This window comes from Pseudomonas sp. EA_5y_Pfl2_R50, assembly GCF_963970475.1.
Taxonomy (GTDB): domain Bacteria; phylum Pseudomonadota; class Gammaproteobacteria; order Pseudomonadales; family Pseudomonadaceae; genus Aquipseudomonas.
Genome location: NZ_CAXAPT010000007.1, coordinates 114806 through 172357, shown reverse-complemented (window position 1 = coordinate 172357; position 57552 = coordinate 114806). Strand labels below are relative to the sequence as shown.

53 protein-coding genes and 8 tRNA genes (2 of these 61 only partly in view) are annotated in these 57552 nt (G+C 59.2%); 12 read left to right on the top strand and 49 right to left on the bottom strand.

Annotated features, from left to right (window positions below):
- Positions 1-1484, bottom strand: the 5' portion of a protein-coding gene (gene thrS, locus AACY19_RS14265) for a threonine--tRNA ligase (protein ID WP_339451139.1). Its footprint begins 439 nt before the window's first position; the window shows 1484 of its 1923 coding nt (coding positions 1-1484); it begins with the start codon at positions 1482-1484; the stop codon falls past the left edge of the window.
- A 372-nt stretch (positions 1485-1856) separates the two neighbouring features.
- On the opposite strand from thrS, the gene AACY19_RS14260 reads away from it, so the two are divergent.
- Both AACY19_RS14260 and AACY19_RS14255 read left to right on the top strand, forming a co-directional pair.
- On the top strand, positions 1857-2159 hold the full coding sequence (locus AACY19_RS14260; protein ID WP_339451137.1) for a hypothetical protein: 303 nt from the start codon (positions 1857-1859) through the stop codon (positions 2157-2159).
- A 290-nt stretch (positions 2160-2449) separates the two neighbouring features.
- Entirely contained in the window at positions 2450-2662 is a 213-nt protein-coding gene (locus AACY19_RS14255) for a cold-shock protein (protein WP_339451135.1), read from the top strand.
- A 71-nt stretch (positions 2663-2733) separates the two neighbouring features.
- Here the strand turns inward: AACY19_RS14255 and AACY19_RS14250 are convergent, their stop codons facing one another.
- Both AACY19_RS14250 and AACY19_RS14245 read right to left on the bottom strand, forming a co-directional pair.
- Positions 2734-3051 (bottom strand): I78 family peptidase inhibitor, encoded by a 318-nt coding sequence (locus AACY19_RS14250; RefSeq protein ID WP_339451133.1) that lies wholly within the window; start codon positions 3049-3051, stop codon positions 2734-2736.
- A gap of 164 nt (positions 3052-3215) precedes the next feature.
- The gene (locus AACY19_RS14245) at positions 3216-3521 is read right to left on the bottom strand and encodes a hypothetical protein (RefSeq protein WP_339451131.1); all 306 of its coding nucleotides are present in this window, start codon (positions 3519-3521) and stop codon (positions 3216-3218) included.
- Between the two features lie 131 nt (positions 3522-3652).
- Between AACY19_RS14245 and AACY19_RS14240 the strand changes: the two genes are divergently transcribed.
- Entirely contained in the window at positions 3653-3865 is a 213-nt protein-coding gene (locus tag AACY19_RS14240; RefSeq protein ID WP_339451130.1) for a hypothetical protein, read from the top strand.
- 162 nt (positions 3866-4027) lie between these two features.
- On the opposite strand, the gene AACY19_RS14235 is transcribed toward AACY19_RS14240, so the two are convergent.
- The 8 genes from AACY19_RS14235 to AACY19_RS14200 all read right to left on the bottom strand — a co-directional run bounded on the left by AACY19_RS14235 (position 4028) and on the right by AACY19_RS14200 (position 11649).
- Positions 4028-5056 carry a nucleoside hydrolase gene (locus tag AACY19_RS14235; protein ID WP_339451128.1) on the bottom strand — a complete coding sequence of 343 codons (1029 nt, stop codon included), beginning with the start codon at positions 5054-5056 and terminating at the stop codon, positions 4028-4030.
- Positions 5057-5087: 31 nt separating this feature from the next.
- Positions 5088-5492: a D-ribose pyranase gene (gene rbsD, locus AACY19_RS14230; RefSeq protein ID WP_339451126.1), complete on the bottom strand. Its 405-nt coding sequence runs from the start codon at positions 5490-5492 to the stop codon at positions 5088-5090.
- Positions 5489-6406, bottom strand: a complete 918-nt coding sequence (gene rbsK, locus AACY19_RS14225; protein ID WP_339451124.1) for a ribokinase — start codon at positions 6404-6406, stop codon at positions 5489-5491. Before rbsK ends, rbsD begins: the two co-directional genes overlap by 4 nt.
- Before the next feature lie 24 nt (positions 6407-6430).
- Positions 6431-7450, bottom strand: a complete 1020-nt coding sequence (locus tag AACY19_RS14220) for a LacI family DNA-binding transcriptional regulator (protein WP_339451122.1) — start codon at positions 7448-7450, stop codon at positions 6431-6433.
- A gap of 3 nt (positions 7451-7453) precedes the next feature.
- A complete protein-coding gene (locus tag AACY19_RS14215) occupies positions 7454-8431 on the bottom strand; it encodes an ABC transporter permease (protein WP_123448673.1) in 978 nt (325 codons plus the stop codon).
- Positions 8428-9981, bottom strand: coding sequence for a sugar ABC transporter ATP-binding protein (locus AACY19_RS14210; protein WP_339451121.1), 1554 nt, complete (start codon positions 9979-9981; stop codon positions 8428-8430). Before AACY19_RS14210 ends, AACY19_RS14215 begins: the two co-directional genes overlap by 4 nt.
- 56 nt (positions 9982-10037) lie before the next feature.
- A complete protein-coding gene (locus AACY19_RS14205) occupies positions 10038-10994 on the bottom strand; it encodes a sugar ABC transporter substrate-binding protein (RefSeq protein WP_339451120.1) in 957 nt (318 codons plus the stop codon).
- Positions 10995-11193: 199 nt separating this feature from the next.
- Positions 11194-11649: a hypothetical protein gene (locus tag AACY19_RS14200; protein ID WP_339451119.1), complete on the bottom strand. Its 456-nt coding sequence runs from the start codon at positions 11647-11649 to the stop codon at positions 11194-11196.
- Positions 11650-11999: 350 nt separating this feature from the next.
- On the opposite strand from AACY19_RS14200, the gene AACY19_RS14195 reads away from it, so the two are divergent.
- The 3 genes from AACY19_RS14195 to AACY19_RS14185 all read left to right on the top strand — a co-directional run bounded on the left by AACY19_RS14195 (position 12000) and on the right by AACY19_RS14185 (position 14249).
- Positions 12000-13088 carry an asparaginase gene (locus tag AACY19_RS14195; RefSeq protein WP_339451118.1) on the top strand — a complete coding sequence of 363 codons (1089 nt, stop codon included), beginning with the start codon at positions 12000-12002 and terminating at the stop codon, positions 13086-13088.
- Between the two features lie 176 nt (positions 13089-13264).
- A complete protein-coding gene (locus tag AACY19_RS14190) occupies positions 13265-13555 on the top strand; it encodes a DUF1654 domain-containing protein (protein WP_339451116.1) in 291 nt (96 codons plus the stop codon).
- Positions 13556-13559: 4 nt separating this feature from the next.
- Positions 13560-14249, top strand: coding sequence for an endonuclease I family protein (locus tag AACY19_RS14185; RefSeq protein WP_339451114.1), 690 nt, complete (start codon positions 13560-13562; stop codon positions 14247-14249).
- Positions 14250-14302: 53 nt separating this feature from the next.
- On the opposite strand, the gene AACY19_RS14180 is transcribed toward AACY19_RS14185, so the two are convergent.
- Complete coding sequence (locus tag AACY19_RS14180; RefSeq protein ID WP_339451112.1) at positions 14303-15214, bottom strand: siderophore-interacting protein; 912 nt, start codon at positions 15212-15214, stop codon at positions 14303-14305.
- Positions 15215-15300: 86 nt separating this feature from the next.
- Entirely contained in the window at positions 15301-15669 is a 369-nt protein-coding gene (locus AACY19_RS14175) for an SPOR domain-containing protein (protein ID WP_339451110.1), read from the bottom strand.
- A 250-nt stretch (positions 15670-15919) separates the two neighbouring features.
- On the opposite strand from AACY19_RS14175, the gene csrA reads away from it, so the two are divergent.
- Entirely contained in the window at positions 15920-16114 is a 195-nt protein-coding gene (gene csrA, locus AACY19_RS14170) for a carbon storage regulator CsrA (protein ID WP_003179932.1), read from the top strand.
- 222 nt (positions 16115-16336) lie between these two features.
- Here csrA and AACY19_RS14165 read toward each other — a convergent pair whose 3' ends face one another.
- A complete protein-coding gene (locus AACY19_RS14165) occupies positions 16337-16792 on the bottom strand; it encodes a DUF2214 family protein (protein WP_339451108.1) in 456 nt (151 codons plus the stop codon).
- 513 nt (positions 16793-17305) lie between these two features.
- A tRNA-Val gene (locus AACY19_RS14160) sits at positions 17306-17382 on the bottom strand.
- 183 nt (positions 17383-17565) lie between these two features.
- Between AACY19_RS14160 and AACY19_RS14155 the strand changes: the two genes are divergently transcribed.
- Positions 17566-18849, top strand: coding sequence for an NAD(P)/FAD-dependent oxidoreductase (locus tag AACY19_RS14155; protein WP_339451106.1), 1284 nt, complete (start codon positions 17566-17568; stop codon positions 18847-18849).
- Between the two features lie 38 nt (positions 18850-18887).
- Here AACY19_RS14155 and AACY19_RS14150 read toward each other — a convergent pair whose 3' ends face one another.
- The 23 genes from AACY19_RS14150 to leuC form a co-directional block, all read right to left on the bottom strand.
- A complete protein-coding gene (locus AACY19_RS14150) occupies positions 18888-19859 on the bottom strand; it encodes an XdhC family protein (RefSeq protein WP_339451104.1) in 972 nt (323 codons plus the stop codon).
- A gap of 1 nt (position 19860) precedes the next feature.
- Positions 19861-21096: a c-type cytochrome gene (locus tag AACY19_RS14145; RefSeq protein WP_339451102.1), complete on the bottom strand. Its 1236-nt coding sequence runs from the start codon at positions 21094-21096 to the stop codon at positions 19861-19863.
- Between the two features lie 2 nt (positions 21097-21098).
- Positions 21099-21638: a (2Fe-2S)-binding protein gene (locus tag AACY19_RS14140; RefSeq protein WP_038369461.1), complete on the bottom strand. Its 540-nt coding sequence runs from the start codon at positions 21636-21638 to the stop codon at positions 21099-21101.
- On the bottom strand, positions 21631-24462 hold the full coding sequence (locus AACY19_RS14135) for a xanthine dehydrogenase family protein molybdopterin-binding subunit (protein WP_339451097.1): 2832 nt from the start codon (positions 24460-24462) through the stop codon (positions 21631-21633). The genes AACY19_RS14140 and AACY19_RS14135 overlap by 8 nt, the downstream gene beginning before the upstream one ends.
- Before the next feature lie 402 nt (positions 24463-24864).
- Positions 24865-24941 (bottom strand) — tRNA-Asp (locus AACY19_RS14130).
- 93 nt (positions 24942-25034) lie between these two features.
- Positions 25035-25111: transfer RNA gene (locus AACY19_RS14125), tRNA-Asp, on the bottom strand.
- A 56-nt stretch (positions 25112-25167) separates the two neighbouring features.
- Positions 25168-25243 (bottom strand) — tRNA-Val (locus tag AACY19_RS14120).
- A gap of 218 nt (positions 25244-25461) precedes the next feature.
- Positions 25462-26238 (bottom strand): SDR family oxidoreductase, encoded by a 777-nt coding sequence (locus AACY19_RS14115; protein ID WP_339451095.1) that lies wholly within the window; start codon positions 26236-26238, stop codon positions 25462-25464.
- A complete protein-coding gene (locus AACY19_RS14110; protein WP_339451093.1) occupies positions 26235-27446 on the bottom strand; it encodes an O-succinylhomoserine sulfhydrylase in 1212 nt (403 codons plus the stop codon). Before AACY19_RS14110 ends, AACY19_RS14115 begins: the two co-directional genes overlap by 4 nt.
- Before the next feature lie 73 nt (positions 27447-27519).
- Entirely contained in the window at positions 27520-29025 is a 1506-nt protein-coding gene (gene purF / locus AACY19_RS14105) for an amidophosphoribosyltransferase (RefSeq protein WP_123448659.1), read from the bottom strand.
- Positions 29026-29066: 41 nt separating this feature from the next.
- The gene (locus AACY19_RS14100) at positions 29067-29627 is read right to left on the bottom strand and encodes a CvpA family protein (protein WP_039771589.1); all 561 of its coding nucleotides are present in this window, start codon (positions 29625-29627) and stop codon (positions 29067-29069) included.
- A 98-nt stretch (positions 29628-29725) separates the two neighbouring features.
- Positions 29726-30385 carry an SPOR domain-containing protein gene (locus tag AACY19_RS14095; RefSeq protein WP_339451089.1) on the bottom strand — a complete coding sequence of 220 codons (660 nt, stop codon included), beginning with the start codon at positions 30383-30385 and terminating at the stop codon, positions 29726-29728.
- On the bottom strand, positions 30369-31676 hold the full coding sequence (folC, locus tag AACY19_RS14090; RefSeq protein WP_339451087.1) for a bifunctional tetrahydrofolate synthase/dihydrofolate synthase: 1308 nt from the start codon (positions 31674-31676) through the stop codon (positions 30369-30371). Before folC ends, AACY19_RS14095 begins: the two co-directional genes overlap by 17 nt.
- Positions 31673-32593 (bottom strand): acetyl-CoA carboxylase, carboxyltransferase subunit beta, encoded by a 921-nt coding sequence (gene accD, locus AACY19_RS14085; protein WP_339451085.1) that lies wholly within the window; start codon positions 32591-32593, stop codon positions 31673-31675. The genes folC and accD overlap by 4 nt, the downstream gene beginning before the upstream one ends.
- A 204-nt stretch (positions 32594-32797) precedes the next feature.
- A complete protein-coding gene (locus AACY19_RS14080) occupies positions 32798-33424 on the bottom strand; it encodes a phosphoribosylanthranilate isomerase (RefSeq protein WP_339451083.1) in 627 nt (208 codons plus the stop codon).
- Positions 33425-33489: 65 nt separating this feature from the next.
- Complete coding sequence (gene truA / locus AACY19_RS14075; protein WP_186532690.1) at positions 33490-34314, bottom strand: tRNA pseudouridine(38-40) synthase TruA; 825 nt, start codon at positions 34312-34314, stop codon at positions 33490-33492.
- Between the two features lie 257 nt (positions 34315-34571).
- Complete coding sequence (locus AACY19_RS14070) at positions 34572-37214, bottom strand: FimV/HubP family polar landmark protein (RefSeq protein ID WP_339451081.1); 2643 nt, start codon at positions 37212-37214, stop codon at positions 34572-34574.
- A 208-nt stretch (positions 37215-37422) separates the two neighbouring features.
- The gene (locus AACY19_RS14065) at positions 37423-38433 is read right to left on the bottom strand and encodes an aspartate-semialdehyde dehydrogenase (RefSeq protein ID WP_339451079.1); all 1011 of its coding nucleotides are present in this window, start codon (positions 38431-38433) and stop codon (positions 37423-37425) included.
- Between the two features lie 248 nt (positions 38434-38681).
- Positions 38682-39794 (bottom strand): aspartate-semialdehyde dehydrogenase, encoded by a 1113-nt coding sequence (gene asd, locus AACY19_RS14060; protein WP_212550458.1) that lies wholly within the window; start codon positions 39792-39794, stop codon positions 38682-38684.
- 66 nt (positions 39795-39860) lie between these two features.
- Positions 39861-40943 carry a 3-isopropylmalate dehydrogenase gene (gene leuB / locus AACY19_RS14055; RefSeq protein WP_339451075.1) on the bottom strand — a complete coding sequence of 361 codons (1083 nt, stop codon included), beginning with the start codon at positions 40941-40943 and terminating at the stop codon, positions 39861-39863.
- Between the two features lie 55 nt (positions 40944-40998).
- Positions 40999-41766 (bottom strand): class I SAM-dependent methyltransferase, encoded by a 768-nt coding sequence (locus tag AACY19_RS14050; protein WP_339451073.1) that lies wholly within the window; start codon positions 41764-41766, stop codon positions 40999-41001.
- 127 nt (positions 41767-41893) lie between these two features.
- Complete coding sequence (gene leuD, locus AACY19_RS14045; RefSeq protein ID WP_339451071.1) at positions 41894-42538, bottom strand: 3-isopropylmalate dehydratase small subunit; 645 nt, start codon at positions 42536-42538, stop codon at positions 41894-41896.
- A gap of 11 nt (positions 42539-42549) precedes the next feature.
- Entirely contained in the window at positions 42550-43968 is a 1419-nt protein-coding gene (leuC, locus tag AACY19_RS14040) for a 3-isopropylmalate dehydratase large subunit (RefSeq protein WP_339451069.1), read from the bottom strand.
- Positions 43969-44108: 140 nt separating this feature from the next.
- Between leuC and AACY19_RS14035 the strand changes: the two genes are divergently transcribed.
- Positions 44109-44999 (top strand): LysR family transcriptional regulator, encoded by an 891-nt coding sequence (locus AACY19_RS14035; RefSeq protein WP_339451067.1) that lies wholly within the window; start codon positions 44109-44111, stop codon positions 44997-44999.
- A 68-nt stretch (positions 45000-45067) separates the two neighbouring features.
- Positions 45068-48346 carry a PAS domain S-box protein gene (locus AACY19_RS14030; protein ID WP_339451065.1) on the top strand — a complete coding sequence of 1093 codons (3279 nt, stop codon included), beginning with the start codon at positions 45068-45070 and terminating at the stop codon, positions 48344-48346.
- 42 nt (positions 48347-48388) lie between these two features.
- Here the strand turns inward: AACY19_RS14030 and AACY19_RS14025 are convergent, their stop codons facing one another.
- The 10 genes from AACY19_RS14025 to gltX all read right to left on the bottom strand — a co-directional run bounded on the left by AACY19_RS14025 (position 48389) and on the right by gltX (position 54356).
- On the bottom strand, positions 48389-48832 hold the full coding sequence (locus AACY19_RS14025; protein WP_339451063.1) for an Hsp20 family protein: 444 nt from the start codon (positions 48830-48832) through the stop codon (positions 48389-48391).
- A gap of 122 nt (positions 48833-48954) precedes the next feature.
- Entirely contained in the window at positions 48955-49914 is a 960-nt protein-coding gene (locus AACY19_RS14020; protein ID WP_339451061.1) for a tRNA dihydrouridine synthase, read from the bottom strand.
- A gap of 160 nt (positions 49915-50074) precedes the next feature.
- Positions 50075-50524 (bottom strand): acyl-CoA thioesterase, encoded by a 450-nt coding sequence (locus tag AACY19_RS14015; protein ID WP_339451059.1) that lies wholly within the window; start codon positions 50522-50524, stop codon positions 50075-50077.
- A 46-nt stretch (positions 50525-50570) separates the two neighbouring features.
- Entirely contained in the window at positions 50571-51404 is an 834-nt protein-coding gene (locus AACY19_RS14010; RefSeq protein WP_150651001.1) for an alpha/beta fold hydrolase, read from the bottom strand.
- A 30-nt stretch (positions 51405-51434) separates the two neighbouring features.
- Positions 51435-51974, bottom strand: a complete 540-nt coding sequence (locus AACY19_RS14005; RefSeq protein ID WP_339451052.1) for a TetR/AcrR family transcriptional regulator — start codon at positions 51972-51974, stop codon at positions 51435-51437.
- Between the two features lie 182 nt (positions 51975-52156).
- Positions 52157-52232, bottom strand: a tRNA-Glu gene (locus tag AACY19_RS14000).
- Positions 52233-52312: 80 nt separating this feature from the next.
- A tRNA-Ala gene (locus AACY19_RS13995) sits at positions 52313-52388 on the bottom strand.
- 53 nt (positions 52389-52441) lie between these two features.
- Positions 52442-52517 (bottom strand) — tRNA-Glu (locus tag AACY19_RS13990).
- Positions 52518-52596: 79 nt separating this feature from the next.
- Positions 52597-52672, bottom strand: a tRNA-Ala gene (locus AACY19_RS13985).
- A 202-nt stretch (positions 52673-52874) separates the two neighbouring features.
- Positions 52875-54356: a glutamate--tRNA ligase gene (gene gltX, locus AACY19_RS13980; RefSeq protein ID WP_339451050.1), complete on the bottom strand. Its 1482-nt coding sequence runs from the start codon at positions 54354-54356 to the stop codon at positions 52875-52877.
- Positions 54357-54584: 228 nt separating this feature from the next.
- Here gltX and AACY19_RS13975 point away from each other — a divergent pair, with 228 nt between their 5' ends.
- Complete coding sequence (locus AACY19_RS13975; protein WP_339451048.1) at positions 54585-55634, top strand: HlyD family secretion protein; 1050 nt, start codon at positions 54585-54587, stop codon at positions 55632-55634.
- A gap of 49 nt (positions 55635-55683) precedes the next feature.
- Positions 55684-57174 carry an MDR family MFS transporter gene (locus AACY19_RS13970; protein WP_339451378.1) on the top strand — a complete coding sequence of 497 codons (1491 nt, stop codon included), beginning with the start codon at positions 55684-55686 and terminating at the stop codon, positions 57172-57174.
- 114 nt (positions 57175-57288) lie between these two features.
- On the opposite strand, the gene uvrB is transcribed toward AACY19_RS13970, so the two are convergent.
- Positions 57289-57552: the end of an excinuclease ABC subunit UvrB gene (gene uvrB, locus AACY19_RS13965; protein WP_339451046.1), read on the bottom strand. 1752 nt of this gene lie beyond the right edge of the window; 264 of the gene's 2016 nt are visible here — the last part of the coding sequence; its start codon lies beyond the right edge, outside the window; the stop codon is at positions 57289-57291.

Here is a 57552-nt window from a genome sequence, read left to right as displayed (position 1 = left end):
TCAGCGCCCAAACGGACAGGCAGGTTAAAATCGAGCTGCAAGGTACCACATTGCCAGACGCGACCGAGGCAATCTTTCAGCGAGAATTCGATTTTCGGACCATAGAACGCACCCTCACCCGGCTGCAGATCATACGGCAGGCCCGCAGAATCAAGGGCTGCGGCCAGTGCGGCTTCAGCGCGATCCCACAGCTCGTCGGAACCCACGCGTTTTTCCGGACGAGTGGACAGTTTCATCTCGACGTCGGTAAAACCGAAGTCGCGATAAACATCCATGGTCAGCTTGATGAATGCAGCCGATTCAGCCTGCATCTGCTCTTCCGTGCAGAAGATGTGGGCGTCGTCCTGGGTGAACGCACGTACACGCATGATCCCGTGCAGCGCACCCGACGGCTCGTTACGGTGGCAGGCACCGAACTCGGCCAGACGCATCGGCAACTCGCGGTAGCTCTTCAGGCCCTGATTGAATACCTGCACGTGGCACGGGCAGTTCATCGGCTTGATGGCATAGTCGCGATTTTCCGACTGCGTGGTGAACATGTTGTCGGCGTAGTTGGCCCAGTGCCCGGATTTCTCCCACAAACTGCGGTCAACCACCTGCGGCGTCTTGATTTCAAGATAGCCGTTGTCGCGCTGGATCTTGCGCATGTATTGCTCGAGCACCTGGTACAGCGTCCAGCCGTTCGGGTGCCAGAACACCATGCCTGGCGACTCTTCCTGGGTGTGGAACAGGCCCAGACGCTTGCCGATCTTGCGGTGATCGCGCTTTTCAGCTTCTTCAATGCGCTGAACGTAAGCCGCCAGCTGCTTTTTGTCGGCCCAGGCGGTGCCGTAAACGCGCTGCAACTGCTCGTTCTTGGCATCGCCTCGCCAGTAGGCACCCGACAGCTTGGTCAGCTTGAAGGATTTCAGGAACCGGGTGTTCGGCACGTGCGGACCACGGCACATGTCGACATATTCTTCGTGATAGTACAGACCCATGGCCTGCTCGTTCGGCATATCCTCGACCAGACGCAGCTTGTAGTCTTCGCCGCGGGCCTTGAACACTTCGATCACTTCGGCGCGCGGAGTGACTTTCTTGATGACGTCGTAATCTTTCTCGATCAGTTGCTGCATACGCTGCTCGATGGCAGCCATGTCTTCCGGCGTGAAAGGACGCTCGAAGGCGATGTCGTAATAGAAGCCTTCATCGATGACCGGACCGATCACCATTTTGGCGGTCGGATACAGCTGCTTGACCGCATGGCCAACCAGGTGGGCGCAAGAGTGACGAATGATCTCCAACCCCTCTTCATCCTTTGGCGTGATGATTTGCAGGGTCGCGTCGCTGCTGATGATGTCGCTGGCGTCGACCAGTTGACCATTGACCTTGCCGGCCAGGGTGGCTTTGGCCAGACCGGCACCAATGGATGCGGCGACCTCGGCTACGGAAACCGGGTGATCGAATGAACGTTGACTGCCGTCGGGAAGAGTAATAGTTGGCATGGCGCCTCCTCTCCTAGTGGTGACCCCTACCAAAGGTCACGTGGGTTGGGATGAGCCAGTACAAGATCCGATCCAGGCCATTCAATGACGAACGCCTGCCTTACAGCGGCAGGAGCCTTGCGGCCAACCGGAAAACCGAACCAGAGTGACTGGGATTCAAATCAGAATATTCGAACGTCGACCGCTGCCGGGACTGAAGGTCTTCCGGCGCCTGAAAACGCTCAAGCCAGGCATGCTAGCACAGATGAGCGGTCACTTATGCCTCCTGTTTGATCAGAAGGCAAATCGTCCGTTTTTATGCCAGAGTGCTGAACTTGATCGGCCCTTCAGCCCTCAGATAACAAGACATTGACCCAAAAGGAGCATCTTCGCATGCGTCTGAAAACCCTGTTCGCCGCCATCGCCCCTATTGCTCTGCTGCTGCCACTGAGCGCCCATGCCGACTGGCCGAAGGGCGAGCGCGAGAAGTACATGGCGCAATGCACTCAGGCGGCGGCTCCGCAGATTGGCGCTGCGGCGGCAAAATCTCATTGTGCCTGTGGCGCGGATGCCATCAAGTCCTATCCGGCCAAGGATATCCAGGCCTTGATGGACAACAAGGCTGCGCCTGAACTGCAACAGAAAGCGCTGGGTCAGATTGCCAAATGCAAGGCCAATGCCCCGGCGAAGAAGTGACAAAAAAGGCCTTTATGATCCGCCAAACGGCGGAAAAAAGTGCCCGTCTTGACTCTTTTCAGACGATTTATGCAGGTTTTACATGTTTTTTTATTGTCTTTACTTTTCGCTGAAAGCCTTTCAAACCGGGGCTTTCAGCGGCAACAGCCAGTAAAGAAAACACGACTGATTGGCAAACAGCACGTCCGGGGGGCTACCAAAGCGAACATTTCGACTATGATACCCGGGTGTGCCCAGTTGGCCTGAGCAACACAGCACTACTGAAAATATATGTTTCTTGGAGATACACCATGTCTAATCGCCAACACGGCACCGTTAAATGGTTCAACGATGAAAAAGGCTTCGGCTTCATCACTCCTCAAGGTGGCGGTGACGACCTGTTCGTACACTTCAAAGCTATCGAATCCGACGGTTTCAAAAGCCTGAAAGAAGGCCAGACTGTCTCCTTCGTGGCTGAGAAAGGCCAAAAGGGTATGCAAGCTGCACAGGTTCGCCCAGAGTAATTTCTCGGCGCACTAAAAAAACCCCGTCCATGTGACGGGGTTTTTTATACCTGAAGCAAAAGCCCTGATGATCAGCCGCAGTTGACGCGAGTAATGACCAGATTGTTGTCGGTGTTGAGATTCAAGCGATCAGACCGGTACTCCAGCGTGATCATGTCATTCGGCTTGAGGAAACGGGCATTTTGCGCGCCAGCTTTCACGCGGGCCTGCTCGAGCAATTCCGGTGAAGCCTTTTTGCCAATGGCGAACTCCGCCGCCTTCGCTTCACAGCGGCTATGACCGGATTCGGCCGCCACAGTATCCTTTGCCGACTCGCTGGAGGTCGTGCTGCAACCGGCCAGCATGGCAGCGGCCATCAGAGCACCCAGTGACGCGAACTTCAAAGGCATGAAGCCTCCTTTTTCAATAGTTGAGCTGAGATCGTGCGACCGCCATTCCGGCGTTTGGTTTCACGGCAAATGCCATCACCCTGCCCCACGATCAGAAAAACGTCCAGTTTGCCTGAGCGACACCCGCCCTTCATCAATCAATCGTGACTGAATATTAACGCTGCTCAATAGACGTCGATGTAGTCATACGGCGGGTTAGGCCAGTTGTCCTTCAGCGCGTTGAAAATCTGCATAACCCACACCTCGTCACTGGCAGCGACGTTGCCCACGTACCCCGAACCCTTTGCCCAGGTCTCAAGGCGAAACAGCAAGCCGTCGATATCCTGTCCACCCGTGACGCCCGACGAGATGTAAGCGATCCCGCCCTTGGTCACGCGCAGCTGGGTGTGTTCGTCGTCACTGGCAGCAGCCAGCATCTGGCGCACTGCGTCGAGGGTAAGGGCGCCGGGGATATTCAAATCGATCTGCACAACACGATCCTTGGAGAACCTTAAAAAGACCAAGTGTCGCATAGCACTCCGCTCATGCCTAAGTCGCAGTGCCAAACGCCCGCCAAAATGGTTAACTCGAATTTCAGCCCTTCTGACTTTCGAGCGCTCCCATGACCACCATCAGCATCGACGCAGCCATCAATGCCAAATGGGCAGACGGACACAGTTCTTACAGCCCGGGAACCACGGAAGAACTGGCACTGATCGGAATCGATCTTTTGGTCAAGGAACTGGGCACTGAAGCGGCTCAGCAATTCATCAAGCAGATTTTCGAGCGCTACCCGACAGAACAGGTCGAACACGAACACGCAGAGACTGACTAACAGCCCGAAGACAGCCAGGAATTTGAAGTTGTCGCTACTGGCCTCTTCGCAAACAAGCCCGGCGCCTACAGGGTTAGCGCGATCCTGTAGGCGCCGGGCTGCTCGCGAAGGTAGCCCTATTGGCGAGAGAGCTGGCGTCGCCAGTCCCGCCAGGAGAACACTTTACTTCAAGCGTTTCAGACGCTCGGTCAGCAGATCAAAGAACCCCTGAGCGTCGCCACTTTCCACCCAGAAGGCGTTTTTCGGCGCCTTCAGGCCGTCGTACCAGTCGACAATGGTTTGACCGAAAGTCGGCCCTTCACGGCTATCCACCACAACGTTCACCGAGCGGCCAGTGAACAGCTCTGGCTTGAGCAGGTAAGCCACGACGGTAGCGTCATGCACCGGGCCACCCGGAATACCGTAGTGTTCCATATCACCTTTGATGTACTCGTTGAGAATGTCGCCGACAATCTTGCTCGCATTATTGTTGAGCGCAGCGATTTGCTTCAGGCGGGCCTCACTGGTGAGGATCTTGTGGGTGACATCCAGCGGCAGGTACGTCAGCTTCACACCGCTCTTGAGCACCACTTCAGCCGCTTGCGGATCGGCAAACAAGTTGAACTCTGCGACCGGGGTGATATTGCCGCCGTTGAAGTGCGCGCCCCCCATGATCACCACTTCCTTGATGCCCTGAACGATTTCAGGTTCCTGGACCAGCGCCAGCGCGAGGTTGGTCTGCGGGCCAAGCATGGCGATGGTAATACTGTGTGGCTTGGCGTTCTTCAGCGTATTGATCAGGTAATTGACCGCGTTGCCTTCAGCCAGGCCTTTTTTCGGTTCGTGCACGGTGACACCCGACAGGCCTTCCTTGCCATGGATGTTTTCCGCGTAGATCGGCGTGCGCATCAGCGGCTTGGGTGCACCCGCATAAACCGGCACGTCCTCGCGCCCAGCCCACTCCCGAGCCAGACGCGCGTTACGCGAGGTCTTGTCGAGGCGCACATTGCCAGCCACTGTGGTCAGCGCGCGAATGTTCAGTTCCTCCGGCGACGCCAGCGCGAACAGCAAGGCAACGACGTCGTCGGCCCCCGGGTCGGTATCGATGATGAGGTCGATTTTTTCCGCCGCCTGAGCGCCGGTGGCAGTAATCACGGACAAAAGCAGCAGACTCCGAACCCATTGATGCAGTTTTTGAACATAGCGTTGCATGGCGCATTCCTTGTGCTTGTGAAATCGAAAATCAGAACGTAACCCCGGCCACCAGCACGATGTTGCAGTACGGCTGGCATTCGCCCGTCCGGACCACCGCTCGCGCCTGTCGGCTGAGAACCTTGAATTGCTCATGACTGAGCAAATCGCGACGACCCAGTGCTCCCTCTTCATTCAACGCGTCCAGCGTATTCAACGCCGTCGGTTGCTTGTCGAGGATCTCGTCAGCCAGCACGTGGCTTTCTACCTGCATCTCGCTGAGGATGACCTTGAGCGTGCTGACGAAATCCGGAACACCATGAGTGAGTGCCAGGTCGATCAGTTCGACGCCCGGTGGCACCGGTAATCCGGCATCACCGATGACCACCATGTCGCCATGGCCCAGGGATGCAATCAGCCGCGACAATGCGACGTTGAGCAAGGGTGTCTTTTTCATGCGGGTTTGAATGCCTGTACGTCGGACATGGTTGGAATGGACGGCTGTGCACCCGCGCGGGTAACCGACAGCGCGGCGGCGATCTGCCCGTAGCGAATGGCCTCGGCCTCGGACTTGCCACTGGCCAGTGCAGCAGCAAAGCCACCGACAAAGGTGTCGCCGGCTGCTGTGGTATCGACGGCCTTCACTGTTGGCGCCGGGAAATGCTCGTAGCCCTTGCCGTTGGCGAACAGCGAACCCTCGGCGCCCAAGGTAATGATGACTTTGCCTGCACCCATGCCGATCAGATGATTGGCAGCCACTTCCGCGCTGCTCAATGAGTCGACCGGCAGCCCGCTCAATGCGGCGGCTTCACTTTCGTTGGGAATCAGATAATCGATGGCTGCATACCAGTCCGCCGGCAATGGACGACTGGCCGGCGCCGGATTGAGAATCACCGTCTTGCCCATTGCACGAGCTCGCTTGAGCGCATGCCCCACCGTCGCATCCGGGATTTCGAGCTGGCAGATGATCACGCCGGCGGCCTGCAACACTGCATCGAAGCGATCGATCACTGCGGGGGTCATGGCACCGTTGGCTCCGGCAACAATCACAATGGCGTTCTGGCTGTTGTCATCGACCACGATCAACGCAACACCGCTGGAGCCCTCGACGGTGCCCACCGCCTGGCAGTCAATCTGCTCGACCTCCAGGGCTTCACGCAATTGCACGCCGTAGTCATCGTTTCCGACGCAGCCGACCATTGCCACTTGCGCGCCCAGACGCGCCGCAGCGACCGCCTGATTGGCACCCTTGCCGCCGGAAACCGTGGCGAAAGAATGTCCGATCAGCGTTTCACCGCCTCGAGGCAAGCGCGGCGCCCGGGTCACCAGGTCCATGTTCAGGCTGCCTATTACCACTACATTTGCTGGCATACATCACTACTCGTCAATTCGATTTCAGCGGTATTCGGTAAACACGCCGGACAGGGGCGCAGTCGATTCGCGCAAGACAATACTCGGAGTCACAATACGTTGGTCCGTGCCCAAGGTTGGCGTAGCGATCCTTCGCAACAGGACTTCGGCAGCCATCTCACCCAGTTGCAGGATCGACTGGCCGACAGTGGTCAGCGCCGGATACACATAACGGCTCATCTGGATATCGTCGAAGCCGATCACCGACAGCTCGCTCGGCACCCGCACGTTGCGCTCCGCCGCCGCGCGCAGCACCCCGATACCAATCATGTCGTTACCGGCGAAGATCGCACTCGGCGGATTGACTTCGAGCAATATAGACGCCGCGTTGTAACCACCCGTGCTGGTGAAGTCACTTTCCAGCATGCGTGCTTCGCGCACCTCGATACCTGCCTCCTGCAACGCCCGGCGATATCCGGCCTGACGCATCTGCGCCACGCTGGTAGTGGCCGGGCCGCCAATCGTGGCAATGTCACGATGCCCGAGTTCAAGCAGATGGCGCGTGGCAAGATAGGCGCCGTATTCGTGATCGATACGCACCAGATCTGCATCTACGCCTTCCAGGCCCCGGTCGACAATAACCATGGGCGTCTTCACCCCCGCCAGCCCCTGCGCCAGGCCACTGTCACCGCCGGCAGAAGCAACGATCAAACCGTCAATGCGCTTTTCCAGCAGCACGCGTAAATAGCTGCGCTGCTTTTCCGGATTGTCGTCGGAGTTGCAGAGGATCACGCAGTAACCGTTACGCTCGCAGTAATCCTCGATGCCCCGCGCCAGTTCGGCGAAGTATGGGTTAAGGCTGTTAGGCACCAGCAAACCAATGGTTGCTGTGGTTTTAGCCTTCAACGAGCGCGCCACCGCACTCGGCACATAGTCGAGGATCTTGATCGCCGCCTCGACTTTCAGCCGCACTTCCTGACTGACCGGCCGTGTGTTGTTCACCACATGGGACACGGTCGTGTAGGAAATCCCCGCGAGCGCTGCCACATCCTTGATCGTTGCCATTTCTCAGCCCCGTCGGCTAGCGCGTTGACTGCGATAAGTGTCGAGCACCACGGCGATGACAATCACTGCGCCGGTGATGATGCGCTTGGTCGGCTCGGTCGCGCCAATCTGTGCCAGACCGGCGGCCAGAACGGAAATGATCAACACCCCAAAGAAGGTGCTGATGACCGAACCGCGCCCGCCCATCAGGCTGGTGCCGCCGATGACCACGGCAGCGATCACTTGCAGCTCCAGACCGGAGCCGGCATTCGGATCAGCCGCTTCCAGACGGGAAATCTGAAACAGCGCCGCGATACCCGCCAGCAAGCCCATCAGGCTGAACACCAGAATCTTGTAGGGTTTCGGATTGATCCCTGCAAGACGCACCGCCTCTTCGTTGGTGCCGATGCCGATCAGGTAGCGACCGAATACGGTTCGGGTCAACACGGCCTGGGCAATGAAAATCACTAGCAAGGCAATGATGAACGATGGCGAGATACCGAACGCAATCGGGTTCGACAGCCAGGCGAACGAGTCACCGATGTACGCAGTACGCGACCCGGTCATCTGATACGCCAGACCCCGAGCCATTTCCAGCACACCGAGAGAGACGATGAACGATGGAATCCGCCACGCCACCGTGATCGATCCAGTGACAGTACCGGCCAGCGCCGCCACTGCCATGCCGAGCAATGCCGAAGGCAACACGCCCCAGCCCCAGCCGAGAATCGCAACGCTGACCGTCGAGGCAGCCAATGCGAGTACCGAGCCCACCGACAGGTCGATGCCGCCGATGATCAATACGAAGGTCATGCCGACCGCCAGCACCATCAGATCAGGAATCTGGTTGGCCAGCGTACTGAAGGTGTTATAGGACAGAAAGTGGCTGCTCAAGACCGAGAACAGCGCAATCATCGCCAGCAAGGCACCGGCCAGGCCCAGATAAGTGCCCAGACCGTAGAAGTTGCCACTACGTTTGCCGGCAGGAGATGCAGTTTTCATGGGAGATCCCTAGGCGCCGCTTCGTTGAGCAACGCATCACGTTTTTGGTAGCCGGCGAACGCGGCGGCAAGCAAATCATCCTGGGTCCAGCTCTCGCGCTCGAAGGTATCGATCAGCCGCCCGGCGGACAGCACGCCGATCCGGTCGCAGATCAACATCAGCTCACGCAGGTCACTGGACACCACCACCAGCGCTTTGCCCTGGCGCGTCAGTTCGCCGAGCAAGGCATAAATGTCAAACTTGGCGCCGACGTCGATGCCACGGGTCGGCTCGTCGAACAGCAGCACCGAACAGTCGCGCTCCAGCCAGCGGCCAATCACGACCTTCTGCTGGTTACCCCCGGACAGCTCGGAAACCAATTGTGTCGGGCTCGAACTGCGGATGCGCATGGCGTCAATCTGCCGCTGCGCCAAAGCGATCTCGTCGCCATTGTTGACCACACCACCACTGGAAATTTCCGGCATATTGCCGAGCGCGATGTTGGCGCTGATCGACTGACTGAGCAGCAGGCCTTCACCCTTGCGGTCTTCGGTAATCAATGCAATGCCGTTGCGCACGGCGTCGACGGGCGAGCGCACGCTGACCACGCTGGCCGGTGAGCCGACCGCAATGGTGCCGCTGTCGGCAACGTCCGCACCAAAGATCAGTCGCAGCAGTTCCGTGCGCCCTGCCCCGATCAATCCGGAAATCCCGAAGATCTCGCCGGCACGCACCTCAAAGGAAACATCACGAACCTTGTCCGAGCGGGTCAGCCCCTTGACTGTCAGTGCCGGCGCGCCGATCTTGCGCGGCCCCATGTCGATGTGCTCGCCCAACTCGCGACCAACCATCAGAGTGACCAGTTGCTCGCTGTTGTAATTGGCCATCGGTTCGACACAGACGAGCTTGCCGTCACGCAGCACGGCAATGCGTTGTGCCACGCGGGTCAGTTCTTCGAGGCGGTGGGAAATGTAGATGATCGACACGCCACGGGCCTGCAAACGCGCGATCTGCTCAAAGAGCATTTCAACTTCGCGCGCTGTGAGCATCGCGGTCGGCTCATCGAGGATCAGTACATGGCAATCACCGATCAGGTTACGGGCGATTTCAACCATTTGCTGGTGGCCGATGCCCAACTCGCCAACCAGCGTGTCGGGGTCAATCGCATCAAGGCCGACTTGGGCCATGGCTTCGATAGCGGCCTTGCGCAGTTGTTTGCGGCTGATCCAGCCACCATTGCTCGGCAGATTGTCGAGAAACAGGTTTTCCGCCACCGACAGGGTCGGCAACAGATTGAGTTCTTGCATGACCATACGCACGCCGAGTTCTTCGGCCTGGGTACGACTGCCCGGACGATAGTCCTTGCCATGAAATTGCATCTGGCCGGTGGTCGGCGTGACCAAGCCGCCGATGATCTTCGACAGGGTGCTTTTACCGGCGCCATTCTCGCCGGTCAGCGCCAGCACTTCACCGCGCATCAGCGTCAAGTCGATGCCGGTGAGCACCGGTTGCGCATAGGTCTTACCGATACCGCTGACCGAGAGGACAGCGTTCGGGGCGGAAACTGACATAGAAACTCTCCATGCGCTCGCCCGGACGGACGAGCGCCGTTGTGTCGCCAGAAGACTTACTGGGTGACCAGTTCGACCGGCGTTTCGATCACGCCATTGGCGCCGCTGTCGACTTTTTCGCCCTTGATGATTTTCAGCGCAGTTTCAATGCCGAATACCGCTTGCCTGGCAGCGAACTGATCGGCCGTTGCCAGCACACGGCCGTCTTTCAGCATCGGCTTGATCGCGTTGATGTTGTCGTACCCGACGACCTGAACCTGACCTGCCTTGCCCGCGGCGCGTACTGCGGAAACAGCACCCACGGCCATGCTGTCGTTACCGGCCAGCAGCGCCTTGACATCCGGGTATTCGCTGAGTATCGAAGCGGCAACCTTGTTGCCCTTGTCGATTTCCCAGTCCCCGGACTGCAAGGAAACGACCTTGATCTGTGCCGCATCCATGGCGTCCTTGAAGCCAGCAGTACGCTGCTGGGCATTGGTCGTCGTAGAAACGCCTTCAATGATGCCGACCTGGTCGCCGGCCTTCAGTTGCTTGGCCAGGTATTCGCCCACCAGACGCGCACCCTTACGGTTGTCCGGGCCTACGAAGGGAACGCTGATGTTTTTGCTTTTGACGATTGCCGGATCAAGCTGGTTGTCGATGTTGATCACGGTGATACCGGCATCGACCGCTTTCTTGATCACCGGCACCATGGCCTTCGAATCAGACGGCGCGATGACCAGCGCATTGACCTTCGCCAGGATCATCTGCTCGACGATTCGGGTCTGGCCGGCAGTATCGGTCTCGTCCTTGATGCCGTTGGAGATCAGGTCGAAATCGGCGGAGTGTTCTTTCTGGTAAGCCTTGGCGCCGTCTTCCATGGTCAGGAAGAATTCGTTGGCCAGGGACTTCATGACCAGGGCGACTTTTGGTTTTTCAGGAGATTCGGCAAACGCCGAGGAGACAGGCAGTGTGGTGGCTGCAGCAGCCAGCATAGCGACAGCGAGAAGACGTCCAGCGAATGGCAGCTTCATGGGTTCACTCCGATCTTATGATTATTGTGAGCAACGCTTGCGCTGGCGCAGGCTACATGGCTTTCTTCCGGCAGACACCTTCGGAGGAACGCCACGCAAACGTTTGCGTAGACCGAACTATGCGAATCCCGCCGACATTTGTCAACACGCTGAAATCGTCATTTTTTGGACGAATCCCTGGATTCGCCCGCTCGATGATTCAAACCGTGGTATTGACCAGATTACCGCTACCTGAACCCTTGGACATTTCCTTGAGCAGCGCGCCCGCCACTTCCATCAGCGCGCCACTGGTCTGAGCAGTCTGCCCCTGAATGGACATGACCGCCTGGGACTTGGCTTCAGGTGTCGGATAGCTCGCAGCCTGTGCTGCCGCCAATTGCTGTTGCTGCTCCTGCAATTGTTTCTGCAATTCCTGCATACGCTTGAGCAGCATCTTCACGGTGACGCTCAGGTTATCGCCGCTATCGGCTTTATTGTCCGCCTGTCCGGCTCCACCGGCTCCACCGGCGGCAATCTGGCTGGTATCTGCCTTCACCGTTCCCAGTGCCTGGTCGGACGCCTCTGCGCTCGCATCGCTCAGGGCGTTGATCGTCGCGGGCGATTTACCGCCAATCGTGACATTGCCGGGATTTGCGAAACCGACTGTCAGTGACATGTGCACTCCTTTAAAACTGAATTCCTTGAACGCTCATCGGCCTGCGCAATCATTTCTTTAGCACAGCAGGGGGAGATCGACAGCCTTATTGCCAGCAGACTCCGTAGTCCCTTTCGGTGAACCGAACACGAAACGTATTCATTGTTCGGAAAGCCGGATAAACAAAATGAAGAAAGGTTTTATCTCCTCACAAAATATTGATTTAAATCATAGGCTTAAACATTTTTCTCAAGCACAGTACGAATGGTACAGATCCTGCTCCCTACCCTTCACCCCAGGCATCCAGATCGGCCCGGGGCGCATCTAGATGAACCTGCATCAGCACCGTCTCACTACTAGAGAGAAAAATAATGAAATCTGCTTTCAACACCTTCGTTCCGGGCGCTTTGGCCCTCCTCCTGCTCCTGCCTGCTGCCCTTCAGGCAAAAGAAGTCGAAACCCAGACCAAACTCGCCAATGTCGTGGTACTTGCCACCGGCGGCACCATTGCCGGCGCTGGCGCCAGTGCTGCCAACAGCGCGACCTACCAGGCCGCCAAGGTCGGCGTCGAGCAATTGATCGCCGGCATTCCCGAATTGAGCAAGCTGGCCAATGTGCGCGGCGAACAGGTGATGCAAATCGCTTCGGAAAGCATCACTAACGAAAACCTGTTGCATTTGGGTCGTCGCGTCGCCGAATTGGCTGACAGCAAAGACGTCGATGGCATCGTCATCACCCATGGCACCGACACCCTGGAAGAAACCGCTTACTTCCTCAATCTGGTCGAGAAAACCGACAAGCCGATCATCGTGGTCGGCTCCATGCGCCCAGGCACCGCCATGTCGGCGGACGGCATGCTCAACCTGTACAACGCAGTGGCCGTCGCGAGCAGCAAAGACGCTCGCGGCAAAGGCGTGCTGGTGACCATGAATGATGAAATCCAGTCCGGTCGCGACGTCAGCAAAATGATCAACATCAAGACCGAAGCGTTCAAAAGCGCCTGGGGTCCATTGGGCATGGTGGTCGAAGGCAAATCCTACTGGTTCCGTTTGCCGGCCAAACGCCACACCATGGACTCGGAATTCGACATCAAAAACATCAAGAGCCTTCCTGACGTAGAAATCGCCTATTCCTACGGCAATGTGAGCGACACCGCCTACAAGGCTCTCGCCCAATCCGGCGCCAAAGCCATCATCCATGCCGGCACTGGCAACGGCTCGGTCTCTTCTCGCGTGGTGCCGACCCTGCAAGCCTTGCGCAAGGACGGCGTGCAGATCATCCGCTCGTCCCACGTCAATGCCGGCGGCTTCGTTCTACGTAACGCCGAACAGCCTGACGACAAGTACGACTGGGTCGTCGCTAACGACCTGAACCCGCAAAAAGCACGCATTCTGGCAATGGTCGCTTTGACCAAAACCAACGACAGCAAAGAGCTGCAGCGGATGTTCTGGGAATACTGATTGCCCTTCGCTCGCTCAAATCCGAGCGAGCACTCGGCGCACCGGTTGCCCACTTGGCAAAAGGTGCGCTGCTCACAGCACCTATCTATTTTTCCTACAAAAAACTCGATCCGACTTACACCAAAATCGGAAAACCGCTGTCAGAGGATTTTCTTGAATTTTAAGCAGTTGCGAAAATGCTTACAGTTAAATACTGTATGCACGTACAGCTTGATAAGGATAACCTTGTGGCCACCTCCTCTGATGCTCCTGACGCTTTCGAACGCATGGGTATACGCGTTCAGAAAATCATCAATTCTCCTACCGCACAAAAAGCCAAAGCTGCACTGATCTTCCGCCTGCCGGACGAGCCGATGGACGAGTGGGAGCGGCTGCTCGAGGAAATCGACGAGAACGACAACGTCACCCTCGCCTACCGCGACGATGGTGGCGTGCAGATTTTTTGGGTTGTGCCGAAGGAAGATTGATTCAATGAGTGTCCGCTGTTTTGCTTTTCTGTTGTTGTTCATCACCATGGGCGCCCAGGCCGGCGCACCCCGCACATTCAGCGAAGCCAAGAAGGCCGCCTGGAAGCTCTATGCTCCCCAATCCACCGAGTTCTATTGCGGCTGCAAATACACTGGCAACAAGGTGGATTTGAAGGCTTGTGGCTACGTACCACGCAAAAACGCCAAGCGCGCTTCGCGCATCGAGTGGGAACACATTGTGCCGGCCTGGCAATTCGGCCATCAGCGCCAATGCTGGCAGGAAGGCGGACGCAAGAATTGCACACGCTATGATCCGAGCTATCAGAAGGCCGAAGCCGACTTGCACAACCTGGTGCCTAGCATTGGCGAGGTCAACGGTGATCGCAGCAACTTCAGCTACGGCTGGCTACCGGTGCAATCCGGCCAATACGGCTCATGCCTGACCCAGGTCGACTTCAAGGCGAAGAAGGTCATGCCCCGCCCTTCGATTCGCGGCATGATCGCCCGTACCTATTTCTACATGAGCAAGCACTATGGTTTGCGCCTGTCGAAGCAGGATCGGCAATTGTATGAGGCGTGGGACAAGACCTATCCGGTACAAGACTGGGAGCGTCAGCGAAACCAGAGTGTGGCGTGCGTGATGGGACGCGGTAACGAATTCGTCGGTCCGGTGAATCTGAAATCCTGCGGCTGACTCATTACGCAACACAAAGGCCTCGAACGTTATGTTCGAGGCCTTTTTTGTGCCTAGCTTCCGGCCTTGTTGTAGCGCCAGTACCCCATCAGATTGAGCGACTCTCGTGGAATGCCGCACTCCTTGATCAGGTATTTACGCAGACTCAGGACTGCCGCACTTTCGCCAGCAATCCAGCCATAGAAACCATCGGAGGCCGTGCCGGCGATTTCCCAGAGAATATCCATGTCGATATCGACCTCGGCCAGCTCAACGGCTCGCCCTGCCGAGGCCGTCTGGATTGGCGACGATGCCTGCCGTACAGCGTCCACCATCAATGTTCCGGCGATTGATGTACCGGACTGCTCGCGAATCAGCCATTGCACCGACAAGCCCGGCCAATCAGGAATGGCAAGCATGTCTTGTGCTGTGTCGATTTCGAAGAAAGCCTGGGTTCTGGGCGGCTCAGCCATTGCGGCCAGCTTATCCAGAATGCCCATTGCTGCGGGCAACGCGGTCGCATCGGCAACAAGCAGCAACTGATGGAGTACTTGCGGTGGCTTCCATTCAAAGCCACCGGCTTCACGTGCCGAGAAATGACTGTCGGGAGCGAGTATCTGCATCGAGTCACCGGGTTGCGCGCGCAATGCCCAACGTGAGGCCGGGCCGGTTTCGCCATGCAGGACAAAATCGATATCGACTTCACCTTGGTCTGCACGCAAATGGCGGATGGTGTAGGTGCGCATCGCCGGTCGTCGATCCACAAGCATCGCCTTGAATCGAGCGAACCAGCCCTCCTCTTGGGAAAGCTTCGAGTGCGAACCATCAGCAGCCGGGAAAAACAGCTTTACCCGCTGATCCGGCGCCCATGTGGCCATTTCGTGAACTGGCGGACCTGCAAGCGTGACCCGCATCAGGTGCGGGCTCAACTGAGTTTTGCGGCTCAGGGTGGCATCAAACAATTTGTAAGGATTGGCGGAGGCCATGGGGAGCTCCCTCTGGAAATCATCAACGACTCAATAGGAACGAATCGCAGTTGATTGCCTTTAGGCAGCTCCGCCGGGTGGAACGTTTACGGCGTGATCGGATGCTCGATCACCACCGACTCAATGTTCTGTTTCTTGGCTTTCACCAGCGCCGCATCGACCTGCACCTTTCGGGATTCAGCCTCAGCCTGTGAGTTGAACGGACCAATCAGAATGCGCGTTTTGCCGCTGCCATCCCTGACCACGGTTGGAACGAAAGCATGCTCGATCAACCAGCCACTCAGATCGCTGACAGCCTGAGGGGTTTCCCCGCGCACTTCGAGATCCCACTGCGGAGCAGCGGCCACCGCAGGCGCTGCTGCAACGCTCTCTTTCGGCGTTTTTACGTCTACACTTTTGCCTTCACCACAACCTGCCAATGCCAGTGCCGCCACCAACCAGACCAATTTGCGCACAACGCTTCCCTCGAAATTCTCAAAGCGGCGATCTTATCATTCATAAATACTTCGCGAGCCCCGCAAAATGGGCACAAAACAACGAGATTGATGATTGCAGCCTCTGTATAGTTACGCCCTGGGAATTAATGCCGCATCTGCGCGTCAGAAAGAGGCACCCAAACCGTGAGACTTCGCACTAATCTATACGTACCACCGACCTCTGCACTGTCTGAATCAGGTGCCCTACAAAGCAATCAAGGAGAAGACCATGCTGATACTCACCCGCAAAGTCGGTGAAAGCATAAATATCGGTGATGACATCACGATCACCATTCTGGGCGTTAGCGGCCAACAAGTACGTATCGGCATCAACGCGCCGAAAAACGTGGCAGTTCACCGCGAAGAGATTTACCAGCGCATTCAGGCTGGCCTGACCGCACCGGACAAACCACAAACTCCCTGAGCCGCATCGCCGTCAGTAGCCAGTTCGTTTGCCCCTGCGCAATGACTGGCTAAAGATTCACGCGCCGTATCGCAATCCGCGTCCCGCTCCGCCGGGCACGGCGCCTGAAACACCCCCTCGCTCTCCCTGCAGTACCTTCCCCTCTATTGATGCCCGATACTACCCGCCAACCACATCGCTGGCTGTCGGACGTTTCCGATAAGGCGCGTCGGATTCGCCCTCTTAACCGAATGCCACACTCCGCGCCATGCCTGTGGCCGCAACCATCATCAATATCAGCAACAGCGCTTCGACATGACTGATCCGCGCGTACAGCTTTGCACGCCCGGTATCAAACGCCGCTCCCTTGGCCGCTGCGATCCGCCACTTGATCAACGTAATCATCGGGGCGAGCTCTATCAGCAGGATCAGCACGAACAACGTCATCTTCAGGTGGAACAAAGGTTGATGAAGGTAGTAGTCAGTGCCTTTTTCATAGCCGCCGAACACTCTCATCGCTCCGGTTACCAGCAGAACCAGCGCCGAGATCCCCCAAATATTGTCAACGAGCAGAACTCGCCTGGCCTCGCCCGCGCCGGCCGCCAGACGACTGAATGCAGTCCCGCGCGCCAATACCGCCCAGAAACCCAAGACGAAAGCCAGAAGATGAATAGCAGCGAGAAACCAGAGAACCCACATCGACGTGCCCCTTGATCAAGCGTTGAAAATCGGCCAGTCAGTAGTAGTCGAAAAAACAGGGATTTGCCCGCAGCGAATCAACGCTACTTGTGCAGGAGGGAAAAGCGCCGCAATCGCCAAATCGCAGGCAAAAAAAATCCCAAGCAGCTGATGGAAGCTTGGGATTTAAAAATGCATAAACCGTGGTGGTGAACGCGGGGCGAATGTTACTGAAGTTCACACTCTCAAACAAGGCGTTTTTGATAACCGGTCGGTTAAATAAACACGTAAACCCTTCAATCTCCGAAGGTTTTACAAGGCGCGTATAGACAAACGGCAATTTGCGAACTGCTGCGCCAGGCAGGCATGGCAGGAACGGCTGTGGCGGACAGAGCAAACATTTGGGTAAAAGAAGAAGCCGCCGAATTTGCATCCTGAGTGGAAGTTTGAAAAAGTTTTGCAAATCGCAGACAACAAAAAAGGGCCCACCTTTCGGTGAGCCCTTCCAGACCGCCCAGCAGAGCGGATTTTGTTTGGTAGGCGCGATTGGACTCGAACCAACGACCCCCACCATGTCAAGGTGGTGCTCTAACCAACTGAGCTACGTGCCTGCTGTGAGGCGGCATTCTACGGAATTCCGGAGGGGTGTCAACACCTTTTTTTCACCTAACCCTATGAATATGCAAAATATTTAATTTCGGAGCTACAACGTAGAATTTCCGGTGGCTGGCGGAGGTTTTTCAACTCGGGTAGGATCAACGCACTCGTAAAATATATTAAACAGAGGCTGCAGGATGGCGAACACCCCTTACCCAGAGTCTTATTACGCTGCGTCGGCCAACGCCGTGCCGCCACGTCCAGCCTTGCAGGATGATGTGGAGACGGATGTCTGTGTGATCGGCGCCGGGTACACCGGATTGTCCTCTGCCCTGTTCCTGTTGGAGAACGGGTTTCGCGTGACGGTACTGGAAGCGGCCAAGGTAGGTTTCGGCGCCTCCGGGCGTAACGGTGGGCAGATCGTTAACAGCTATAGCCGCGACATCGACGTGATCGAGCGCAGCGTCGGCCCGAAGCAGGCGCAATTGCTCGGGCAGATGGCCTTTGAAGGAGGCAGGATCATTCGCGAGCGTGTGGCCAAATACAACATCCAGTGCGACCTGAAGGATGGCGGCGTGTTTGCCGCCCTCACTGCCAAGCAGATGGGGCACCTGGAATCGCAGAAGCGTCTCTGGGAGCGCTTCGGCCATGCGCAACTTGAGCTGCTTGACCAGCGCCGCATCCGCGAAGTGGTGGCTTGCGATCAATATGTCGGCGGCATGCTCGACATGAGTGGCGGACATATTCATCCGCTCAACCTGGCCCTTGGCGAGGCGGCTGCCGTTGAATCGCTCGGCGGGACTATCCATGAGCAATCGCCTGCCGTGCGCATCGAGCGCGGCGCCAACCCGGTGGTACATACGCCGCAAGGTAAAGTCAGGGCCAAGTTCATCATCGTCGCCGGCAACGCCTATCTCGGCAATCTGGTCCCGGAACTGGCGGCCAAATCGATGCCGTGCGGCACTCAGGTGATTACCACCGAGCCGCTGGGTGATGATCTGGCAAACACGCTGCTGCCGCAGGATTACTGCGTTGAAGACTGCAATTACCTGCTCGACTACTATCGCCTGACTGGCGACAAGCGTCTGATCTTCGGCGGTGGTGTGGTCTACGGCGCGCGGGACCCGGCCAATATCGAAGCGATCATCCGCCCGAAAATGCTCAAGGCATTCCCCCAGCTCAAGAATGTGAAGATCGACTACGCCTGGACCGGAAATTTCCTTCTCACCCTGTCGCGTTTGCCACAGGTTGGGCGCCTGGGCGACAACATCTATTACTCACAAGGTTGCAGCGGCCACGGTGTGACCTATACGCACTTGGCCGGCAAGGTATTGGCGGAAGCGTTGCGCGGTCAGGCCGAGCGCTTTGATGCGTTTGCCGATTTGCCGCACTACCCGTTTCCCGGCGGGCAACTATTGCGCACGCCTTTCGCCGCACTGGGCGCGTGGTATTACGGACTTCGCGATAAATTCGGAATGTAAAAAAAGGCCGCGAAAGCGGCCTTTTTATTGCTCAACACTCACAGCTGATCCCGAGCAATCCCGCTACGAATCCGCAAGATATCTGCGAGCACAGCCAGTGCGATTTCCGCCGGTGTCTTGCTGCCCAGGTTAAGACCGATCGGGGCATGAATCCGCGCCAACTCACCCTCCCCCAGCCCACCAATCCGACGCAAACGCTCGAAGCGTTTCTGCGAGGTCTGCAGCGAACCCATCACGCCAATGTAGAACGCTTCAGTGCGCACCGCTTCCATCATCGCCAGGTCGTCGATACGCGGATCATGAGTTAGCGCCACCACCGCCGTATCGCGATGACAGCCACCGTCAGCAATGAACGCTGACGGTAATTGTCGACGAATCTCCACGCCATCAAGCACTACGCCCTCAAGCACTTCATCACGCGGGTCGCAGAGAATCACTTCGAACCCGAGGCCGACGGCAAAATCGGCACACGCCTGCGCAACGCTGGAATATCCAGCGAGCAACAGACGCTGCGCCGCACCGACACGAATGCGTACCCGATCAATCTCACGCTCGATCCGCGCGCCCTGCTCACGATCCGCGAACAGGCTGCGCGCCCCGCTGCTCAGATCGACTTCGCGAATCAAGCGACGCTGGCCGAGCAGCGCCGATTCCAGTTCGCGCAAATGCGCCTGTACATCGCAACCAGCGTCAAATTTCTCTACCAGCACATCGAGAATGCCACCACAGGGCAGACTGACTCGCGAACGCGGGTCGTCGCCCTCGCCGTAGCGCACGACATTGACCGGGTCAAGAAACGCCCCTTCAGCGACGCGCTCGAGGAAATCCTCCTCGACGCAACCACCGGACAACGACCCGATCCACTTCCCGCCGTCATTCACTGCCAGCAGCGAACCCGGCGCACGCGGCGCCGAACCGTAAGTCGCCAGCACCGTGCAGAGCCAGATGCGCTGCCCCGCCACCGACCACTCCAGCGCACGGCGCACCACTTGCAGATCGAGATGCTGCATGTCAGTGCGCCTTGTGCTCGATGGACGGCGCGTCAGCTTGCAGCTTTTGCACCTCGCTGACTGCCAGCTCGGCGGACTGACCACCCCAACCCTGGCGCAGGTAGTTCAGCAAATCTGTCAGCTGTTCAGGGCTGAGCTTGTCAGCAAAACCCGGCATCGGCTGCATGTGCTCGAACCCGGAGAATTTCTGCTCGCCGATACCATCCTCGATCACCCGCAACAGGTTGCGCGGGTCTTCCAGGCGCAACGTGGTGTTGCCGCGCATCGCCACCGCAATGTGCGGCTTGCCTTCACCACCCGCCGCATGACATCCGGCGCAGACGTTCAGGTATTCCTGACGACCACGCTGAGCACTGGCGCTGAGTTGCTCTACCGGCACTTCAACCAGCGCTTTGGCTGCCGGCGGTTGATCGCCGAGCAGGAAGGTCGCCATCGCCGCCAGATCAGCATCCTCCAGGCCTTGGGTGCTGTTGTGGAACACCGGGAACATTTCGTTGAACATCGTGCCTTGCGCGCTCATGCCGTGCTTGAGGAAAGTGCTCAGGTCCTCTTCGTTCCAGCCGCGCGCAGCCAGATCAGTGGCCAACAGGCTCGGGGCCAGATAACCATTGAGGATGCCGCCGGTCAGGCGTTTGTCCAGCTGCATCGCGCCCGGCAGGCCGCGCGGGGTGTGGCATTCGCCGCAGTGTCCGAGCACTTCGACCATGTACTGGCCGCGTTTCCAGGCTTCGCTTTTGCCTTCGGCAGGCTCCAGCTTCAAGTCCTTGCCGTACATCATGTTCCAGCCGATCAGGCCTGGCCGCACGTTGAACGGGAAGCTCAGACTGGTTACAGGTGCCGCACGCTCAATCGGCTCGACGGTTTTCAGATAGGCATGGATCGCATCCGAGTCTGCCCGTGGCATCAGGTGATACGAGGTATACGGCATCGCCGGATACAGGTTCGCGCCATCACGACGCTTGCCTTCAGTCAGCGCGGCAAAGAACTCCTCATCGTTGTACAAACCGATGCCGTGCTCCTTGCTCGGGGTGATGTTGGTGCCGTAGATCGTGCCGAACGGCGACACAATCGGCAGGCCGCCGGCATATGGCGCGCCACCCGGTGCGGTGTGGCAAGCCATGCAGTCAGCCGCGCGGGCGAGATACTCGCCGCGTTTGACCTGATCATCGGCGTGGACAAACAACACCGGCGCAGCAAGACCGACCGCCAGGGTCAGGCGGGTCAGAAAAGGCTTCATGCTTAACCCTCCTTGACCAGGCCGAGATCGGTCAGCACGTTGCGGGTGGCGTTGTAATAACGCACGTACCCGGTACAACGGCAGACGTGATGGCCGAGACTGTCCTCGATGACTTGTTCGAGCTTGCTTTGCACGGTCGGCTGGCGTTGCAGCTTCTCGACCAACACGGTCGCGGCGTTGACGAAACCCGGCGCGCAGTAGCTGCACTGGAACGCGAATTCATCGACGAAGCGCTGCTGAATCGGGTTCAGTTCGGTGACCTGGCCCGACTCGTCACGCTTGGCGTGAGATTCAATGGTGCGGACTTTCTTGCCTTCGAAGTAATGCGCACCGGTGATGCAGGTGCGCACTTCTTCGCTAGTGCCGTCCGGGTTGTCGACGATCACCACGCAGGCGTGGCAGATGCCCTGGCCGCAGCCCAGACGCGAACCGGTGAGGTTTTTGTATTCGTGCAGGTAGTCGATCATCGGCAGGTCATCAGGGATGTCCACCGGACCGACGGATTGACCGTTGAGGGTCAGTTGAAGCGGACGGTTAGCCATTGAGGGCCTCCTTGATGCGCGCAGCAGTGATTGGCAGGTCGCGAACACGTTTACCGATGGCATGCGCCACGGCGTTACCGATGGCGCCGACAATCGGGATCATTACCACTTCGGCGATGCCTTTGGACGGATCGCTTGGCGACAACGGCGGGAGAATCTCAGACGTCTGTTTCCACACGGCAACGTGACGCGCCATCGGTAGACGGTAACGGTTGAAGTTCCAGTCACCCTCTCCCGGCCCGCCTTCGTACAGCGGCATCTCTTCCATCAATGCGTGACCGATGCCCATGGCGATACCACCTTCCATCTGGCCCTTGACCAGCTCTTCGACCAGGACACGACCGCACTCGATCCACGAATGGTGGTTGAGTACTTCAACTTCCGCCGAACCCTTGTTGACCTTCAACTCAACCAGCGTGGCAACCGGACTGTAGTAAGTCACCGCGGCATTGTTCAGTTGCACGACGGGATAGTTGATGTTCTGACGATCCAGCAAGTGGAAACCGGCGGTATTCATCAGGGCCTTTTTCGCGTTCGGCGCACCGTCGCCGTACTTCACGGCCAGACCATCGAGCGGCAGACGTTCACGCACGCCGTCAATGCTGTATTCGGCCTCGGCCCAGCTCCAGCGGTTGAACGCATGAACGGTGGCACCGGTCACCAGACCACGCTCGTGAGCGCGCCTGGCCAGCTCTTCGAAGCTCAGCGGCTGCATGCCGTTGGCAGTCAGTTTGCCGTCGACCCAATGCGCGTCTTCGCGACGCACGACGTAAGGGTTGGCTTGACCGCCGTAAGGACCCTGCCGCCAGATTTCCATTGCCGCCGGCCACAGACCGTTGTTGAACAGCACGCGTGCCGCTTCACGGGTGGCGTGACTGAAGTAGTAAGCGGAGTTGGTCGCCGACGAGGCCGAAGCCAATTTGCCCACCCAACGCGGGTTGCGCAGCAGGTTGTCCTGCTCGGCCTGGCTCATGATGTAAGGATTGCCGCTGGTGATCAGTTGCATTTCCTTCCATTCGGTTTCGCCGGTTTTCACTTCGTGTGCCGGACTGCCGAGGAAATCAGCCACGACCAGCGCTTGCGAGGTGGACATACCGGTGCCGATTTCGATGCCGATGTGGCGCAGGGTGATGCGACCGTCAGCAGTGAACTCGATGCTGGCCATCGGCGCTTCGGAACCGGTGCCGAAGTCTTTCTGGCAAATGGCAAAACCGACGCCGTACCAGTTGTCCGGGTCGGCGGCTTCGCGCTGCTTCTTGATCGCGTCGCGGTTTTTCCAGACTTCGTGCACCGAGGCCTTGTCGAGAATTTCGTGCAGGCGCAGGGCACCGGCCGGAATCGCGCCTTGAGTGTTTTTCATGCCGGAGCGCAGAGCATTCTTGCGACGCAAGTCGATGGCATCGACACCGAGACGATTGGCGATTTCGTCGACCATCATTTCTGTCGACGCCATGCTTTGCAGGGTGCCGTACCCGCGCATCGATCCGGCCTCAACAGCGCGCGAGTGATAGGCGGTGACTTGCAGGTCGTTCTGCGGCATGTAGTAGATCGACTGCGCCGCCGTGGCGCCAACGGCAGCTACGGACGGGCTGTAGTTGATCCGGCCACCACCGTCGACGCTCATTTCGGCGCGGAAAATCTTGAAGGTGTAATCGTTCTTGTCCACTGCCAGTTGATAGCGGATGTCGAATGGGTGGCGTTTGATGCCGCTCTGGAACTGCTCATAGCGGTCGTTGGCCAGGCGCACCGGCACACCGGCGCCGTACAGTGCGGCAAGGGCTGCGTAGTACACGAAGATGTTGTGATCTTTGGAACCGTAACCCACGGTGTAACCCGGGTGCATGTTCAGGTGGGTCAGGCCGAAGCGCGACGGCGAGATCATTTTTGCCGTCTCGGTCGCTGTTTCCAATGGGCACTGGGTCGCCACTACAAAGTGCAGGGTCTTGGTTTTCGGGTCGTACCAGCCATTGCCGTTGTCCGGCTCCATCGCTGCCGGCTCAATCGAAGGGGTCTTGTAGCGCTCGTCGAACACCAGCCAGTTGTCTGGCGGGGTATCAATCTCTTTTTTCATGCGGTCGGCGTAGAACAGGCCGCGCTCGGTCAGGTTGCCGTGCAAGTTCGGCTGGGAATTCCACACCGGACGACGGTTTTTCAGCATCGGAAAGAGGATCGAATCCTTGAGGCTGGCGAATTCGTCTTCGTCTGCAGAGGTCGCACCGCCCACCCGCACGTAACGGAAGCTGCCATACGGATCGCCTTCGTAGAACGGCACTTTGGCACCGTAACGAATCGCCTTGTCATTGAATTTGAGTTTGTTCTTGGCCTGACGGAAACGCTCGAAATCGTTCCAGATCAGAATCGCCACCGGGTGACCGATGAACATCGGCACTTTGCCCTGCGGCAGCAGCGGATCAGGCGCATGCTCTTCAGGGAACACGATGCCGTCCTTGTCCAGGTCGGCAGCCGTGACGATGCGATCCGGTTGCAAATCGGCGCCGAGCCACGACAGGTCGTAGCCATCGTAAATACGGTCGGCCTTGATGGTTTTCAGCAACATGGCGTGGCCTTGTTGCTCAGGCCATCCCGGCATGTCCTTGGAACGGATGTCGCGGGCAAACACTTTGCTGCCGCAGACCTTGGACAGGGCATCGTTGCGCTGACGCGCCTTGCCGTTATTGCCGAGCCACTTTTCGGACGGCACGGTCACACTATTTTCCATCAAGGCAGCCAGCGCCTGACTGCTGAGCGGCGTGAGCGTGACGCTCACACCCGCCACCAGCCCGCCCTGAAGGAACGAGCGCCGGGATATATCACGGTTGGACATGGATCATCCTCTGGGCGGTTATGTGTCCGCCCTTCTGGTTATCTACTGGGAATCTCGAGTCTTGCAGAAGCCCTTCTTGGCTAAACAAAGGGCGTGTCGACAGTGCAAAGCTGACCGAAAGGTTAACTTTAAAGGTTTCTGGGCTCGCAGCAAACAACCAGATACAAATTTCTGACTAAAGAATCAAAAAATCAATGCGACGTGGGACCGCAGCAAACCCGCAGACATGAATCAACAAGCCTGTGGGAGTTGCGCTGGATTCGGAGAGAGACGAAAGAGGAATAGCCAAATTTCAGACACAAAAAACCCCGGTCTTTCGACCAGGGTCTTTGCTATCGATTCCGAACCAGCCTATGGCTGCTTTCGGTGCTTCAAGGCGTTCAGTGATCCTTGAAGCAGATATGGCGCAGCGGACGGGACTCGAACCCGCGACCCCCGGCGTGACAGGCCGGTATTCTAACCGACTGAACTACCGCTGCGTATCGCTTTGAGCTTGCGCTCAAGTAACTCGTTTTGACTGCCAGCTTCGGTGCTTGGCAATCGCGAACCAGATCACTCTGACTCGTAAAATATGGCGCAGCGGACGGGACTCGAACCCGCGACCCCCGGCGTGACAGGCCGGTATTCTAACCGACTGAACTACCGCTGCGCGTCGGTGCAGGCACTTTCAGCCTACGCTCTTGCTTACGCAAGTTTCTCGGGGAGTGGTGGGTGATGACGGGATCGAACCGCCGACATTCTGCTTGTAAGGCAGACGCTCTCCCAGCTGAGCTAATCACCCGTTTGCATCTCCGAGGCCGCGAAATTTACGCAGGTAGAGAACCTAAGTCAATAGCACGATTGAAGTTTTTCTGAAAAAGACAAAATTGTTTCCATCCTGCAAGACCGTCCTCGCGAGCAAGCCCGCTCCCACAGGAGAAATGCATTTCAAATGTGGGAGCGGGCTTGCTCGCGAAGACGGCGGCACATTCATCACAAACGCCCGGATACTTACCCGGTTTAGTCGCTGTAAATCATCTTCTTGGTCATGCCGCCATCGACGACGAATTCCTGCCCCGTGACAAACCCGGCATTCCTCGACAGCAACCAGGCGACCATTGCCGCGACGTCTTCGACCGTCCCTACCCTGCCCGCTGGATGCTGAGCATGATCAGCATCGGCCAAAGGCTCAGCCCGTCGCACAGACGGATCTCGCGCATCGATCCAGCCCGGACTGACAGCATTGACGCGAATCTCCGGCCCCAGGCTGATCGCCAACGCATGCGTCAGCGCCAATAACCCACCCTTGCTCGCCGCATACGCCTCGGAATCAGCCTCCGATTGCCAGGCACGGGTCGAGGCCAGGTTGACGATCGATCCGTTGTGCGCGCGCAGATAGGGCGCACAATGCTTGGCAAGCAACATCGGCCCGCTGAGGTTCACCGCCAACACGCGATTCCAGTAGGCCAGATCGAGGCTTTCCAACGTGATGTTATGCGGATCGGCAACCGCCGCATTGCACACCAACGCATCGAGACGACCAAACTGCCCCAACACCTCAGCGACACCCAGCGCCACCTGATTCTCATCAGCCACGTCCATCGCAATGAACCAGGCATTTTCGCCCAGCACCTTTGCCACTTTGGAGCCACGCGCTCGATCCAGGTCCGTCAGCACCACCTGCCAGCCTTCGCTGATCAGCCACGCCGCGATCCCCAGACCGATACCCCGCGCGGCACCCGTGACCAGCGCGACGCGGCCATGAGCACCCGCTGGCGGAGTGGACAACTCGATCACAACGCCGCCAGACCGCGTGCCAGATCGCCTTGCAGGTCAGCCACATCTTCCAGACCGACCGCAATGCGAATCAGGCTGTCACGGATACCCGCCGCTTCACGCTCTTGCGGCGACAGACGACCGTGGGAAGTGGTGCCTGGATGCGTAATCGTGGTTTTGCTATCACCGAGGTTGGCGGTGATCGAAATCAGTCGGGTCGCATCGATAAAGCGCCAGGCCCCTTCCTTGCCGCCCTTCACTTCAAAACTGACCACCGCACCGAAGCCCTTCTGCTGACGCTGAGCCAGCTCATGCTGCGGATGGCTCTTGAGGCCGGCGTAATGCACCTTCTCGATGCCGTCCTGCTGTTCCAGCCATTCGGCTAGCTCTTGGGCATTGGCGCAGTGCGCCTTCATCCGCAGGTTCAGTGTTTCCAGGCCTTTGAGGAAGATCCACGCATTGAACGGACTCAGCGTAGGCCCGGCAGTGCGCAGGAAGCCGACGACTTCTTTCATTTGCTCACTGCGACCAGCCACCACGCCTCCCATGCAACGGCCCTGGCCGTCGATGAACTTGGTCGCCGAGTGCACAACAATGTCCGCCCCCATTTTCAGCGGCTGTTGCAAGGCAGGCGTGCAGAAACAATTGTCGACCACCAGCATCGCGCCCTTGGCGTGAGCAATTTCGGCCAGCGCGGCGATATCGACCAGTTCAGCCAAAGGATTGGACGGCGATTCGACAAACAGCAGTCTGGTGTTCGATTTGATTGCTGCATCCCACGCCGACAGATCGGCGAGCGGCACGTAATCGACTTCAACGCCGAAACGCTTGAAGTACTTCTCAAACAGGCTGATGGTCGAACCGAATACACTGCGCGACACCAGCACATGATCGCCGGCGCTGCACAGGCTCATCACCACCGCCATGATTGCCGCCATACCGGTCGCGGTCGCAACGGCTTGCTCAGCGCTTTCCAGCGCGGCAATGCGCTCTTCGAACGCGCGCACGGTCGGGTTGGTGTAACGCGAGTAAACGTTGCCAGGCACTTCACCGGCGAACCGCGCAGCCGCATCGGCAGCGGTGCGGAACACGTAGCTGGAGGTGAAGAACATCGGATCACCGTGTTCGCCTTCCGGCGTTCGGTGCTGACCGGCACGTACTGCCAGGGTATCGAACGCTACGCCTTCAAGGTCGCTGTCCAGCCGACCGGCATCCCATTCCTGACTCATGCTGTCACTCCTTGCCCTGTTCTTGAAAATTAAAAGTCAGATACAAAACCGGCCCCTCAGGGCCGGTAGAAACTCAGTTGTTGTACAGATCGATGATCGCACTGACCGCCTGGGTCTTGACCTTCGAGGCATCGTTGCGTGCCTGTTCGATCTTGTCCAGATAAGCCTCGTCGACGTCACCGGTCACGTACTTGCCGTCGAACACCGCGCAATCGAAGTGTTCGATCTTGATCTTGCCGCCACCGACCGCTTCGATCAAGTCAGGCAAGTCCTGATAGATCAGCCAGTCAGCGCCGATCAGATCCGCCACGTCCTGGGTAGAGCGGTTGTGTGCGATCAATTCATGCGCGCTTGGCATATCGATACCGTACACGTTCGGGAAGCGCACAGCAGGCGCCGCGGAGCAGAAGTAGACGTTTTTCGCGCCGGCTTCGCGGGCCATCTGGATGATCTGCTTGCAGGTGGTGCCACGAACGATGGAATCGTCGACCAGCATCACGTTCTTGCCGCGGAATTCCAGCTCAATGGCGTTGAGCTTCTGGCGAACCGACTTCTTGCGCGCCGCCTGTCCCGGCATGATGAAGGTGCGGCCGATGTAACGGTTCTTGACGAAACCTTCGCGGAATTTCACGCCCAGATGATTGGCCAATTCCAGTGCCGCGGTACGGCTGGTGTCCGGAATCGGGATCACCACGTCGATATCGTGTTCTGGACGCTCGCGCAGGATTTTCTCGGCGAGCTTCTCACCCATGCGCAGACGGGCCTTGTAGACCGAGACGCCATCGATGATCGAATCCGGACGCGCCAGATACACGTGCTCGAAGATGCATGGAGTCAGGGACGGGTTGGTTGCGCACTGACGGGTGTGCAGCTTGCCGTCTTCGGTGATGTAGACCGCTTCGCCCGGTGCCAGGTCGCGAATCAGGGTGAAACCGAGCACATCCAGGGAAACGCTTTCGGAGGCGATCATGTACTCGACGCCTTCGTCAGTGTGACGCTGGCCGAACACGATCGGGCGGATGCCGTGCGGATCACGGAAACCGACGATGCCGTAACCGGTGATCATGGCGACGACCGCGTAACCGCCGACGCAACGGTTGTGCACGTCGGTCACGGCGGCAAACACGTCTTCTTCGGTCGGTTGCAGCTTGCCGCGCTGGGCCAGCTCATGAGCGAACACGTTGAGCAGCACTTCCGAGTCGGAACTGGTGTTGACGTGACGCAGATCGGATTCGTAGATCTCTTTGGCCAACTGTTCAACGTTGGTCAGGTTACCGTTGTGCGCCAACGTGATGCCGTAAGGCGAGTTGACGTAAAACGGCTGGGCCTCAGCCGACGTCGAGCTGCCCGCGGTCGGGTAGCGGACGTGACCGATACCCATGTGGCCGACCAGACGCTGCATGTGACGCTGCTGAAACACGTCACGCACCAGGCCATTGTCCTTGCGCAGGAACAACCGGCCATCATGGCTGGTCACGATACCGGCAGCGTCCTGGCCGCGGTGCTGGAGCACGGTTAGCGCGTCATACAGCGCCTGATTGACGTTCGACTTACCGACGATACCGACGATGCCACACATGCGACGCAACCCCTACTTAATGGATCTGAACTGAACAACACTCACTGAGGCGTTTTCGCCGACGGCAAGAGTTGCTCCTTGAACGGAATATCAGCGGGTACGCTGATTCCGCTGGCAAGCCACTGACTGCTCCACCCGAGTATCAGGTTCTTGGACCAGTCGGCGACCAATAGAAACTTTGGCACGAGCTGTGATTCTTTCCACCACCCGTCCTGCTGTACCGGCCCCAGGCTCAACAGCCCGACCGCCACGACCACCAGCAACACGCCACGCGCAGCGCCGAAAGCCATGCCGAGGAATCGGTCGGTCCCGGACAACCCGGTAACGCGAACCAACTCGCCGATAAGATAATTGATCATTGCGCCCACGATCAGTGTGGCGACAAACATGATGGCACAGCCCGCGATCACGCGAGCCGATGGGGTTTCGATGTATCCGGCGAGGTACTCGGACAGTGAGCCACCGAACATCCAGGCAACAGCTCCTGCGATGATCCAGGTCACCAGCGATAATGCTTCCTTGACGAAGCCGCGGCTCAAACTGATCAAAGCGGAGATGGCGATGATTGCAACGATCGCCCAGTCAACCCAGGTAAATGGCACAGTGCAGCCTACAGACGGATAAGGCGGCGCATTTTAGCAGAGCGCATGCCTCTCGGTAAGCTGCGATTGTGCGTGCATTTCAATCGAGGCGATAGTTTTTAGCCGCGTTCAGGCTGGAAGCGCACGACAAAGCCCTTGAGCTTCTGCTGGCGGTCCAGCAGATCACGCAAACGGTCGGCTTCGGCACGTTCGATCAGCGGCCCGACAAACACCCGGTTCTTGCCGTCGGACGACCGAATATAGGCATTGTAGCCCTGGCTGCGCAGGTTCTTTTGCAGACTTTCGGCACTGTCGCGGCTCGACAGGCTGGCGAGTTGCACCGACCAGCTGACTGACAAACCATTGGCATCGACGCGGCTCTGACTGACGTCAGGCTTGGCAGGTGCAGCGGCGATAGGCTGCGCAGGCGCAGGCATCGGCTTGGCCGCCGGGGCCGGCGCGACGGGCTTTGCTACAGGCGCTGGTGCCGGAGTGGGTGCCGCAGCTGGAGCAATCGGTGTAACTGGTGCGACCTGCTCGGCAACTTCTTCATCGCTCGGCACCGGCTCTTGCGGCAAGGCTTGCGGTTCGGGCACGGCCACCACTTCCATCTGCACTTGCGGCACGACCGGTGCTTGCGGCGCAGCAGGCGCCTCCACCGTCACCTGACGCTGCTCGTCCTGACGGGAAAACAGCATCGGCAGGAAAATCACCGCCAGCGCGACCAGCACCAAAGCGCCAACCATGCGCTGCTTGTACGCTTTATCCAGCAAAGCCATTTGCCGCTTCCTCCGTGGAGCGCCGGGCCAGCCATTCAAGGGCCTCGGCGACACAATAAAATGATCCGAACAACAGAATCTCGTCGTCGCTGGTTGCCACAGCGCACTGCCCTTCCAGCGCCGCCGCGACACTCTCGTAAGACGTGACGGACGCGCCAAGGTTCTGCAATGCCGCGTTTAATTCAGCCACCGGCCGCGCGCGCGGTGAATCCAGCGGCGCGACAGCCCAGTGCGCGACACTAGCACTCAATTCACCGAGAACACCATCCAGATCCTTGTCCGCCAGCAGACCGAACACGGCCAGGCGCTTGCCAACCGGTGGCCGCGCGGCCAGGCGACGGGCCAGATACTCGGCGGCATGGGGATTGTGGCCAACATCCAGCAACACATTCAGGCGCTTGCCGTTCCACTCGAACGAGCGGCGATCCAGGCGTCCGACCACACGCGTCGCCTGCAAGGCCGCGACAATCTGCGGCGCATGCCACGGCAAACCGAGCAACAGATACGCCTGCAACGCCAGCGCGGCGTTTTCCATCGGCAGATCCAGCAGCGGCAAGTCGTGCAACTCGACAACCTTGCCCTGCGCATCGGTGCCGCGCCATTGCCAGTGCTGATCGGTGATTCCGAGGTCGAAATCACGCCCACGCAGGAAGAACGGGCACGTCAGCTCACGCGCCTTGTCGAGCAGTGGTTGCGGAGGGTTGAGGTCGCCACACAGGGCAGGTTTGCCCTGACGGAAGATCCCGGCCTTTTCGAAGGCTACGGATTCGCGGGTATCACCGAGATAATCGGCGTGATCCACGCCAATGCTGGTGACCAGCGCGATGTCGGCATCGACAACGTTGACGGTATCCAGACGCCCGCCCAGACCGACTTCCAGCACCACCGCATCAAGACCGGCTTGTTGAAACAGCCAGAATGCCGCGAGGGTGCCCATTTCGAAGTACGTCAGGGACGTGTCGCCGCGCCCGGCTTCAACTGCAGCAAAGGCTTCGCACAGCTGCGCGTCAGTGGCTTCGACGCCATTGAGCTGCACCCGCTCGTTGTAACGCAGCAGGTGCGGAGAATTGTAGACACCTACGTTCAGACCCTGCGCGCGCAGCAAGGAAGCCACGAAGGCGCAGGTTGAACCCTTGCCGTTGGTGCCAGTGACCGTGATCACCCGAGGCGCCGGCTGGCCCAGTCCCATGCGGGACGCTACCTGTTGCGAACGCTCCAGCCCCATATCAATGGCCGACGGATGCAACTGTTCCAGGTAGGCGAGCCACTCGCCAAGGGTGCGCTCGGTCATAGGCCAGCAGGTACCGGTGGAACCACGATAGGCTCGATGGGCGCCGCGACGAATTTCGGCGTCGGTTGGCCAGTCATTTGTGCCAGCAGGTTACCCAGACGCGGGCGCAGCTCCTGGCGATGGATGATCATATCGATGGCGCCGTGTTCCAGCAGGAATTCGCTGCGCTGGAAGCCTTCCGGCAGTTTTTCACGCACGGTCTGCTCGATTACGCGCGGACCGGCGAAGCCGATCAGGGCTTTCGGCTCGCCAACGATCACGTCGCCGAGCATTGCCAGACTGGCGGAAACACCACCGTAGACCGGGTCGGTCAGCACGGAGATAAACGGAATGCCTTCTTCACGCAGACGCGCCAGCACAGCCGAGGTCTTGGCCATCTGCATCAGCGAGATCAGGGCTTCCTGCATGCGCGCACCGCCGGAGGCGGCGAAGCAGATCATCGGGCAACGGTTTTCCAGGGCGTAGTTGGCGGCGCGCACGAAACGCTCGCCGACGATAGCCCCCATGGAGCCACCCATGAAGTTGAATTCGAACGCCGAAACGACCACCGGCATGCCCAGCAAGGTGCCGCTGACAGAGATCAGCGCGTCTTTTTCGCCGGTCTGCTTCTGTGCAGCGGTCAGGCGATCCTTGTACTTCTTGCCGTCGCGAAACTTCAGACGGTCAACCGGCTCCAGATCAGCGCCCAGCTCGTTGCGACCTTCGGCATCGAGGAAGATGTCGATGCGCGCACGTGCACCGATGCGCATGTGGTGGTTGCACTTGGGGCAAACGTCCAGGGTCTTTTCCAGCTCAGGACGATACAGCACCGCCTCGCAGGACGGGCATTTGTGCCACAGACCTTCAGGGACCGAGCTCTTCTTGACCTCGGAACGCATGATCGAAGGGATCAGTTTGTCTACTAACCAGTTGCTCATGCTTTCTTTCTCCAGTACCGGCGGCCCGAACGCTCTGGTTCGCAGCCCCGCGTATGCCCTTCAGCTAAATTCATGTGTGTGGCGATGGTTGATGAACCGTCACGGTCAGCGCGAAACATGACCTGCGTACATTCCATAAACCCTCAGCCGCGCCTGCTTTGTGCAAGTGCATTGATGGACGGCGGCAGACTGCCAGCCGTCACATCAATATGGCGCTTTGCGTACAGCGTTGATGAATGCGCGAATCTTTGCGTGATCCTTGATGCCTTTGCTCGCCTCTACCCCGCCGCTGACATCCACCGCATACGGTTTTACCCGCGCCACGGCGTCTGCGACATTCTCGGGGGTCAAACCGCCCGCGAGAATCAACGGCTTGCTCAACCTCTGCGGAATCAGTGACCAGTCGAACGCCTCACCGGTTCCGCCGGGCACGCCTTCGACATAGGTATCGAGCAGCACGCCGCTGGCGCCTGGATAGGCATCCACAGCAGCGGCGATATCATCACCAGCCTTGACCCGTAGCGCCTTGATATACGGACGATGCCAGCCTTCGCAGGCTTCGACGTCTTCATCGCCATGGAACTGCAGCAGATCCAGCGGCACGGCATCGAGGATTTCCCCCAGCTCGCAGCGGCTGGCGTTGACGAACAGGCCCACGGTGGTCACGAATGGCGGCAATGCCTTGATGATTGCGCGCGCCTGTTGCACGGTCACTGCCCGTGGACTCCTGTCGTAAAACACGAAACCGATCGCATCCGCCCCGGCCTCAACGGCGGCCAGCGCATCTTCTATGCGGGTAATCCCGCAGATCTTGCTGCGAACGGCTGACATGTCGGGAAAAACTCCAAGGCAAAATCCGAGAAAGTCCCGGATGGTAACAAAAGCGTCCGAGGGCGTCAGCCGTCAAGTTCGGAGAAACCCGTAAGGAAATGTGGCCCGATAAAACGCTCGGGCAACGGGAATTCGTCGTGGTACTCGACTTGCACCAGATACAACCCGTAGGGATGCGCCGTCACCCCGCCGGAGCGACGTTCGCGGCTTTCCAGCACTTCCTTCATCCATTCGACCGGACGCTCGCCAGCACCGATGGTCATCAATACACCGGCGATGTTGCGCACCATGTGATGCAGGAAAGCATTGGCGCGTATGTCGAGCACGATCATCTTGCCGTGGCGAGTTACACGAAGATGATGCATTTTCTTGATCGGCGACTTGGCCTGGCACTGGCCGGCACGAAACGCACTGAAATCGTGGGTGCCGATCAGGTACTGCGCAGCCTCGGCCATGCGCTCGACATCCAGCGGGCGATGGTTCCAGGTGATTTCTTCGTTGAGATGCGCCGGACGAATCTGATCGTTGTAGATCACATAGCGATAGCGCCGGGCGATGGCCTTGAACCGCGCATGGAAATGCGCCGGCATCACCCGCGCCCAACTGACACTGATGTCGTGAGGCAGATTGATATTGGCGCCCATGACCCAGGCTTTCAGCGAGCGATCAACCTGCGTGTCAAAATGCACCACTTGTCCGCAAGCATGCACGCCGGCGTCAGTGCGCCCGGCGCACTGCAGCGAGACCGGCGAGTTGGCGACTTTCGACAAGGCTTTTTCAAGCGCTTCCTGTACCGTCGCCACACCCGTCAACTGACGCTGCCAGCCGCTGTAGCGCGAGCCTTTGTACTCAACGCCCAACGCTACACGGTAAAAGCCGTCAGGGGCCATTTCGGCGACCGGGTTATCTATGTTTGCCAAGGTGGGACAGCCTGCTGTTTTTGCAAAGGCGGGCATTATAAGGCTGTGGTTCGTGGATGCCAGAGAGTTCTCTGTCGCGTGAGCGACCACTTCGTGAGCAAGCCCGCTCCCACACCTGGAATGCACTCTCCTGTGGAAGCGAAAGCGGTGGATCAGACGCCATTGAATACGGCACAAACAAAAACGGCAGCCTCTGTGAGCTGCCGTTTCGTTTACCGCTGGACTGATTACAAGCTTGAGAGCATGTCCTTGGCTTCGCCACGTTGCTTCTCGTCACCCTCGGTCAACACTTCGTTGAGGATGTCGCGTGCACCGTCGGCGTCACCCATGTCGATGTAGGCCTGAGCCAGATCGAGCTTGGTGGCGGCTTCATCGGTGCCAGCAAGGAAGTCGAAATCATCTTCGCCAAGATCATCCCCCTTCATTGCATCGGCCTCGGTGAAGGTTGGCTCGGCAATGCTCTGCGACAGGCGATCCAGCTCGGCGTTGACGTCATCCAGCTCCGCTGCAAATGCGTCAGGCTCAGCCGCCGGGTTGCTATCCATTTCGTCGGCCAGCGACAGATCGAAATCGGCTGGCAGCTCCAGATCATCCTGTGGCACGTCAGCCACGACCGGCGGTTCGACCGGTGCCAGATCCTTCACGCCATCGTCCAGATCAAGCATGAAGTCATCTTCGGCCAGCGTAGCTGGCGATGGCTCAGCGCCGAGATCCAGATCCAGGTCGAAGTCCGACAGATCGTCGAGATTCTCTTTGATCTCGGTCTGCTGTTGCAGAACCGATTCGAAGCTCAGGTCATCATCAGACGGGAATTCGTCCAGCTCGACCGGCGCCTCAGGCTCAACCACAGGCGCAGGCTCTACCGGCGTGATATTGTCGAGGTCGTCCAGGCTCAGGTCGAACGCGCTGTCCAGATCGTCGTCCTGAGGTGCCGGCGCAGGCGCTGGCGGCTCATCAAGCAGCAGATCCTTGACGTATTGCGCGTCCAGTTCGGCAGCGACGGCGGCGGCCGCCAGACCACCGGCAGCCACCAGCGCCATGGCCGGGAAGCGGCTTTTCAGCTCTTCAACCTTGGCGAAGTTGTCGCCATTGGCCACCAGCTGACGCTCCTGCGAGACGAACGCATCGCGGTCGCCCTGCTGGCCGTAGACTTCCATCAACTTCAGACGCAGATCACTGCGCTGCGGCTCCAGGCTCACGCCCTCTTCCAGCAGCGCCGCAGCCTGATTCAGGCGACCGGCGTTTATGTGCGACTGAGCCTTGTCCAGCACGTCATCGGAACGCTCGGAAGCCGGCGCCACCAATGGCGCCGCAATCGGCGTGGTCATGACCACAGGCGCCACGACCGCAGCTGGCGCTGGAGTCGGCGCCGGCGCCGGGGTGTTGAGCTTGACGCTCGCCGCCGGCGTTTCCAGGCCCTCGAAGCTGCTTTCCGGCAGATCCTGCTCGGCGGAGAATTCCTGCTCCTCCGACAATGCGCGGGCCATGCGCAGGTGCTTCTCGGCTTCCTGCTGGGCCTTGCGACGACGTGCCAGCAACAGCAACAGAAGCAGCAGAGCCACCGCACCGCCGCCGATCAGACCGAGCAGAATCGGGTTGGTCAGCAGTTCGTTGAAGGTCTTGTCCTCGTCGGCCGGTTTCGACTCGACAACCGGTGTGACCACTGGCTCAACCGGCGTTTCGGCAGGTGGCGCAATAGCCGACTCCGGCGTCGGTGAAGCTTCAGCCGGGGTCGCCGGCGGGGTCGCTGCCAGCTCAGCCGTGATCGCCGGAACCGAACCGTCAGCGGCGGAGCCAGGCGCGGCGCCCGCCCCTTCGGCCTGCATTTTCGCCAGTTGATTATTCTTCAGCTCGATCAGTTTTTGCAGCTTGTCCAACTGACTTTGCAGATCGGACATGCGGCTTTTCAGTTCTTCATTGTCACGACGGGTCGTGTCGAGGCTTTCCTGAGTGACTGCGAGCTGGTTGCTCAGCGCCTTGGCATCGCCCGCCGGACCTTTGCCGCGCGCCTTGGCGCTTTCAGCGGAGACCAGGCTCAGATTGTCCTGAGTGTTCGGCGCAGCGCCGGTGTTACCACGACCACGATTGGTCGCATCGAGCTGCTGCTGGCCGGTGCCAGGCTTGGCCACGTAGCGACGCCCCTGACGCCAGGCCTCGTTCTGCGCCGCGACCTCAGCGATAGCCTTGGCCTGCGGTAACGCGGTGCTTTGCACCGGGTCCGGCAGACGCAGCACCTGACCGGTCTTGAGGCGGTTGATGTTGCCGCCAATGAATGCGTCCGGGTTCAGCGCCTGAATCGCCAGCATGGTCTGCTGCACCGAACCGCCATTGCGGGCCTTCGCGGCAATTTCCCACAAGGTATCGCGTGGCGTGGTGGTGTATTGCGCCGGGTGCGTGGCGCCCGTGGTCGGCGCGCTAATCGTTTGCGACGGCGCCGGCTGCGCGGCAGCATCAGCAGTCTGTGGCGAGAATTTCGACGGGTCCAGCAGAACGCTGTAGTCGCGCAGCAGACGACCGTTGGGCCACATCACCTGCACAAGGAACTTCACCATCGGTTCCGACAGCGGCTTGCTCGACGTCACACGCAGCACGCTCTTGCCGCTGGCGTTGAGCACCGGAGTGAATGTCAGGTCGTTGAGGAAGGCCTGGCGATCAACGCCAGCCTTGGCAAAGTCTTCGGCTGAAGCCAGGCTCGGCACCACTTCGGCAGCGGTGAGATCCTTGACATCGAGCAGCTCGATTTCAGCCACCAGCGGCTGGTTCAGGGTCGACTTCAGGGTCAGCTCCCCGAGCCCGAGGGCATGCGCCATACCGGAGGACAGCGCCGAGGCGGCCGCTATTGCTAACACCAGTTTGCGAACTTGAACCATAGCCTCATCCTTTGTTTGAACGTTCCTCGGCCAGCGAGAAGATATTGATTGCCGCTGCCGTAAGGCATTGCGCGCGACGACGAAAGGTGCCGCGCGCGATCATTTCTTTGATGCCCCGGAAAGTCCCGGAGGGTGACACGTTATCAAGTGCTCCGGGCAAGCATAGCGTTCGCCTAGAATCAGTCGACAAATTGTTGCCAAGTATCTTTTACAGCAGGTCTTTTATCAACAATTCAGCCACCTGCACAGCATTGAGGGCCGCGCCCTTGCGCACGTTATCTGACGTCAGCCACAGATTAAGTTCCGTCGGGTCGTCGACACCGCTGCGCACCCGCCCGACATAGACCACGTCCTGCCCCACCGCGTCACCGACGACGGTCGGGTAATCCCCGGCTTCGACCAGTTCGATACCGCATGCCTCTTCGAGTGCGGCGTTGACCTTTTGCAGGTCGACCGCGCTCGTTGACTGCAAGGTCACGCTAAAGCTATCGCCAAAAAACACCGGGGCTTGAACGCAAGTTGCGGAAATCTTCAATAAAGGCTTCGCCAGCACCTGACGCAACTCGTGCACCAGACGCTTCTCCAGCAGTGTGTGGCCTTGCGCATCCGGCGTACCAACCTGGGCGAGCAGGTTGAAAGCCATCTGCCGGTCGAAGAACGTCGGCTCCAATGGACGCATGTTCAGCAGCTCGGCGGTCTGCCGCGCCAGCTCGGTGACGGCTTCGCGCCCCTGAGCAGAAACGGCGAGACTGGCAGTGACGTTGACGTATTGCAGATCAAGCAGACCGAGCAGCGGCGCCAGCACCACGGCGAGCGAAGTGGCCGACGGGCTAGGGCTGCCGACCTGGAATGGTGCTTTCAAACCGGCGAGCACATCAGCGTTGGCTTCCGGAACCACTGGTGGCGCCTGATCGGCGGGCAACGCACCGGACAGGTCGATCAGCGAGCAACCGGCGGCATGGGCACGGGCGACATAGCTCAGGGTGATGGCCGGGCCGGCGGCAAAGAACACCAGTGCGACCTTGCTGAAATCGAACGCATCGACTTCGCGCACGCGCACGTTCTTGTTACGGAACAGTACCGAGCTGCCAGCGGATTCGCTGCTGGCGAGCAGATGCAGGGTGCCAATCGGGAAGTCGCGTTCTTCGAGAATCTGCACGAGGGTTTCGCCAACAGTACCGGTGGCGCCGATTACGGCAATGTCTAGGGTCTGGGTCATGGTACGAGCCTCTGGCGAAACGGGGGGAGCGGCACTTTACCGGGTGGTTGCCATGCAGGCAATTTCTGCGGGATTTGTGGTGGCCGTTTGGACGTCTTCGCGAGCAAGCCCGCTCCCACACTTGAAATGCATTCCCATGCGGGAGCGGGCTTGCTCGCGAAGAGGCCGGCACAGTCACCCGAGAAACTCCGGGCATAAAAAAACCCGCACCTCTCACAAGGTACGGGTTCTTTCATTGCTTCAAGCAATCAACGCTCAAGCAAAATCCGCAGCATGCGACGCAGCGGTTCGGCCGCGCCCCACAGCAGTTGGTCACCAACGGTGAACGCGCCGAGGAACTGCGAGCCCATGTTCAGCTTGCGCAGACGGCCGACCGGAACATTCAGGGTGCCGGTGACCTTGGTCGGGCTCAGCTCCTGCATACTGATATCGCGCTGATTCGGTACCAGCTTGACCCAAGGGTTGTGCTGGCTGATCAGCCCTTCGATATCGGCGATCGGTACGTCTTTGTTCAGCTTGATGGTCAGCGCCTGACTGTGGCAACGCATGGCGCCGATACGCACGCAGATGCCGTCGACCGGGATCGGACTCTTGAAGCGACCGAGAATCTTGTTGGTCTCGGCCTGGGCCTTCCACTCTTCACGGCTCTGGCCGTTCGGCAGTTCCTTGTCGATCCACGGGATCAGACTGCCAGCCAGCGGCACGCCGAAGTTTTCAGTCGGGTACGCTTCGCTGCGCATGGCATCGGCCACGCGACGGTCGATATCGAGGATCGCACTGGCCGGATCGGCCAGTTGATCGGCAACCGCAGCATGGGTCGCGCCCATTTGCTTGATCAGTTCACGCATGTTCTGCGCGCCGGCACCGGATGCCGCCTGATAGGTCATGGCGCTCATCCACTCGACCAGACCGGCTTCGAACAGACCGCCCAACCCCATCAGCATCAGGCTGACGGTACAGTTGCCGCCGATGTAGTTCTTCGTGCCCGCGTCAAGTTGCTGGTCGATGACCTTGCGGTTGACCGGATCGAGAATGATCACCGCATCATCGTTCATGCGCAGGCTCGACGCCGCATCAATCCAGTAACCCTGCCAGCCGGCTTCGCGCAGCTTCGGGAACACTTCGCTGGTGTAGTCGCCACCCTGGCAGGTCAGAATCACGTCGAGGGTCTTCAGCTCGTCAATGCTGTAAGCATCCTTGAGCGGAGCAATGTCCTTGCCCACGGACGGACCTTGGCCACCGACGTTGGACGTGGTGAAAAACACCGGCTCGATTAGATCGAAATCCTGCTCTTCCAGCATCCGCTGCATGAGCACGGAACCGACCATCCCGCGCCAACCGATCAGACCTACACGTTTCATCGCAACTACACCTTCTTGAAAAGTGGGCCGCTGCTTTGTATTGAATTTCGCAGCGGGCCCGAGAGATTACAGATTCCGCAGCGCGGCGACTACTGCGTCGCCCATTTCCTGCGTACCGACTTTGGTGCAACCCGGCGAATGGATGTCGCCAGTGCGCAGCCCTTGATCAAGCACAACGCTGACCGCTTTCTCGATGGCATCGGCGGCGTCCTGCAGATTGAAGCTGTAACGCAGCATCATCGACACCGACAGAATGGTCGCCAGCGGGTTGGCAATGCCCTTGCCGGCGATATCCGGCGCCGAACCATGGCAAGGCTCGTACATGCCCTTGTTGTTGGTATCCAGCGAGGCCGACGGCAGCATGCCGATGGAACCGGTGAGCATCGAGGCCTGGTCGGAGAGGATGTCGCCGAACATGTTGTCGGTGACGATCACGTCGAACTGCTTCGGTGCACGCACCAGTTGCATGGCCGCGTTGTCGACGTACATGTGGCTCAGTTCGACCTGCGGATAATCCTTGGCCACTTCCTCGACGATTTCGCGCCACAGTTGACTCGAGGCCAGCACGTTGGCTTTGTCCACCGAGCACAGCTTCTTGCCACGTACCATCGCCATGTCGAAACCGACGCGGGCGATACGACGGATTTCGCTTTCGCTGTAAGGCAGCGTGTCGTAGGACTGACGCTCGCCGTTCTCCAGAGTGCGGGTGCCGCGTGGCGCGCCGAAGTAGATGCCGCCCGTCAGCTCACGGACGATCAGGATGTCCAGACCGGCAACGATTTCCGGCTTCAGGCTCGAGGCCTCCGCCAGTTGCGGGTAAAGAATCGCCGGACGCAGGTTGCCGAACAAACCCAGCTGCGCACGGATTTTCAGCAGGCCGCGCTCAGGGCGGATGTCGCGTTCGATGGTGTCCCATTTCGGGCCGCCAACGGCGCCCAGCAGCACAGCGTCAGCAGCGCGGGCGCGGTCGAGGGTTTCATCGGCCAGCGGCACGCCATGCTTGTCGATGGCGGCGCCACCGATCAGGTCGTGGCTCAGCTCGAAACCCAGGCTGTACTTGTCGTTGGCAAGCTCCAGCACCTTGACCGCTTCGGCCATGATTTCCGGACCAATACCGTCACCTGGGAGAATCAGAATCTGCTTGCTCATGTTTTCCTCGTGTCTTCAGTCGGGGCGACTTGAACCGCCGCGCCCGGAAAAATTCTTATCGCTCGGCCATCAATACGATCACATCGGTACTGAACGAGCCGTCGGCATCAATCTCAAAATATTCGCGCACTTCGTTGCCCATCGACTGCTGCAACTGGCGGATCGCCGCGCGCATGACTTCGGGTGTGCGCATGCGCTCAACCCAGCTTGTGTACTCCAGACGCAAGCGCTGACGCGCGGTACTGCGCACATGCAAACCGGCCTCGCTGACCTGCCGCAACCACTGGGCGGCGGAATAATCGCGCACATGGCTGGTATCGCGCAGCACTTCGACGCTTTGCAGGTAAGTGTCGAACAACGGACTGCCCGGTGACAACACATCAACGAACGCCGCCACGCCACCCGGCTTGAGCACCCGACGCACTTCGCGCAGGGCCACGCCGAGATCGCTCCAGTGGTGCGCCGAATAACGGCTGAACACGAAGTCGAACTCGCCATCGGCAAACGGCAGGCGCTCGGCGGCGCCGTTGACCGTGACAATGTTGCTCATGCCGCGATCAATCGCAGCGGCGGCGACTACATCGAGCATTTGCTGCGACAGGTCATACGCCACTACTTCCTTGACCAGCGGTGCCGCGTGAAAACTGACGTGACCGGCGCCGCACCCCAAATCCAGTACACGAGCCTCGCCCTGCCCGGCCAGCTCAGCCTGTAGCAGCGCGAATTCGGTGCCTTGAGCGTGAACGGCGCTGCTCAGGTAGGCGGCGGCCTGTTCACCGAATTGCTTTTGTACGACCTGAGTGTGTTGGGCGGCGCTGGTCATCGTCACATCCTGACAGTTGTGTTGTTTGGGCCGGCCCCTTCGCGAGCAAGCCCGCTCCCACATTTGAAATGCATTCGCATGTGGGAGCGCGAAGGGGCCGACCCTGACTACATCAATCTCGAATCAATCACGCGTCGCGAAACAACCAGGGCTGGCTCACGCGATGCCTGGCCTCAAAGGTGGCAATCGCATCACCGTCCTGCAAGGTCAAACCGATATCGTCCAGACCGTTCAACAGGCAATGCTTGCGGAACGCATCGATCTCAAAGCTGTAAACCTTCCCAGTCGGGCTGGTCACGGTCTGCGCCTGCAAATCGATCTGCAGTTGATAGCCCGGATTCGCTTCAACCTGCTTGAACAGTTCATCCACCTCAGCGTCGCTCAAGATGATCGGCAGCAAGCCGTTCTTGAAGCTGTTGTTGAAGAAGATGTCGGCGTAGCTTGGCGCGATGATGCTGCGGAAACCGTATTCTTCCAGCGCCCACGGCGCGTGTTCACGGCTGGAGCCGCAACCGAAGTTCTCGCGGGCCAGCAACACGCTGGCGCCCTGGTAACGCTCGGCATTAAGGACAAAGTCCTTGTTCAGCGGGCGCTTGGAGTTGTCCTGATACGGCTGGCCGACATCGAGGTAGCGCCACTCGTCGAACAGGTTCGGGCCGAAACCGGTGCGCTTGATCGACTTCAAGAACTGCTTCGGAATGATCTGGTCGGTGTCGACGTTGGCACGATCCAAAGGCGCGACAAGACCGGTGTGCTGGGTAAAAGCTTTCATGCTGCGCTCCTTTAGATCAATTCACGAACGTCGATGAAACGACCGTTCACCGCTGCCGCAGCCGCCATGGCCGGGCTGACGAGGTGAGTACGGCCACCGGCGCCCTGACGACCTTCGAAGTTACGGTTGGAGGTCGAGGCGCAATGCTCGCCGGACTCCAAACGGTCCGGGTTCATCGCCAGGCACATTGAGCAACCCGGTTCACGCCATTCGAAACCGGCCTCAAGGAAAATCTTGTCGAGACCCTCGGCTTCAGCCTGCGCCTTCACCAGACCCGAGCCCGGCACCACAATGGCCTGTTTGATGGTCGAAGCGACCTTGCGGCCCTTGGCAATCACGGCAGCGGCGCGCAAGTCTTCGATCCGCGAGTTGGTGCAGGAACCGATGAACACACGATCCAGCTGAATGTCGGTGATCGCCTGATTGGCGGTCAAACCCATGTATTTCAAGGCGCGGACGATGGAGTCGCGCTTGACCAGATCCATTTCCTTCGCCGGGTCCGGCACGTTCTGATCAACCGCCAGAACCATTTCCGGGGAAGTGCCCCAGCTGACTTGCGGCTTGATCTGCGCAGCGTCGAGTTCCACCACGGTGTCGAATGTGGCGTCGGCGTCGGAGACCAGGTCTTTCCAGGCTTCGACAGCCATGTCCCATTGCGCGCCTTTCGGGGCGAACGGGCGGCCCTTCACGTAGTCGACGGTCTTCTGATCCGCTGCCACCAGGCCAACGCGGGCGCCGGCTTCGATGGACATGTTGCAGATGGTCATACGGCCTTCGACGGACAAGTCGCGGATCGCGCTGCCGGCAAACTCGATGGCGTGGCCGTTACCGCCGGCGGTGCCGATCTTGCCGATCACCGCGAGGACGATGTCCTTGGCGGTCACGCCGAACGGCAATTGCCCTTCGACGCGCACCAGCATGTTTTTCATTTTTTTGGCGACCAGGCACTGGGTGGCGAGCACGTGCTCGACCTCGGAAGTGCCGATGCCGTGAGCCAAGGCGCCGAACGCACCGTGGGTCGAGGTGTGCGAGTCGCCGCAGACCACGGTCATGCCCGGCAAGGTTGCGCCCTGCTCCGGGCTGATGACGTGGACGATGCCTTGGCGAACGTCGTTCATCTTGAACTCGACGATGCCGTATTCATCGCAGTTGTCGTCGAGGGTCTGAACCTGCAAACGCGAGACCTGGTCGGCAATGGCTTCGATGCCGCCCTTGCGCTCCGGGGTCGTCGGTACGTTGTGGTCCGGGGTCGCGATGTTGGCATCGATGCGCCAAGGCTTGCGCCCGGCCAGACGCAGGCCTTCAAAGGCTTGCGGCGACGTCACTTCGTGGATGATGTGACGGTCGATGTAGATCAGCGCCGAGCCATCGTCGCGCTGTTTGACCAAATGCGAATCCCAGAGCTTGTCGTAGAGCGTTTTGCCGGCCATCAGACGGTTCCTCATCAGCTTGTTTCTGTGCCCTGGGCTTATCAATAACCCTTTGGCTTGTGAGGCCGATCCTATGGGGTTAGATTAAATAACTCAAATTCATATTTTTTATGCTTTGGATAACCAACTGGAATACGAACATGGATCTGGCCAACCTCAACGCTTTTATCGCGATTGCCGAGACCGGCAGCTTCTCCGGCGCCGGCGAACGCTTGCATCTGACGCAACCGGCCATCAGCAAACGCATCGCCGGGCTGGAGCAACAATTGAAGGTGCGACTGTTTGATCGACTTGGTCGCGAAGTGGGCCTGACCGAGGCTGGCCGGGCCCTGCTGCCAAGGGCTTATCAGATTCTCAACGTGCTTGACGACACCCGTCGCGCACTGACCAACCTGACCGGGGAAGTCAGCGGCCGCCTGACGCTGGCCACCAGTCACCACATCGGCCTGCACCGTCTGCCGCCACTATTAAGGGAATTCACCCGCCGTTACCCACAGGTCGCGCTGGACATTCAGTTCCTCGATTCGGAAGTGGCCTACGAAGAGATTCTTCATGGCCGCGCGGAATTGGCGGTCATCACCCTGGCGCCAGAACCCCATGCCCTCGTCAAAGCCACGCCGGTGTGGGACGACCCACTGGATTTCGTGGTCGCCCCCGAGCATTCGCTGCTCAGCAACGGCGGCGTCAGCCTGGCCGACATTGCCGGTCATCCAGCGGTTTTCCCCGGCGGCAACACCTTTACTCACCACATTGTGCAACGGTTGTTTGAGGCCCAGGGCCTGACGCCGAACATCGCCATGAGCACCAACTATCTGGAAACCATCAAGATGATGGTGTCCATTGGCCTGGCCTGGAGCGTTTTGCCGCGCACCATGCTCGATGACCAAGTGGCAAGCATCGCATTACCGGGCATACAGCTCACTCGCCAGCTAGGCTATATCCTGCACACCGAACGGACGCTATCGAACGCGGCTAGAGCCTTTATGGCCCTGCTCGATGCACAGATCGATCTGCCAGGGACTCTCGGCTGACTTGTGCTACTCCTATAGAGCCGCTTTCCCTGCGCCTAACGCATCATTCAGCTCAAGGCCCGTAACCAATGCCGAAATCTGTTGACCGTATCCCGCCGATGCCGCGAATTCAGGCGGTTGACCCACGGCAATCCGAGCAGAGTTGGGAAAGTGCGCCGCAATTGCTCGCCGCGCTCAACGGCGCCCGGCTCGGCGCCTGGTACTGGGACATCGAGCGCGGGCAGATCAGTTGGTCCCGGGGTACGCAGGCGCTATTTGGTTTCGATCCTCGGCAACCGCTGCCGGAAGACCTCGAATATCTCGATCTGTTGCCACCGGAAGACCGGGCAAAAACCGTTCGCGCCTTTCACGCGGTGATCGCCGGCGCGCCGCTGGAACAGGCCATGCACCACCGCATCCGCTGGCCCGACGGCAGCCTGCACTGGCTGGAGATCAGCGGCAGCCTGCTGCCGGATAAAAACGGCCGGCCCCGAATGATCGGGGTGATTCGCGAAATCACCCACCAGCGCCAGCGCGAACAGGCCCTGAGCAGTTCGGAGAAACGTTTCGCCACGCTGTTTCATCTGTGTCCGAACATGGTGCTGCTGACCCGCCAGGAAGACGGCCTGATCAGCGAGGCCAATCAATATTTCGAAAGCCTGTTCGGTTGGCCGGTGCAGAGTGCCATTGGCCGCACCACGCTGGAGCTGGGCCTTTGGGTTCACCCGGAACAACGCGGCGAACTGGTCAAGAAAACCAAGGCCAAGGGTGAGCTGATCAGCATGGAGGTGCAGTTTCGCGCCAGCAACGGCCAGGTTCACGACGGCATTCTCAGTGCGCAGAAAGTCGAACTCGAAGGTCAGCCCTATTTACTGAGCACGTTTCTCGACACCACTGAGCGCAAAGCCGCCGAACACGCCTTGAAGGACAGCCAGGAGCGCCTCGACCTGGCACTGGACTCGGCGCAACTCGGCACCTGGGACTGGCACATTCCCAGCGGCATGCTTTACGGCTCGGCGCGGGCTGCGCAATTGCACGGCCTGGAACCGAAACCGTTCCATGAATCGTTCGACGAGTTTTTCGAGGGCGTGCCCGGCGAGGAACGCGACAGCATGCGCGACGCCTACCGCAGCCTGCGCGAAGGTCCGGCGGGGAATTACCAACTGACGTATCGCGTACAACTGCCGGACGGCAGCTCGCGTTATCTGGAAAGCCGCGCCCGCCTCTACCGCGATGACAACGGCGCGCCGCTGCGCATGGCCGGCACCTTGCTGGACATCACCGATCAGGTCGAACGCGAACAGCGGCTGGTCGCCTCGGAAGAAAAATTCGCCACGCTGTTCCAGGTCAGCCCCGACCCGATCTGCGTCACGCGCCAGGAAACCGGTGAGTTCATCGAGATCAACTCCAGCTTCAGCCAGACCTTTGGCTGGAGCGCCGTCGACGTGATCGGCCACACCGCCGAAGAAATCGGCTTGTGGGACGCTTCGGCAAAAAGCCTGCAACGCATCGAGCGGGTGATCCGCGAACAGGGCCTGAGCAACGTCGCGATCATCGTTCAACACAAGGACGGCCAGTCGCTGACCTGCGTGATTTCCAGCCGGCAGATCAGCGTCGGCAACCAGCCGTGCATCGTCACCACCCTGCGCGACATCACCCAGCAACAACGTTCGGAAGCGGCGCTCAAGGCGAGCGAAGAGAAATTCGCCAAGGCGTTTCACTCCAGCCCCGACGCCATCACCATCACCGAGCGCGACACCGGACGCTATCTGGAGGTCAACGACGGCTTTTGTCGCCTCACCGGCTATCGCGCCGACGAAGTGGTGGGCAAAACCGTGTATCAGGTCGGCATCTGGGCTGAAGAGAAACAGCGGTCGGCGCTGCTGGCCGAGCTGCAGATAAAGGGGCGCGTACACCATCAGGAGATGCTCGGGCGCAACAAGCGCGGCGAGCTGCTGACCGTAGAGGTCTCGGTCGAGCCGATCACCTTGAATGAAACCGCCTGTCTGTTGCTGACTGCGCGTGATGTCAGCCTGCTGAAAAACGCTGAAGCGCAGATTCGTCACCTCGCCTATCACGACCCGCTGACCAACCTGCCCAACCGCGCCTTGCTGATGGATCGCCTGAGCCAGCAAATCGCCCTGCTCAAGCGCCACAATCTGCGCGGCGCGCTGCTGTTTCTCGACCTTGACCACTTCAAGCACATCAACGATTCACTGGGCCACCCGGTCGGCGATACCGTGCTGAAAATCATCACCGCACGGCTTGAAGCCAGCGTGCGCATGGAAGACACCGTCGCGCGTCTGGGTGGCGATGAGTTCGTGGTCTTGCTCAGCGGGCTCGAAGGCTCGCGCAACGACGTCAGCGCGCAAGTTCGCTCGCTGGCTGACACCCTTCGTGAATTACTCTCCGAACCGATGTTCCTCGACGGCCAGCGCCTGCAAGTGACACCGAGCATTGGCGTGGCGCTGATCCCTGATCACGGCTCGACCCCGACCGACCTGCTCAAACGCGCCGACATCGCGCTGTATCGGGCCAAGGATTCCGGGCGCAATACGACGCAGATGTACCACAACACCATGCAGAAAGCGGCCAGCGAACGGCTGCGCATGGAGACCGACCTGCGTCTGGCGCTGTCGCGCGGCGAATTCAACGTGCACTTTCAACCGCAAGTGGACGCCCGCGATAATCGCATCATCGGCGCCGAAGCACTGGTACGCTGGAATCACCCGGTACTCGGTGCACAATCACCTACCGAATTCATCAAGGTGCTGGAGGACAGCGGGCTGATTCTGGAGGTCGGCACCTGGATTCTTGATGAGGCGTGCGATGCGTTCAAACAACTGATCGCCCTGAAGCTGGTCGACCCGCTGAATTTCAGCTTGTGCGTGAACATCAGCCCCCGGCAGTTCCGCCAGAACGACTTCGTCGAACGCATCGAGCACAGCATGAGCAGCCACGGCCTGCCCTGCTCGCTGCTGAAACTGGAAATCACCGAAGGCATCGTCATCCAGAACCTGGAAGACACCATCAGCAAAATGCGCCGCCTGAAAAAGCTCGGAGTGAGCTTCGCGATGGATGACTTTGGCACCGGCTACTCCTCGCTGACCTACCTCAAACGCCTGCCGGTGGACACGCTGAAAATCGACCAGTCGTTCATTCGCGATGCAACCACCGACCCCAACGATGCCGAGATCATTCGCGCGATTGTCGCGATGGCGACCAGCCTCGGACTGGAAGTGATTGCCGAAGGTGTGGAAACCGCGGAACAGTTGGCGTTTTTGCAGGGGCTGGGTTGCCATTTGTATCAGGGCTATCTGCACAGTCGTCCGGTGGCGCTGGAGGTTTTGAAAGCCCTGCTCGAATGACACAAAAAAGGGCGCCATTGGCGCCCTTTATCATTGCCCGGATTATTGCAGAACCGGCTTCTGCGCCCCATTGATCGGGATGCGCTTGGCTTTCGCTTCTTCCGGGATCACCCGCAACAGGTCGATGCTCAGCAGACCGTTGCTCAGACCCGCAGCCTTGATCTCGATGTGATCGGCCAGACGGAAGGACAGCTTGAAGGCACGCTGGGCGATGCCTTGGTGCAGGAAGGTCACACCTTCGTTGGCGTCACGCTTGCCGCCACTGATGGTCAGCACACCTTTCTCGACTTGCAACTCCAGGTCTTCTTCCTGGAAGCCGGCGGCGGCCACGACGATGCGGTATTGGTCATCACCGTGTTTTTCGACGTTGTAAGGCGGGTAGGTGCTGCCTGGTTCGTTGCGCAGGGCGGTTTCAAACAGGTCGTTGAAACGGTCGAAACCTACCGAGGAACGGAACAGTGGTGCCAGGGAAAATGCGGTACTCATGGTTCAAATCTCCTGAAAACAAATCAGCAAGTTTTTTTGTCTCCGCGACCCGAATTCGGCATCGCGTAACCCTTAGATAAGGACCGCTGAAATGATTTCAAGAGCGTATTTGCAGATTTTTTTCAGGCCGCTTCGGCGACCGGCAGACCGAGCAAACGCGAGACTTGATCCGGCTCCGTCTCACGGCGCAGCACGGTAAACAGCTCGGTAGCCTCGGGATAATTACGCGTCAGCATGGCCAGCCATTGCTTCAAACGGCCTGGTGACTGACGTGCAGTCATTTGCGCTTTGGCTTGCAGCCAGAAGCCCTGGATCAGTGGCATCAGCTCGGCCCAGGTCATCTCGACCACTTCTTCGCCAGCGCGGGCAGCGGCGATTTGCCTTGCCAGATCCGGACGCGAAACCAGACCGCGACCGAGCATGATGTCTTCCACACCGCTGATTTCGCGGCAACGGCGCCAGTCTTCAACGCTCCAGATATCACCATTGGCGAACACCGGCACCTTGACCACATCCTGTACGCGCGGAATCCATTCCCAGTGGGCCGGCGGTTTGTAGCCGTCCAATTTGGTCCGGGCGTGAACCACAATGTGTTCGGCACCACCTTCAGCCAGGGCTGTGGCGCAAACCAGCGAGCCGTCCGGGCTGTCGAAGCCCAGGCGCATTTTCGCGGTAACCGGGATGTGCGCAGGGACAGCGCGGCGCACGTGCTCGACGATCTGGTTGAGCAGTTCCGGCTCTTTGAGCAGCACGGCGCCGCCACGGGATTTGTTCACGGTCTTGGCCGGGCAACCGAAGTTGAGGTCGATCACTTCGGAGCCGAGTTCGCAGGCCAACGCTGCGTTTTCCGCCAGACATACCGGATCGGAACCGAGCAATTGCACACGCAATGGCACGCCGGACGCGGTACGCGCACCGTTGAGCAGTTCCGGGCCGAACTTGTGGAAGTACGCCGGGGTGAGCAACTGGTCGTTGACCCGAATGAATTCGGTCACGCACCAATCGATACCGCCAACACGGGTCAGCACGTCGCGGAGAATGTCGTCGACCAACCCCTCCATGGGTGCCAGAGCAATTTGCATGAGGAAAACACTACTTGAGGAAAAAACGTGCGGCAGTTTACTGGATATCGCAAGAAATCGCAGAAACCTTGTGGGAGCGAGCCTGCTCGCGAAAGCGGTGTGTCAGATATGCATATATCAACTGACTGACGGCTTTCGCGAGCAGGCTCGCTCCCACATTTCAGATTTGAGCGGCGTCCGGGATCTGGATCGCCGGGCCGTAGCCTTCAATGAACTCGGCCGGCATACGTTTGGGCTTGCCGGTGGACAGCTCGATGCAGACAAACGTGGTCTGGGCGCGCAGCAGCGTGGCGTTGTCACTCGGACGCTTGAGCTGGAAATGCCGGGTCATTTTCAGGCGTTGATCCCAATCGACGATCCAGGTCGCCAATTGCAGTTCGTCGCCTTCATAGGCGGCGGCCAGATAATCGATTTCGTGACGGACCACGGCCATCGCCCGATCCAGACGCCGGTACTCGACCAGGTCCAGGCCCAGACGCTGCGAATGGCGCCAGGCGCAGCGTTCGAGCCAGGTCACGTACACCGCGTTGTTAGCGTGGCCCAGCCCGTCGATATCCTCGGCGCCCACTTGCAGATCAATGGTAAACGGCGTTGCCCGATCCCAGCCCATGCCCCACTCCCGGTCAATGTATTCAACCGGGGCAGTGTAACGGAGCTCAGGCCGATTGGCGCGCCTGAAGGCTACGGCCGGCCAGCAGTGATAACACGCCATCAACCACCCGAGGGTCGGCCAGCACGCGCTGGTGTCCACCGCCTTCAAGGCGCAACAGACGGCTGTCGAACCAGGATTCGTGGATCAATTGCGACTCTTTGACCGAGACGAAATTGTCATCCTCGGCATGCACGATCAGACCGGGCATATCCAGTTGATAATGGGCGACGTCGAGGGTAGCGGCGCGCATCCCGACATCCTGTTCGACCTGACGAATGAAGGCCGAACGCGCTCTTGGCGGCATCCCCACGTAACGGGCAAAACCGCGCAGCACACCGAGAATTCGCGCGGGCGCAGCAATGCTCACAAGGGTTTCGGTGCGCAGGCCCAATTGCACGGCGAGCATGGCGCTGGCGCCGCCCATGGAGTGACCGATAACCGCTTGCAGTGGCGGCAACTCGGCAGCGGCTTCGAGCATCGCCCGAGCGAACAATACGACGTTGGCCTCACGCCCCGGCGAACGACCGTGGGCCGGACCATCGAGCGCGACGACGGTATAACCGGCGTCGACCAGTGCGGTGATCAGCGCGGCAAACTGGGTTGGCCGCCCTTCCCAGCCGTGCATCAGCAGCACTGTCGGGCCTTGGCCCCAGCGCAGCGCCGAGAGGCCAAAGCGCAAAGTGATGCGTTCGGAGCTGGCCAGCAGCGGCAGCTCCCAATCGCGAAGAGGCAGCGAACGTGGCGTCATGAAGGCCAGACGCATTTTGCTCGCCACGCGTTTCGGTGCAATCCAGCCCAAGGTGCCATTAACGCCACGAATCCACTTCAACGTGTTCATCGCTCTCTCCTCAGGCGTGCTGCCTTCAGGTCAACGCACTGCCGACTTGGCCGCGCGCAGCAATCGATCGGATAAATCTCCCGGGCCCAGAGCCCTTGCGAGCGCCAGACCACCCACCATCAAGGCCACATCGGCCAAGGCTTTGTCGGTGTCCTCGGGGCTGGACGCCAACTGCGCAATCATCAATTCCAGGTGTTCGTTCAGCGCGACGCGGAACGATTCCGGCAAACGGCCCAACTCGCCGATGGACGCTGGAATCGGGCACGCCGCGTCGCTGGAGTCACGATGCTTGCGCGACAGGTAGAACGCAGCGACCAAGGCGCGACGCTCTTCGCCGGTCAGCTCGGCATCCATGTCGGCAATCAGGTCGCGGCGGCGGCCGAGAAGCTGCTTGAACGCTTCGAGCATCATCGCGTCCTTGCTTTCGAAGTGCGCATAGAAACCGCCGACGGTCAGGCCGGCTGCACCCATCACTTCGCCCACGCTGGGGTCGGCCGGGCCACGCTGAATCAGTGCGGCGCTGGCAGCCTTGAGGATGCGTTCGCGGGTTTGGGCTTTCTTATCGTTCATCGTTGCCTCCGAATATTACGACTAGAATATTATTCGCATAATAATATTCTGCAAGTCAAGGATATGACCGCTGGTCTGAAGCACAGTGTAAGGAAAAAGGAGATTTGGCCAAACGCCAGACAAACAAAAGGGCCATTCAATAATTGAATGACCCTTATAAAATCCCGCAGAGCGGGTAATCGTGGCGTCCCCTAGGGGACTCGAACCCCTGTTACCGCCGTGAAAGGGCGGTGTCCTAGGCCACTAGACGAAGGGGACACAAACCCTTCTATACAACTGATCAGTGCTGAGTGCTGATCGATTCAAGGCCGGTGTGGCCAGACCTTGAACTGTAAAATTGGTGGAGCTAAGCGGGATCGAACCGCTGACCTCCTGCATGCCATGCAGGCGCTCTCCCAGCTGAGCTATAGCCCCGGATTTTTCGCCTCGCGGCGGAGCGACATTTTGCAATATCGCTTCTGTAAAACTGGCGTCCCCTAGGGGACTCGAACCCCTGTTACCGCCGTGAAAGGGCGGTGTCCTAGGCCACTAGACGAAGGGGACGCAAACCCTTCTATACAACTGATCAACACTGAGTGTTGATCGCTTCGGAGCCGGTGTGGCCAAGCTTCGAAGTGTAAATTGGTGGAGCTAGACGGGATCGAACCGTCGACCTCTTGCATGCCATGCAAGCGCTCTCCCAGCTGAGCTATAGCCCCTCATCGTTGATGTCATCGCTGAGGACGGGGCGAATCTTAAGGGCGTATCGAAAGGCTGTCAAACTTATTTTTGAAATTTTTCAAAATTTTTTGTCGGCATAACAATCACTTACCGCCCTCCCCCCGTAAATTCGGGAGAAGCACCGAAGACAGCATCACAAGATCGCAGTCTTCGGCAGCTCATACGGGGAAGCAAAAGCGATCAGGCGATAGCGCCCAGCAGCTTTTCCCACTCTTTGTTTTCTTTCTTCGACACGCCGCCCAGCAGGTCGATGGCCTGGCGCAGACGATAACGCGTCAGATCCGGGCCAAGGATTTCCATGGCATCGAGCACCGATACCGAACTCGCCTGCCCGGTGATCGCGGCGAACATCAGCGGCATCGCATCACGCAATTTCAGCTCAAGGGATTCGACCACGGCCTGAATCGTCGCGGTGATGTTGTCTTTCTCCCACGCACGCAGGCTTTCCAGCTTCCACAGAATCAACTGCATCAGCTGGCGAACCTGATCGCCCGAGAGCTTTTTCGATTCGAACAGCCTGGCATCCGGATTGACGCCGCCGGCGAAGAAGAAGCCGCCCAGCGGTGCAACCTGGCTGAAGGTTTCAACACGGCCCTGAACGTGCGGCGCGATCTTCATCATGTATTCGGAATTGAACGCCCACTTCTGCACGCGCGCAGCGAATTCTTCCACCGGCAGATCACGCAGCCACTGGCCGTTGAGCCACGACAGCTTCTCGATGTCGAAGATCGGCCCGCCGAGGGACACACGCTTGAGGTCGAAATTGTCGACCATTTCCTGCAGCGAGAACTTCTCGCGCTCGTCCGGCATCGACCAGCCCATGCGACCGAGGTAGTTGAGCATCGCTTCCGGCATGAAACCCATGCGTTCGTAGAACGTCACCGAGGTCGGGTTCTTGCGCTTGGACAGCTTGCTCTTGTCCGGATTACGCAACAGCGGCATGTAGCACAGCTCTGGCTGTTCCCAGCCGAAGTATTCGTACAGCAGAATCAGTTTCGGCGCCGATGGCAGCCACTCTTCGCCGCGCAGCACGTGGGTGATGCCCATCAAATGGTCGTCGACCACGTTGGCGAGGAAGTACGTCGGCAGGCCGTCGGTCTTCATCAGCACTTGCATGTCCATGCGATCCCACGGGATCTCGACGTCGCCACGGAGCATGTCCGGCACCACGCAAACACCTTCGCTCGGCACTTTCATGCGGATCACGTGGGGTTCGCCAGCCGCCAGACGTGCGGCGACTTCTTCTTTCGACAGCAGCAGCGCGCGGCCATCGTAGCGAGGGGTTTCGCCGCGCGCCATTTGCTCGGCGCGCATCTGGTCCAGCTCTTCAGCGGTGCAGAAGCACGGGAACGCGTGCCCCATGTCGACCAGTTGCTGGCAGTACTTCTGATAGATATCGCCGCGCTCGCTCTGGCGATACGGACCGTGCGGGCCGCCGACGTCCGGGCCTTCGCTCCAGTCGATACCCAACCAGCGCAGGGCGTCGAAGATCTGCTGTTCAGACTCGCGGGTCGAGCGCAACTGGTCGGTATCTTCGATCCGCAGGATGAACTCACCGCCATGCTGCTTGGCAAAGCAGTAGTTGAACAATGCGATGTAAGCGGTACCTACGTGGGGGTCCCCGGTAGGCGATGGCGCGATGCGAGTGCGGACGGTGGTCATGGCATGTCTCGAAAAGAATGAAAAGCAAAACAATCAAGCGGCGAATGGTAACAGGCGATACCCGCCCCGCTCCAGCAGGCAGGGCATTTAAGCCAAGTTTGCGTCTGTAACGCCCGTAAGCCGTGGTGAATAGGCAAATATCAGCGGATGGCATTTACCGCTTATCGGCTGTATGCGAGATTCGCCGGCTGATAACTTTCCTTACAATTCATTGACTACAGTCTGCTCATGCCTGCCCAACTCAAGCGTCGCCTGTTGATTTTCCTGCTACTGGTTCTGTTGATTGCCGGGGGCCTCTTTGCCCATTGGTTTTTCAAGGGACGCTTTTATGAAAGCACCGACAACGCTTATGTCCAGGGTGAAATTACCCGTGTGTCGAGCCAGTTGGCCGCGCGTATCGACGAAGTGCTGGTGCAAGACAATCAGCATGTAGAAAAAGGCCAATTGCTGGTGCGCCTTGAGCCGAACGATTTCCGTCTGGCCGTCGACCGCGCCAATGCCGCACTCGCCACCCGCGAAGCCGAACGCCTGCAAGCGCAGAGCAAGCTGGCTCAGCAATCGAGCCTGATCGCCGCCAGCGATGCGCAAGTGGCGACCACCCAAGCCACACTCGGCCGTTCGCAGATGGACTTGTCACGCGCCGAAACCCTGCGCAAACCCGGTTACGTTTCCGAAGAGCGCGTGACCACCCTTTCCGCCGACGCCCACATCGCTCGTTCACAAGTGGCCAAGGCGCAAGCCGACGCGCAGGGCCAGCGCCAGCAGGTCAACGCCCTGAACGCGGAAATCAAACGCCTCGACGCGCAGATCGCCAACGCCCGCGCCGATCTCGCACAAGCCGAACTCAACCTGACCCGCAGCGAAATTCACGCGCCGATCAGCGGCCTTATCGGCCAGCGCGCCGCGCGCAACGGTCAAGTGGTGCAGGCCGGCGCCTACCTGCTGTCGATTGTTCCTGACGAAGACATCTGGGTACAGGCCAATTTCAAGGAAACCCAGATCGGCCACATGCAGCCCGGGCAAAAAGCCGAGCTGACCTTCGATGCCTACAGCGACACGCCAATCGAAGCGCGGGTCGACAGCCTGTTCGCCGCCTCCGGCGCGCAATTCAGCCTGCTGCCACCGGACAACGCCACCGGCAACTTCACCAAAGTCGTGCAACGGATTCCGGTGAAACTGACTTTCAAGGCCGACAACCCGCTGCACGGCATGATCCGCCCGGGCATGTCAGTCACCGCCACCGTGAACATCAAAGACGCCCCGGACAATGGCCGGTGATGCACTGATCCGCCCGGTCGGCGAACCGACCCGGCGGGACTGGATTGCGGTGATGAGCGTGATGCTCGGTGCCTTTATGGCGGTACTCGACATCCAGATCACCAACTCGTCGTTGAAAGATATTCAAGGTGCGCTGTCGGCGACGCTGGAAGAAGGCTCGTGGATTTCCACCTCGTATCTGGTCGCAGAAATCATCATGATTCCGCTGACCGCGTGGCTCGTACAGTTGCTCTCGGCTCGACGTCTGGCGGTGTGGGTCTCGCTGGGGTTTCTGGTTTCCTCACTGCTGTGCTCGATGGCCTGGAGCCTGGAGAGCATGATCGTCTTTCGCGCCATGCAGGGTTTCACTGGCGGCGCGCTGATCCCGCTGGCGTTCACCCTGACCCTGATCAAACTCCCCGAACATCATCGCGCCAAAGGCATGGCAATGTTCGCCATGACCGCGACGTTCGCCCCTTCCATCGGCCCGACGCTGGGCGGCTGGCTCACGGAAAACTGGGGCTGGGAATACATTTTCTACATCAACATTCCGCCGGGGCTGATCATGATCGCCGGTCTGATGTACGGCCTGGAGAAGAAAGAAGCGCATTGGGAATTACTGAAAAGCACTGACTACACCGGCATCCTCACGCTGGGGATCGGCCTCGGGTGCTTGCAGGTTTTTCTCGAGGAAGGCCATCGCAAGGACTGGCTGGAATCCAGCCTGATCGTGACCCTGGGCAGCATCGCGCTGGTGAGCCTGATCACCTTTGTGATCGTGCAGATCTCCAAACCCAATCCGCTGATCAACCTCGGCATCTTGCGCAATCGCAACTTCGGTCTGTCGAGCATTTCCAGTCTGGGCATGGGTGTCGGCTTGTACGGTTCGATCTATCTATTGCCGCTGTACCTGGCGCAGATCCAGAACTACAACGCTTTGCAGATCGGCGAAGTGATCATGTGGATGGGCGTGCCGCAGTTGTTTCTGATTCCGCTGGTGCCGAAGCTGATGAAGTTCATCTCGCCGAAATGGCTGTGCACGCTCGGGTTTGGCCTGTTCGGGCTGGCGAGTTTTTCTTCGGGCGTGCTCAATCCGGATTTCGCCGGGCCGCAGTTCAATCAGATCCAGATCATCCGCGCGCTGGGCCAGCCGTTGATCATGGTGACCATTTCGTTGATTGCCACGGCGTACATCTTGCCGCAGGACGCGGGGTCGGCATCAAGTCTGTTCAACATCTTGCGTAACCTCGGCGGTGCGATTGGCATTGCCCTGCTCGCCACACTTCTGGATGCGCGCACCAAGACCTACTTCGATTATTTGCGCGAGGCGGTGGTGCCGACCAATCCGCAGGTGGCCGAGCGTTTGGCATCGATGACGGACCGGTTTGGCAACGATACGGCGGCGTTGGGCAAGCTGAGCGAAATCGTCCATCAGCAGGCGGCGATCATGGCGTACAACGATGCGTTTCACTTTGTCGGGATTGCGCTGGGGATCAGTATGTTGGCGATTTTGTTGACCAGGAAATTGCCGCAAGGGCTGAAGGCCGGGGAGTCTCATTAAGACCGCGTTGCCGCCATTCGCGAGCAGGCTCGCTCCCACAGGGGATTTGCGAACAACACAGATCCAATGTGGGAGCGAGCCTGCTCGCGAAGAGGCCCGCCAAGGCAATGAAGGTCAAACCGCCAAAAGCCGCTCGCGCAGTTTGGCAATCTCATCGCGCATCTGCGCCGCCGCTTCAAACTCCAGATCCCGCGCCAACTGGTACATCTTCTCTTCGAGCGCACGAATGCGCTTGGTGATCTCGCTCGGCGAGCGCAATTCGGCTTCGTACCTGGCGTTCTCTTCGGCGGCCTTGGCCATGCCTTTGCGCTTCTTGCTGCGCGAGCCCGGCACAGTGGCGCCTTCCATGATGTCGGCGACATCCTTGAACACGCCTTT

Coding starts and splice junctions, on each gene's coding strand:
- AACY19_RS14260 (WP_339451137.1), top strand. CDS start 1,857: ATGCGTCTGAAAACCCTGTTCGCCGCCATCGCCCCTATTGCTCTGCTG.
- AACY19_RS14255 (WP_339451135.1), top strand. CDS start 2,450: ATGTCTAATCGCCAACACGGCACCGTTAAATGGTTCAACGATGAAAAA.
- AACY19_RS14250 (WP_339451133.1), bottom strand. CDS start 3,051: ATGCCTTTGAAGTTCGCGTCACTGGGTGCTCTGATGGCCGCTGCCATG.
- AACY19_RS14240 (WP_339451130.1), top strand. CDS start 3,653: ATGACCACCATCAGCATCGACGCAGCCATCAATGCCAAATGGGCAGAC.
- AACY19_RS14235 (WP_339451128.1), bottom strand. CDS start 5,056: ATGCAACGCTATGTTCAAAAACTGCATCAATGGGTTCGGAGTCTGCTG.
- rbsD (WP_339451126.1), bottom strand. CDS start 5,492: ATGAAAAAGACACCCTTGCTCAACGTCGCATTGTCGCGGCTGATTGCA.
- rbsK (WP_339451124.1), bottom strand. CDS start 6,406: ATGCCAGCAAATGTAGTGGTAATAGGCAGCCTGAACATGGACCTGGTG.
- AACY19_RS14220 (WP_339451122.1), bottom strand. CDS start 7,450: ATGGCAACGATCAAGGATGTGGCAGCGCTCGCGGGGATTTCCTACACG.
- AACY19_RS14215 (WP_123448673.1), bottom strand. CDS start 8,431: ATGAAAACTGCATCTCCTGCCGGCAAACGTAGTGGCAACTTCTACGGT.
- AACY19_RS14210 (WP_339451121.1), bottom strand. CDS start 9,981: ATGTCAGTTTCCGCCCCGAACGCTGTCCTCTCGGTCAGCGGTATCGGT.
- AACY19_RS14205 (WP_339451120.1), bottom strand. CDS start 10,994: ATGAAGCTGCCATTCGCTGGACGTCTTCTCGCTGTCGCTATGCTGGCT.
- AACY19_RS14200 (WP_339451119.1), bottom strand. CDS start 11,649: ATGTCACTGACAGTCGGTTTCGCAAATCCCGGCAATGTCACGATTGGC.
- AACY19_RS14195 (WP_339451118.1), top strand. CDS start 12,000: ATGAAATCTGCTTTCAACACCTTCGTTCCGGGCGCTTTGGCCCTCCTC.
- AACY19_RS14190 (WP_339451116.1), top strand. CDS start 13,265: ATGCTTACAGTTAAATACTGTATGCACGTACAGCTTGATAAGGATAAC.
- AACY19_RS14185 (WP_339451114.1), top strand. CDS start 13,560: ATGAGTGTCCGCTGTTTTGCTTTTCTGTTGTTGTTCATCACCATGGGC.
- AACY19_RS14180 (WP_339451112.1), bottom strand. CDS start 15,214: ATGGCCTCCGCCAATCCTTACAAATTGTTTGATGCCACCCTGAGCCGC.
- csrA (WP_003179932.1), top strand. CDS start 15,920: ATGCTGATACTCACCCGCAAAGTCGGTGAAAGCATAAATATCGGTGAT.
- AACY19_RS14165 (WP_339451108.1), bottom strand. CDS start 16,792: ATGTGGGTTCTCTGGTTTCTCGCTGCTATTCATCTTCTGGCTTTCGTC.
- AACY19_RS14155 (WP_339451106.1), top strand. CDS start 17,566: ATGGCGAACACCCCTTACCCAGAGTCTTATTACGCTGCGTCGGCCAAC.
- AACY19_RS14150 (WP_339451104.1), bottom strand. CDS start 19,859: ATGCAGCATCTCGATCTGCAAGTGGTGCGCCGTGCGCTGGAGTGGTCG.
- AACY19_RS14145 (WP_339451102.1), bottom strand. CDS start 21,096: ATGAAGCCTTTTCTGACCCGCCTGACCCTGGCGGTCGGTCTTGCTGCG.
- AACY19_RS14140 (WP_038369461.1), bottom strand. CDS start 21,638: ATGGCTAACCGTCCGCTTCAACTGACCCTCAACGGTCAATCCGTCGGT.
- AACY19_RS14135 (WP_339451097.1), bottom strand. CDS start 24,462: ATGTCCAACCGTGATATATCCCGGCGCTCGTTCCTTCAGGGCGGGCTG.
- AACY19_RS14110 (WP_339451093.1), bottom strand. CDS start 27,446: ATGAGTCAGGAATGGGATGCCGGTCGGCTGGACAGCGACCTTGAAGGC.
- purF (WP_123448659.1), bottom strand. CDS start 29,025: ATGTGTGGCATCGTCGGTATCGTCGGTAAGTCGAACGTCAATCAGGCG.
- AACY19_RS14095 (WP_339451089.1), bottom strand. CDS start 30,385: ATGGCTTTGCTGGATAAAGCGTACAAGCAGCGCATGGTTGGCGCTTTG.
- folC (WP_339451087.1), bottom strand. CDS start 31,676: ATGACCGAGCGCACCCTTGGCGAGTGGCTCGCCTACCTGGAACAGTTG.
- accD (WP_339451085.1), bottom strand. CDS start 32,593: ATGAGCAACTGGTTAGTAGACAAACTGATCCCTTCGATCATGCGTTCC.
- AACY19_RS14080 (WP_339451083.1), bottom strand. CDS start 33,424: ATGTCAGCCGTTCGCAGCAAGATCTGCGGGATTACCCGCATAGAAGAT.
- truA (WP_186532690.1), bottom strand. CDS start 34,314: ATGGCCCCTGACGGCTTTTACCGTGTAGCGTTGGGCGTTGAGTACAAA.
- AACY19_RS14070 (WP_339451081.1), bottom strand. CDS start 37,214: ATGGTTCAAGTTCGCAAACTGGTGTTAGCAATAGCGGCCGCCTCGGCG.
- AACY19_RS14065 (WP_339451079.1), bottom strand. CDS start 38,433: ATGACCCAGACCCTAGACATTGCCGTAATCGGCGCCACCGGTACTGTT.
- asd (WP_212550458.1), bottom strand. CDS start 39,794: ATGAAACGTGTAGGTCTGATCGGTTGGCGCGGGATGGTCGGTTCCGTG.
- leuB (WP_339451075.1), bottom strand. CDS start 40,943: ATGAGCAAGCAGATTCTGATTCTCCCAGGTGACGGTATTGGTCCGGAA.
- AACY19_RS14050 (WP_339451073.1), bottom strand. CDS start 41,766: ATGACCAGCGCCGCCCAACACACTCAGGTCGTACAAAAGCAATTCGGT.
- leuD (WP_339451071.1), bottom strand. CDS start 42,538: ATGAAAGCTTTTACCCAGCACACCGGTCTTGTCGCGCCTTTGGATCGT.
- leuC (WP_339451069.1), bottom strand. CDS start 43,968: ATGGCCGGCAAAACGCTCTACGACAAGCTCTGGGATTCGCATTTGGTC.
- AACY19_RS14035 (WP_339451067.1), top strand. CDS start 44,109: ATGGATCTGGCCAACCTCAACGCTTTTATCGCGATTGCCGAGACCGGC.
- AACY19_RS14030 (WP_339451065.1), top strand. CDS start 45,068: ATGCCGAAATCTGTTGACCGTATCCCGCCGATGCCGCGAATTCAGGCG.
- AACY19_RS14025 (WP_339451063.1), bottom strand. CDS start 48,832: ATGAGTACCGCATTTTCCCTGGCACCACTGTTCCGTTCCTCGGTAGGT.
- AACY19_RS14020 (WP_339451061.1), bottom strand. CDS start 49,914: ATGCAAATTGCTCTGGCACCCATGGAGGGGTTGGTCGACGACATTCTC.
- AACY19_RS14015 (WP_339451059.1), bottom strand. CDS start 50,524: ATGGGCTGGGATCGGGCAACGCCGTTTACCATTGATCTGCAAGTGGGC.
- AACY19_RS14010 (WP_150651001.1), bottom strand. CDS start 51,404: ATGAACACGTTGAAGTGGATTCGTGGCGTTAATGGCACCTTGGGCTGG.
- AACY19_RS14005 (WP_339451052.1), bottom strand. CDS start 51,974: ATGAACGATAAGAAAGCCCAAACCCGCGAACGCATCCTCAAGGCTGCC.
- gltX (WP_339451050.1), bottom strand. CDS start 54,356: ATGACCACCGTCCGCACTCGCATCGCGCCATCGCCTACCGGGGACCCC.
- AACY19_RS13975 (WP_339451048.1), top strand. CDS start 54,585: ATGCCTGCCCAACTCAAGCGTCGCCTGTTGATTTTCCTGCTACTGGTT.